Origin of the sequence: Sphingomonas oligophenolica (genome assembly GCF_006438955.1) — a bacterium.
GTDB classification, from domain to species: domain Bacteria; phylum Pseudomonadota; class Alphaproteobacteria; order Sphingomonadales; family Sphingomonadaceae; genus Sphingomonas; species Sphingomonas oligophenolica_A.
In genome coordinates this window covers 1-55,652 of the sequence record NZ_RCZK01000012.1, presented here as the reverse complement: position 1 = coordinate 55,652, position 55,652 = coordinate 1, and the positions used below count along the sequence as shown (strand labels likewise).

Annotated in this window: 58 protein-coding genes and 2 tRNA genes (1 of these 60 running past the window's edge); 32 read left to right on the top strand and 28 right to left on the bottom strand. The window is 66.4% G+C overall.

Annotated elements, in window-relative coordinates; translation table 11 throughout:
- The 3 genes from EAH84_RS13075 to EAH84_RS13065 form a co-directional block, all read right to left on the bottom strand.
- Window positions 1-357: the start of a site-specific DNA-methyltransferase gene (locus EAH84_RS13075; RefSeq protein ID WP_140872451.1), read on the bottom strand. The gene continues 969 nt to the left of window position 1, outside the view; 357 of the gene's 1,326 nt are visible here — the first part of the coding sequence; its start codon is at window positions 355-357; its stop codon lies off the left edge, out of view.
- An 84-nt stretch (window positions 358-441) separates the two neighbouring features.
- Window positions 442-1,266 carry a hypothetical protein gene (locus EAH84_RS13070; RefSeq protein ID WP_140872450.1) on the bottom strand — a complete coding sequence of 275 codons (825 nt, stop codon included), beginning with the start codon at window positions 1,264-1,266 and terminating at the stop codon, window positions 442-444.
- A 199-nt stretch (window positions 1,267-1,465) separates the two neighbouring features.
- Window positions 1,466-1,556: transfer RNA gene (locus EAH84_RS13065), tRNA-Ser, on the bottom strand.
- An 88-nt stretch (window positions 1,557-1,644) separates the two neighbouring features.
- Here EAH84_RS13065 and EAH84_RS13060 point away from each other — a divergent pair.
- Window positions 1,645-2,505, top strand: coding sequence for a peptidylprolyl isomerase (locus EAH84_RS13060; protein ID WP_140872449.1), 861 nt, complete (start codon window positions 1,645-1,647; stop codon window positions 2,503-2,505).
- A gap of 6 nt (window positions 2,506-2,511) precedes the next feature.
- Here the strand turns inward: EAH84_RS13060 and EAH84_RS13055 are convergent, their stop codons facing one another.
- Both EAH84_RS13055 and EAH84_RS13050 read right to left on the bottom strand, forming a co-directional pair.
- Window positions 2,512-3,726 (bottom strand): hypothetical protein, encoded by a 1,215-nt coding sequence (locus EAH84_RS13055; protein ID WP_140872448.1) that lies wholly within the window; start codon window positions 3,724-3,726, stop codon window positions 2,512-2,514.
- A gap of 79 nt (window positions 3,727-3,805) precedes the next feature.
- Entirely contained in the window at window positions 3,806-5,218 is a 1,413-nt protein-coding gene (locus EAH84_RS13050; protein ID WP_140872447.1) for a DUF2254 domain-containing protein, read from the bottom strand.
- A gap of 240 nt (window positions 5,219-5,458) precedes the next feature.
- Here EAH84_RS13050 and EAH84_RS13045 point away from each other — a divergent pair, with 240 nt between their 5' ends.
- Window positions 5,459-6,625, top strand: coding sequence for a DUF819 domain-containing protein (locus tag EAH84_RS13045; protein ID WP_161978393.1), 1,167 nt, complete (start codon window positions 5,459-5,461; stop codon window positions 6,623-6,625).
- A gap of 133 nt (window positions 6,626-6,758) precedes the next feature.
- Here EAH84_RS13045 and EAH84_RS13040 read toward each other — a convergent pair whose 3' ends face one another.
- The 8 genes from EAH84_RS13040 to EAH84_RS13005 form a co-directional block, all read right to left on the bottom strand.
- A complete protein-coding gene (locus EAH84_RS13040) occupies window positions 6,759-7,268 on the bottom strand; it encodes a DUF421 domain-containing protein (protein ID WP_140872445.1) in 510 nt (169 codons plus the stop codon).
- A 28-nt stretch (window positions 7,269-7,296) separates the two neighbouring features.
- Window positions 7,297-7,899, bottom strand: a complete 603-nt coding sequence (locus EAH84_RS13035; protein WP_140872444.1) for an ABC-type transport auxiliary lipoprotein family protein — start codon at window positions 7,897-7,899, stop codon at window positions 7,297-7,299.
- A 2-nt stretch (window positions 7,900-7,901) separates the two neighbouring features.
- A complete protein-coding gene (locus EAH84_RS13030) occupies window positions 7,902-8,867 on the bottom strand; it encodes an MlaD family protein (protein WP_140872443.1) in 966 nt (321 codons plus the stop codon).
- Window positions 8,867-9,775: an ABC transporter ATP-binding protein gene (locus EAH84_RS13025; protein ID WP_140872442.1), complete on the bottom strand. Its 909-nt coding sequence runs from the start codon at window positions 9,773-9,775 to the stop codon at window positions 8,867-8,869. The genes EAH84_RS13030 and EAH84_RS13025 overlap by 1 nt, the downstream gene beginning before the upstream one ends.
- Window positions 9,775-10,881 (bottom strand): ABC transporter permease, encoded by a 1,107-nt coding sequence (locus tag EAH84_RS13020; protein ID WP_140872441.1) that lies wholly within the window; start codon window positions 10,879-10,881, stop codon window positions 9,775-9,777. The genes EAH84_RS13025 and EAH84_RS13020 overlap by 1 nt, the downstream gene beginning before the upstream one ends.
- Window positions 10,882-10,972: 91 nt before the next feature.
- Entirely contained in the window at window positions 10,973-12,244 is a 1,272-nt protein-coding gene (locus EAH84_RS13015) for a DUF445 domain-containing protein (RefSeq protein ID WP_241656599.1), read from the bottom strand.
- A 54-nt stretch (window positions 12,245-12,298) separates the two neighbouring features.
- Window positions 12,299-15,523 (bottom strand): efflux RND transporter permease subunit, encoded by a 3,225-nt coding sequence (locus EAH84_RS13010; RefSeq protein WP_140872440.1) that lies wholly within the window; start codon window positions 15,521-15,523, stop codon window positions 12,299-12,301.
- Window positions 15,524-15,529: 6 nt separating this feature from the next.
- Window positions 15,530-16,708 carry an efflux RND transporter periplasmic adaptor subunit gene (locus EAH84_RS13005; RefSeq protein WP_140872439.1) on the bottom strand — a complete coding sequence of 393 codons (1,179 nt, stop codon included), beginning with the start codon at window positions 16,706-16,708 and terminating at the stop codon, window positions 15,530-15,532.
- A gap of 250 nt (window positions 16,709-16,958) precedes the next feature.
- On the opposite strand from EAH84_RS13005, the gene EAH84_RS13000 reads away from it, so the two are divergent.
- A complete protein-coding gene (locus EAH84_RS13000) occupies window positions 16,959-17,693 on the top strand; it encodes an SIMPL domain-containing protein (RefSeq protein ID WP_140872466.1) in 735 nt (244 codons plus the stop codon).
- 79 nt (window positions 17,694-17,772) lie between these two features.
- On the opposite strand, the gene EAH84_RS12995 is transcribed toward EAH84_RS13000, so the two are convergent.
- The 3 genes from EAH84_RS12995 to EAH84_RS12985 form a co-directional block, all read right to left on the bottom strand.
- On the bottom strand, window positions 17,773-18,024 hold the full coding sequence (locus EAH84_RS12995; RefSeq protein WP_140872438.1) for a GlsB/YeaQ/YmgE family stress response membrane protein: 252 nt from the start codon (window positions 18,022-18,024) through the stop codon (window positions 17,773-17,775).
- A gap of 94 nt (window positions 18,025-18,118) precedes the next feature.
- Window positions 18,119-18,418: a DUF1153 domain-containing protein gene (locus EAH84_RS12990; protein ID WP_140872437.1), complete on the bottom strand. Its 300-nt coding sequence runs from the start codon at window positions 18,416-18,418 to the stop codon at window positions 18,119-18,121.
- A gap of 103 nt (window positions 18,419-18,521) precedes the next feature.
- Entirely contained in the window at window positions 18,522-18,749 is a 228-nt protein-coding gene (locus EAH84_RS12985; protein ID WP_140872436.1) for a hypothetical protein, read from the bottom strand.
- 152 nt (window positions 18,750-18,901) lie between these two features.
- On the opposite strand from EAH84_RS12985, the gene mnmA reads away from it, so the two are divergent.
- Both mnmA and EAH84_RS12975 read left to right on the top strand, forming a co-directional pair.
- Window positions 18,902-20,005, top strand: a complete 1,104-nt coding sequence (gene mnmA / locus EAH84_RS12980; RefSeq protein ID WP_140872435.1) for a tRNA 2-thiouridine(34) synthase MnmA — start codon at window positions 18,902-18,904, stop codon at window positions 20,003-20,005.
- Window positions 20,002-20,268: a UvrB/UvrC motif-containing protein gene (locus EAH84_RS12975; RefSeq protein WP_140872434.1), complete on the top strand. Its 267-nt coding sequence runs from the start codon at window positions 20,002-20,004 to the stop codon at window positions 20,266-20,268. The genes mnmA and EAH84_RS12975 overlap by 4 nt, the downstream gene beginning before the upstream one ends.
- A gap of 280 nt (window positions 20,269-20,548) precedes the next feature.
- On the opposite strand, the gene EAH84_RS12970 is transcribed toward EAH84_RS12975, so the two are convergent.
- The 3 genes from EAH84_RS12970 to pdxH are packed head-to-tail and all read right to left on the bottom strand — an operon-like array spanning window position 20,549 to window position 22,905.
- Complete coding sequence (locus EAH84_RS12970; protein WP_140872433.1) at window positions 20,549-21,346, bottom strand: PhzF family phenazine biosynthesis protein; 798 nt, start codon at window positions 21,344-21,346, stop codon at window positions 20,549-20,551.
- A 25-nt stretch (window positions 21,347-21,371) separates the two neighbouring features.
- Complete coding sequence (locus tag EAH84_RS12965) at window positions 21,372-22,319, bottom strand: cation diffusion facilitator family transporter (RefSeq protein ID WP_140872432.1); 948 nt, start codon at window positions 22,317-22,319, stop codon at window positions 21,372-21,374.
- 7 nt (window positions 22,320-22,326) lie between these two features.
- Entirely contained in the window at window positions 22,327-22,905 is a 579-nt protein-coding gene (pdxH, locus tag EAH84_RS12960; protein WP_140872431.1) for a pyridoxamine 5'-phosphate oxidase, read from the bottom strand.
- 103 nt (window positions 22,906-23,008) lie between these two features.
- On the opposite strand from pdxH, the gene EAH84_RS12955 reads away from it, so the two are divergent.
- The 11 genes from EAH84_RS12955 (at window position 23,009) to EAH84_RS12905 (ending at window position 34,949) form a co-directional block, all read left to right on the top strand.
- A complete protein-coding gene (locus EAH84_RS12955; RefSeq protein WP_140872430.1) occupies window positions 23,009-23,878 on the top strand; it encodes a Ku protein in 870 nt (289 codons plus the stop codon).
- 96 nt (window positions 23,879-23,974) lie between these two features.
- On the top strand, window positions 23,975-26,470 hold the full coding sequence (gene ligD / locus EAH84_RS12950) for a DNA ligase D (RefSeq protein WP_140872429.1): 2,496 nt from the start codon (window positions 23,975-23,977) through the stop codon (window positions 26,468-26,470).
- An 87-nt stretch (window positions 26,471-26,557) separates the two neighbouring features.
- On the top strand, window positions 26,558-29,026 hold the full coding sequence (locus EAH84_RS12945; RefSeq protein WP_140872428.1) for a circularly permuted type 2 ATP-grasp protein: 2,469 nt from the start codon (window positions 26,558-26,560) through the stop codon (window positions 29,024-29,026).
- 2 nt (window positions 29,027-29,028) lie between these two features.
- Window positions 29,029-29,919, top strand: coding sequence for a transglutaminase family protein (locus EAH84_RS12940; protein WP_140872465.1), 891 nt, complete (start codon window positions 29,029-29,031; stop codon window positions 29,917-29,919).
- A 72-nt stretch (window positions 29,920-29,991) separates the two neighbouring features.
- On the top strand, window positions 29,992-30,945 hold the full coding sequence (locus EAH84_RS12935) for a DnaJ C-terminal domain-containing protein (protein WP_140872427.1): 954 nt from the start codon (window positions 29,992-29,994) through the stop codon (window positions 30,943-30,945).
- A 6-nt stretch (window positions 30,946-30,951) separates the two neighbouring features.
- Window positions 30,952-31,917, top strand: a complete 966-nt coding sequence (locus tag EAH84_RS12930) for a YihY/virulence factor BrkB family protein (protein ID WP_140872426.1) — start codon at window positions 30,952-30,954, stop codon at window positions 31,915-31,917.
- Window positions 31,914-32,717: an enoyl-ACP reductase FabI gene (fabI, locus tag EAH84_RS12925; RefSeq protein WP_140872425.1), complete on the top strand. Its 804-nt coding sequence runs from the start codon at window positions 31,914-31,916 to the stop codon at window positions 32,715-32,717. The genes EAH84_RS12930 and fabI overlap by 4 nt, the downstream gene beginning before the upstream one ends.
- 10 nt (window positions 32,718-32,727) lie before the next feature.
- Complete coding sequence (locus EAH84_RS12920) at window positions 32,728-32,988, top strand: DUF4160 domain-containing protein (protein WP_140872424.1); 261 nt, start codon at window positions 32,728-32,730, stop codon at window positions 32,986-32,988.
- Window positions 32,957-33,211 (top strand): DUF2442 domain-containing protein, encoded by a 255-nt coding sequence (locus EAH84_RS12915; RefSeq protein WP_140872423.1) that lies wholly within the window; start codon window positions 32,957-32,959, stop codon window positions 33,209-33,211. The genes EAH84_RS12920 and EAH84_RS12915 overlap by 32 nt, the downstream gene beginning before the upstream one ends.
- A gap of 168 nt (window positions 33,212-33,379) precedes the next feature.
- Window positions 33,380-34,450: a chorismate synthase gene (gene aroC, locus EAH84_RS12910; RefSeq protein ID WP_140872422.1), complete on the top strand. Its 1,071-nt coding sequence runs from the start codon at window positions 33,380-33,382 to the stop codon at window positions 34,448-34,450.
- Between the two features lie 157 nt (window positions 34,451-34,607).
- Window positions 34,608-34,949 carry a hypothetical protein gene (locus EAH84_RS12905; RefSeq protein WP_140872421.1) on the top strand — a complete coding sequence of 114 codons (342 nt, stop codon included), beginning with the start codon at window positions 34,608-34,610 and terminating at the stop codon, window positions 34,947-34,949.
- Between the two features lie 48 nt (window positions 34,950-34,997).
- Here the strand turns inward: EAH84_RS12905 and EAH84_RS12900 are convergent, their stop codons facing one another.
- From EAH84_RS12900 to EAH84_RS12885, 4 genes are all read right to left on the bottom strand, one after another.
- A complete protein-coding gene (locus EAH84_RS12900) occupies window positions 34,998-36,287 on the bottom strand; it encodes an adenylosuccinate synthase (protein WP_140872420.1) in 1,290 nt (429 codons plus the stop codon).
- A gap of 29 nt (window positions 36,288-36,316) precedes the next feature.
- On the bottom strand, window positions 36,317-37,417 hold the full coding sequence (locus EAH84_RS12895) for an ATP phosphoribosyltransferase regulatory subunit (RefSeq protein WP_140872419.1): 1,101 nt from the start codon (window positions 37,415-37,417) through the stop codon (window positions 36,317-36,319).
- A 25-nt stretch (window positions 37,418-37,442) separates the two neighbouring features.
- Window positions 37,443-39,020 (bottom strand): phosphoglycerate dehydrogenase, encoded by a 1,578-nt coding sequence (gene serA, locus EAH84_RS12890; RefSeq protein WP_140872418.1) that lies wholly within the window; start codon window positions 39,018-39,020, stop codon window positions 37,443-37,445.
- Window positions 39,021-39,100: 80 nt separating this feature from the next.
- A complete protein-coding gene (locus EAH84_RS12885; protein WP_140872417.1) occupies window positions 39,101-40,258 on the bottom strand; it encodes a phosphoserine transaminase in 1,158 nt (385 codons plus the stop codon).
- Window positions 40,259-40,468: 210 nt separating this feature from the next.
- On the opposite strand from EAH84_RS12885, the gene EAH84_RS12880 reads away from it, so the two are divergent.
- Together EAH84_RS12880 and EAH84_RS12875 are read left to right on the top strand one after the other, a co-directional pair.
- Window positions 40,469-41,086: an extensin family protein gene (locus EAH84_RS12880; protein ID WP_241656598.1), complete on the top strand. Its 618-nt coding sequence runs from the start codon at window positions 40,469-40,471 to the stop codon at window positions 41,084-41,086.
- Window positions 41,087-41,118: 32 nt separating this feature from the next.
- Window positions 41,119-42,009, top strand: a complete 891-nt coding sequence (locus EAH84_RS12875) for a TIGR00730 family Rossman fold protein (protein ID WP_140872415.1) — start codon at window positions 41,119-41,121, stop codon at window positions 42,007-42,009.
- Here the strand turns inward: EAH84_RS12875 and EAH84_RS12870 are convergent.
- The gene (locus tag EAH84_RS12870) at window positions 42,006-42,431 is read right to left on the bottom strand and encodes a DUF3429 domain-containing protein (protein WP_140872414.1); all 426 of its coding nucleotides are present in this window, start codon (window positions 42,429-42,431) and stop codon (window positions 42,006-42,008) included. The genes EAH84_RS12875 and EAH84_RS12870 overlap by 4 nt on opposite strands.
- Before the next feature lie 29 nt (window positions 42,432-42,460).
- Window positions 42,461-43,018: a Uma2 family endonuclease gene (locus EAH84_RS12865; RefSeq protein WP_161978392.1), complete on the bottom strand. Its 558-nt coding sequence runs from the start codon at window positions 43,016-43,018 to the stop codon at window positions 42,461-42,463.
- Between the two features lie 105 nt (window positions 43,019-43,123).
- Between EAH84_RS12865 and rpiB the strand changes: the two genes are divergently transcribed.
- Genes rpiB through EAH84_RS12845 form a run of 5 tightly spaced genes read left to right on the top strand, consistent with a single transcriptional unit; the run spans window position 43,124 to window position 46,296 of the window.
- A complete protein-coding gene (gene rpiB, locus EAH84_RS12860; RefSeq protein WP_140872412.1) occupies window positions 43,124-43,561 on the top strand; it encodes a ribose 5-phosphate isomerase B in 438 nt (145 codons plus the stop codon).
- Complete coding sequence (gene glyA, locus EAH84_RS12855) at window positions 43,558-44,868, top strand: serine hydroxymethyltransferase (protein ID WP_140872411.1); 1,311 nt, start codon at window positions 43,558-43,560, stop codon at window positions 44,866-44,868. The genes rpiB and glyA overlap by 4 nt, the downstream gene beginning before the upstream one ends.
- Window positions 44,869-44,872: 4 nt before the next feature.
- Window positions 44,873-45,049 (top strand): hypothetical protein, encoded by a 177-nt coding sequence (locus EAH84_RS16125; RefSeq protein ID WP_170209865.1) that lies wholly within the window; start codon window positions 44,873-44,875, stop codon window positions 45,047-45,049.
- Window positions 45,050-45,520, top strand: a complete 471-nt coding sequence (gene nrdR / locus EAH84_RS12850) for a transcriptional regulator NrdR (RefSeq protein ID WP_140872410.1) — start codon at window positions 45,050-45,052, stop codon at window positions 45,518-45,520. It begins immediately after the preceding gene.
- Window positions 45,517-46,296: an RNA methyltransferase gene (locus tag EAH84_RS12845; protein WP_140872409.1), complete on the top strand. Its 780-nt coding sequence runs from the start codon at window positions 45,517-45,519 to the stop codon at window positions 46,294-46,296. The genes nrdR and EAH84_RS12845 overlap by 4 nt, the downstream gene beginning before the upstream one ends.
- Here EAH84_RS12845 and EAH84_RS12840 read toward each other — a convergent pair.
- Complete coding sequence (locus tag EAH84_RS12840; RefSeq protein ID WP_140872408.1) at window positions 46,266-46,568, bottom strand: chorismate mutase; 303 nt, start codon at window positions 46,566-46,568, stop codon at window positions 46,266-46,268. The two genes, EAH84_RS12845 and EAH84_RS12840, sit on opposite strands and share 31 nt — an antisense overlap.
- A gap of 181 nt (window positions 46,569-46,749) precedes the next feature.
- Between EAH84_RS12840 and rpsD the strand changes: the two genes are divergently transcribed.
- From rpsD to aguB, 5 genes are all read left to right on the top strand, one after another.
- On the top strand, window positions 46,750-47,364 hold the full coding sequence (gene rpsD / locus EAH84_RS12835) for a 30S ribosomal protein S4 (RefSeq protein WP_140872407.1): 615 nt from the start codon (window positions 46,750-46,752) through the stop codon (window positions 47,362-47,364).
- Window positions 47,365-47,467: 103 nt separating this feature from the next.
- A complete protein-coding gene (locus EAH84_RS12830; RefSeq protein WP_140872406.1) occupies window positions 47,468-49,114 on the top strand; it encodes a M28 family metallopeptidase in 1,647 nt (548 codons plus the stop codon).
- Complete coding sequence (locus tag EAH84_RS12825; protein ID WP_140872405.1) at window positions 49,111-50,103, top strand: agmatine deiminase family protein; 993 nt, start codon at window positions 49,111-49,113, stop codon at window positions 50,101-50,103. Before EAH84_RS12830 ends, EAH84_RS12825 begins: the two co-directional genes overlap by 4 nt.
- Window positions 50,104-50,163: 60 nt before the next feature.
- On the top strand, window positions 50,164-51,141 hold the full coding sequence (locus tag EAH84_RS12820; protein ID WP_206663969.1) for a cell wall hydrolase: 978 nt from the start codon (window positions 50,164-50,166) through the stop codon (window positions 51,139-51,141).
- Window positions 51,142-51,193: 52 nt separating this feature from the next.
- On the top strand, window positions 51,194-52,045 hold the full coding sequence (gene aguB, locus EAH84_RS12815; protein ID WP_140872462.1) for an N-carbamoylputrescine amidase: 852 nt from the start codon (window positions 51,194-51,196) through the stop codon (window positions 52,043-52,045).
- Here the strand turns inward: aguB and EAH84_RS12810 are convergent.
- On the bottom strand, window positions 52,018-52,698 hold the full coding sequence (locus EAH84_RS12810; protein WP_140872463.1) for a uracil-DNA glycosylase: 681 nt from the start codon (window positions 52,696-52,698) through the stop codon (window positions 52,018-52,020). The genes aguB and EAH84_RS12810 overlap by 28 nt on opposite strands.
- A 22-nt stretch (window positions 52,699-52,720) precedes the next feature.
- Between EAH84_RS12810 and folK the strand changes: the two genes are divergently transcribed.
- The 4 genes from folK (at window position 52,721) to EAH84_RS12790 (ending at window position 55,082) form a co-directional block, all read left to right on the top strand.
- On the top strand, window positions 52,721-53,206 hold the full coding sequence (gene folK / locus EAH84_RS12805) for a 2-amino-4-hydroxy-6-hydroxymethyldihydropteridine diphosphokinase (protein ID WP_140872404.1): 486 nt from the start codon (window positions 52,721-52,723) through the stop codon (window positions 53,204-53,206).
- Window positions 53,207-53,244: 38 nt separating this feature from the next.
- A tRNA-Lys gene (locus EAH84_RS12800) sits at window positions 53,245-53,320 on the top strand.
- A 158-nt stretch (window positions 53,321-53,478) separates the two neighbouring features.
- Window positions 53,479-54,768, top strand: coding sequence for a tyrosine-type recombinase/integrase (locus EAH84_RS12795; protein ID WP_140872403.1), 1,290 nt, complete (start codon window positions 53,479-53,481; stop codon window positions 54,766-54,768).
- Window positions 54,769-54,872: 104 nt separating this feature from the next.
- Complete coding sequence (locus tag EAH84_RS12790; protein ID WP_140872402.1) at window positions 54,873-55,082, top strand: hypothetical protein; 210 nt, start codon at window positions 54,873-54,875, stop codon at window positions 55,080-55,082.
- A gap of 338 nt (window positions 55,083-55,420) precedes the next feature.
- Here EAH84_RS12790 and EAH84_RS12785 read toward each other — a convergent pair.
- On the bottom strand, window positions 55,421-55,652 hold a 232-nt coding region (locus EAH84_RS12785), incomplete at its 5' end, for an integrase core domain-containing protein (protein ID WP_140871468.1).

The following is a 55,652-nucleotide window of genomic DNA, read 5'->3' as shown; positions in this document are numbered from 1 at the left end:
CTCGACCAACCCCGCGAGTTCGCCCCGCAGCAACTCCTTGTCCCAGGCTGCCTCGGTCGCGATCCTGTTATCGGCGATAATGTACGCGCGCTTCTGTTCCTCGCTCATATGGCTGAGGCGGATCACCGGCACCCTGTCGATGCCATGTGCTACGGCTGCTGCCAGCCGTCCGGCCCCGCAGAGCACCATGTTGTTTTCATCGATGATCAGCGGGTTGGTCCAGCCAAACTCGCTGATGCTGCGAAAGATTTTCTTCAGCTGCTTCTTGCTGTGCATGCGCGAGTTGCGCTCGTAAATGCTCAACGCATTGGCATCGATCCAGTCGATCGAACGTGTGTCAGTGAAGGAGAATGCCATGATAAACCACCGTCCTGTTCAAAGGTGGCAAATCATCTAGCAGGCAAAATACGGTCCAGGGTGTTCAACAATGCGTCGGTAAAATCACTCTCCAGATGGACGGATCGTGCGGGATATCTTTTCAAATGCACCGACCAATAGCTGTTCGTCGTTCAAGCCCACGGCACGAAAAAAATGCCCGACATATTGCCCCGCGCTATTTGTGAAGCGTTTTTGCGGATCCAAGCGCGTCCCCCTCGTCGATCCGGCCTTTTCGCCAGTCGCTTCCTCAGCCGCAGCGACAACCAGCGCGAGGGCGTAGTTCCGGCGAGCATCCGATTTTCGGCCGCCGTGAGGAGCTTTGCAGTGCTGGATTGCGCGGTTCGCGAAGACTGCGATCGACCCGCTGATCGTTGCAAATTGAGCAAAGTCGATATCGTCAGATGACCCATCATCGTCGGTCGCGATAAAATCACTTAGTTGTTCGATACCATCGAGATGCGTGAAGACCGTATCGTGCAGCACCTTCGCCGCTTTGGCGATCTTGCCCAGTGCCACCAGATCGTCGGATCGCGTCAAACCCAGGGCTGATCGTCGCGCCGGCAGCAAATACCAGGCTGCTATCAACTGGCTGTCTTCAATCAACTGCAGCCGCGTCTTCTCAGCAAGGTTGAGCGCATCTGCTGCGTCAACGAGCGCTTCGTGATTTACCCTGAGATGCTCACGCCCCAGATGAGGATCAGGCCTGTCAACGTATTGCTGGTCGAAGAGCAATGCCATCGCGCTTAGCTTTCCAGCATTCGCTCGCAGCGATTGCAAATCGAGGATTTTTTCCCATGGCTCTTCCCACGCCTTCAAAGATGGGAATCGAGCAGCGAGATGACTGGTCGGCCGCGCTTTTTTGGATACCTGACCAAGCAATTTAGGCATCAAATCGCTACTTTACCCACTAGTTTCCCATGAATATGCGAAACGGTACTACACGCCGACGCCGCGGAGAAGCGTGCCTAGAATGGACGGTTTATGCTGGGGAGACGGGTCTCTGCGGTACCGCGGCATGGGCCAGTGGCCCCGGAACTGCGCCAGTTTTCAAGCTGTTCAGACGCGTCGCAGGAATTTTCAGACTGAATGGCGGAGCGGGTGGGATTCGAACCCACGATACGCTTTTGACGTATACTCACTTTCCAGGCGAGCGCCTTCGACCACTCGGCCACCGCTCCGCATGCACCGGAAGTGTCGGGCGGGTAGCGTGTCGTGGCCCGCACCGCAAGCGTTGCGCTGCGCCTCGCGGTGCGGCACGTAGCGAGGATGATCGCCCTTGGCCTCGCCCTGCTCGCCGCAGCCGCTGTCCCGCAGGCCGCCACTCCCGCCGCCGCGCCCAAATCCTATGACCCGATCGAGGCGGATTGGCGCGCGATCCCCGACGATGAGTTGATGCTGATCGACCTCGCCGACGGCCATCGCGTCGCGGTGCGGCTGGCGGCGGCCTATGCGCCCGCTCATGTCGCCAATATCCGGCGGCTCGCGCGGGCGCGCTGGTGGGATGGCGAAAGCATCTATCGCGTCCAGGAAAACTGGGTTGCGCAATGGGGCGATCCGACCGAGCAGAAGCCGCTGCCGCCCGGCATCACCGATCATCCGCCCGCCGAGTTCGAGATCGCGGAGTTTGCGCCCGCGCAGCGGATGGCGAAGGCGGATGGCTATTCGACCGCAAGTGGCATCACCGCCGATGGCTGGCCGGTCGCGACCGACGACACGGCGGCGTGGCTGACGCATTGCTACGCCATGGTCGGGGTCGCGCGCGACGCCGCGCCGAGCACCGGATCGGGCAGCGAGTTGTTCACCCCGATCGGCCAGTCCGCGCGGCGGCTCGATCGCAACTATACCGTCGTCGGGCGGATCGTCGCGGGGATGGCGTATGTCTCGGCGCTGCCGAGGAGCGACGCGACGATGGGCGTCTATGCGACCGCCGCCGAGCGCACCGGAATCGCGCGGGTCCGGCTGGCGAGCGATCTGCCCGCCGCCGAGCGACCGCATTTCCAGTATCGCGCCGCCGACAACATCCGCTTCGCCGCCGCGATCGCGCACCGCGAACATCCCGATGCCCCGACGGTGCCGACCGGCGCCAACGTGTGCGACGTGCTTCCCGCGGTCAGGCCGACGCCGTAACCGGGCTTACCCCTCAGCGGGGGCGCCCGCGGCGGCGGCGATGACGCAGATGATACCGATCACCGCGAACCCGATCTGGCGTCCGACCCCGCCAGCCTGGGTCCGCCGCGACACCCACACCGCGAGCCCCGCCTGCATCGCGTAGAACAACGCGAATGCGCGCGACGACAGCGCGATGACCTGGAACGGATCGGTCAGCCACACCACCGCGATCGACAGGATCGCCGCAAAGATGAACGCGCCGCGCACGCCCAGTTTCTTGCGCGACACCTCGACCGCGATTCCCCCCGCGCCGATCGAATCCGCGATCGCCGCCGACAGCTGGCTCGATACGGCGCCGATCAGCACGAAGATGCCGAGGAACGGCGCGACCAGTTCCATGATATCGAGGATCCCCGCCACCCCCTCCGCATTCTGCGCACGCCCCAGGAACGGCGTCAGCAGCGCGAGGAACGCGAGGTAGATCGCCGACGAAATCCATTGCGACCAGCGCATCGTCCTGACGCGCGTCGCCTGGTCGTAGCTTTCGCCCATGTAGCGCGACGTCTCGAAACCCTGGACGGTGATCAGCAGCCCGAGCAGCATCGGGATACTGTGGAACGACAGCTTGGCCGCGGGCATCGGTTCGCCGCCCCCTGCAGGATGCGCCACCCACCAGATCGCCAGCGCGGCGAGCATCCCGGCGATGATCCCCAGCTTGATCGACACGCTGCCGTGCGCGGCGTGTTCGATCTTGCGGATATCGCCCGAAAAGGTGAGCGCGGTCAGCGCCAGGATGATGACGGTGACGAAGATGTTGGCGACCAGCGTGTGCGACGTCGCGGGCACGTCGAACGGCTTCATCAGGAATTCGGCGAGCAGCTTCAGATAATAGGCGACCGACACCGCATAGGCGATCGCCAGCGTTCCCTGCGCGACGCGCATTCCCCACGCGAACGGATCGTTGAGCGACAGCGTCTCGGCGAGGTTTTCGACATGGACGATGTTGAACCGGATCACCCAGCCGACCGCATAGGACAGCGTCAGCAGCACCGCCATCGCGGCCAGCGCCAGGCTGCCGAATTCCTTGGCCAGCAACGGTCCGCAGATCAGGAACCCCGATCCGATGATCGACGCGAGCGGGGTCACGGTCGCGCGCCAGCTGTCCGATCGCGCGAATTTTCCGAGCGTCAGGCCTGCGGCAATCGCAACCGCCATCAGGATGGCCACCGCCATGATCATGCGTGAATATCCGGAACAAGCGGCATGGATGGAACGCCTTTCGAGCGCGAAGGAAGGGGCGTCATGTCGGGACGAACGCTCAGGCGGTGCCGCCGAGCCAGGCGGTGCTGTCGCGTAAGTGGCGCTTATAATCGGGTTCGGCAAGCGCGCGCTGAAGCTCGGCGACCCGTACATGAACCCGGGTGCGGTTGAACCCGTGCAGCGCCTCGTCGGCCAGCCGGTCGAGCCGGTCGGCGTAGGTGGCGATCGTCACGAGCCGATCGGGATCGTCGCAATCGAGCGCGATCTCGCCGAGCGCGCGAATGAAGCGCAGTGACGCAACCATGTCGGCGGCACAATATTGCGCCAGCGCACCGAACGACCGGTCGACCAGCGTCTCGAAGCTGACCGGATGCGCGATCACGCGCAACGCGCCGTCCTTGTCGACGCGCAGGTGCGATGGTAGGTCGCGCCCCGCCAGATCGGACAGGCCCGCCGACAACCAGTCCATGCACGTCACCGCAGTAAACGGATCGTTAACCCCCGGCGATAGTGCGCGCGCCGCGATCTCGACGAGCTCGTCGATCAGGAACCGCAGGTCCTGTAGCGTTGACCGGCGCGAACTCATCGAAAAGGCGCTACGGATATCGCGCGCGGCGTCCTCGTCGCAATGCTCGCACGGACACACTTCCGCCAACGCCCGCCCGACATGCGCGAAATCGCCCGGCTGATACTGCAACCTGATCACCAGATCGTGCTTGCGCGCCGCCGCCATCAGCGCGCTGTCGTCGATCATGTCGACATAGCCAGTGTGGTGAGACCGGACCTGCTGGCGCGACGCCGCCTCCTCGACGGTGGCATCGTCACAAAAGATGGCAGGCACCCGCGCGCGGTCGGCCAGTTCTTGCTCTTCAGGCCGCGGCTCGCCCAGAAAGCGGGGGAATCGGTGGTTTATCGTGGCGAGCAGCCCGTCACCGATATCCTCGATCACGCTATTGATATGAATCTTGCTGGGCACGTGATGGATGAAGAAGATCAGCACCCCGATCGAACACAACGCTAGCCCCACCCCGATCAGCAAAGATAAATTGGGGACGAAACTATACCCCCCCGATTCGTCCGCCGACCGCACCGTGCGCAACACGAGCAGGCAATAGATGAAGGTCGCGATGAAGGTGCCGAGCGTCACCTGGTTGCCGCGATCGCGCATGAAATTGGTCAGCAACCGCGGGCCATATTGCCCCGATGCGTACACCACCGCCGCGATCGTCACCGAAAACACCGTACCCGCCACCGTGATCATCGATCCGCCGATCGACGACAGCATCTGCCGCGCACCGTTGGGCCGCGCCGCATAAAGCCACGGGATCGACTTGATCCACGTCGATCCGTGATAGACGTCGAGCATGATCATCCCCGTCGCCAGCACCATCGCGAGGAACGCCATGATGCTCGGGATGAACCAATAGGTGCTGCCCAGACGATCGGCGATGCGGAAGAACCACGCACGCACGATCGTCAGGCGCCCCGGACGCGGAAGGGAAGGGTCGGCATGCCAACGACAAACCCGGCGCGGCGCGGTTTCGTTCCGCCGGGCGTCCGCACCGATGGTCCTGCTGCGCCCTTCTGCGCGATTTCATCGGTGACTTTGAGCGCGATTCTGCCATCTTCCCCCCAATGCGCGCCGCCCCGCCCATGTCCGGTCACCCAGCGAGCGCGTCGCGATGACTGACTCCATATCGTCCGCCGCCGCGTGACCGCCACCGCGCTCGTCACGTCGCCGCTGGGCGTGCTCGCGATCCTGCTCGTGATCGTCGCGGTGTCGGACGCGCTCGGGCGGATCGGGCATTTGCGCAAGCTCGGCGCAGCGGTGATCGTCATCGTGCTGGGCGCGCTGCTCGCCAACCTGCGCGTCATCCCTCCCGCCGCAGCAGGTGGGCCGGTCTACGATCCGATCTTTACCAGCGTGATCCCCGGCGCGATCTTCCTCGTCCTGCTCGAAGTGAACCTCGCCGCGCTGCGCCGCGCGGGCGGCGCGATGCTGATCGCGTTCGCACTCGGCGCGGTCGGCACCGCGCTGGGGGTGCTCTGCGCGGCGTGGGCGACCCAGATCCATGCGATGCTCGGCACCCGCGATGCCGCCGCACTCGCGGGGATGTACACCGGGACCTACATCGGCGGCGGCGCGAACTTCAACGCGGTCGCGATCGGCTATGGCGTCGCGCGCGACGGGGGGCTCTACACCGCCGCGACGGTGGTCGACAATGTGATGACCGACATCTGGATTCTCGTCACGCTGGCGATGCCGATGCTTCTCGCGCGGACCGGCTGGTTCGCCCCCGCGACCCGCCCGCCCGAGATGGAAGCGCACCACGCGCGTCCCCGCCCGCTGCCCCCGACGCTCGCGATCGCGGTCCCGCTCGCGCTCGCCGCGGTCGCGCTGGTCGTGTCGGACGCCGCCTCGTCGTGGTTCGCCGCGGTCGGCGTTACCGTGCCTTCGATCCTGATCGTGACCACGCTGGCGTTGCTCGTCGCCCAGCTCCCCATCACCGCGCGGCTGACCCAGGCCGCGCCGATCGGGTTATGGGGGCTCTACCTGTTCCTCGCGGTCGTCGGCGCCAACGCCGATCTCGCCGCGCTGGGGGCCGCGGGCGCGCTCGCACCGGTCTTGTTCGGCTATGTCGGGATCGTGTTCGTCGTCCACGCGCTCGTCCTGCTCGGCGGCGGGCTTCTGTTCCGGATCGAACCCGTCGTCCTCGCGATCGCGTCGAGCGCCAACATCGGCGGCAGCACCACCGCCTTCGTGCTCGCCGAGGCGGAGAATCGCCACGACCTCGTCCTGCCCGCGCTCCTCATCGGCAGCCTCGGCACCGCGCTCGGCACCTACGCAGGCTTCGGAATGGCTGCCCTGCTGGGATAGCTGCGCGCGCTTAGATTACGACGGCTATCCCTAGAACCCTTCGTGCTGAGCCTGTCGACGCACGCTGAGTCTCAGGCCCTTCGACAAGCTCAGGGCGAATGGTTTGGGCGGTTCACTTTACTCGCATCGGGTTCTAACCGCCGCGCACCCCCGCCATCATCTCCTCGCCCAGATCGGTATGCGTCAGGATCGCGATATCGCCGGTGGTCTCGAGCACCATGAACGCGACCGCGCGCGGATCGGCGATGTTGGCCTGGCGCAGCTTGGCGCGCAGGTCCTCATGTGTCACCCGCCCCTTGCGCAGCGCGTCGTCGAGGAAGGCACCGTTGCGCATCAGCAACAGCGGCTCGTTCTCGATCATCCGCCGCACCGCGCGCGTGCGCCGCGCGAACGCCAGCCCGACCTGCGCCGCCATCAGCACCGTCAGCGCCGCGACCGACTGGACGAACGTGACCCAGCCCGATGCCGCACTGGCATTGGCGAGCAGCGATCCCGTCGCCAGCGTGACGACGAAATCGAACGCGGTCATCTTCGACAGCGATCGCACCCCCGCGACCCGGACGAGCGCGATGACCCAGACGAGCGCTACGAGCGAAAACACCACCGCGCGGATCAGCGCATCGGGCACGGTCATGTCGGTCATCGGCGTGGCCGCCGCCCGACCGCCACGATCAGCGCGCGCCGGCGACCCAGCTCGCGACCTCGCCCGCAACCTGGTTCGCCGCCTGGTTCAACGCGGTGCCCGATGTCGTCGCGTCGATCGCCGCGACCGGCACCCGCGCCTCGAACCGGCGTTTTTCAACGCTGGTCTCGCCGACGCGGGTCAGCGCCGCGTCATAGGTAACCACCGCCTGGCGCGTCGTCGAATCGATCCCGAACGCCCGCAATTCGCCCGCGAGCGAGGCGCTGGGCTCGCCGATCGATTCGATCGACGACAGCACCACCATTCGCGTCTGCGCGGTCAGCGTATCCGCGATCAGCCGCGCGAACAGCGTCGCAGGCGGTTCGGACCATAGCGCATCGGGGACGTAGGCGATCGTCGTCGGAGTCACCTGGACCGGGATCCGCGCGGTCGCCAGCGCCGCGGGGGTGGTCGGCACCTTGACCACGATCGACTTGGCGGTCGCCGAATCCTGTTGCGCACCCACCGTCGGCGCGGTCGCGGCCTCCAGCGTCAGCAACTGCGGCGGCGGCTTCGCGCCGAAGCTGATGCAGCCGGATAGCGACAGGCTGGCGCCGATGATCAGCGCGGGCACGAAAAACGGTGTCTTCATGGTCACTTGCCCTTGTAGTCGGGGAGTTTCGGCGAACCGATCAGCGAACTCGCACCCTGCTGGTCGACCTTCTGGGCGATCGACGATAGCGCGGTCGCGGTCGTGCGCAGGTCGCGGACCAGCCGGTTCGCCTCGGGGATCGTCTGGGTCGAGAAGGTCTTGAGCCCCGGCCGCGCATCCTGGATCGCACCGTTGAGCGTATCGGCGCTCTGCTGCGCCGACGCGATCGCCTTGTTCAAGTTCTGCATCGCAGGTTTGACGTCGTCGCTCAGCACCCCGTTGGTGGTATCCGCCAGCTGGCCGATCGATTGCGCGGCATCGCCCGCCTGTTGGATCGCGACCCGGGTCTGCGCCAGCGTCGCCGCGATCTCCGGCCCGCGATCCGCGAGCGCGTGGCTCAACCGGTCGGTATTCTCGAGGATCCCCGCGATCGAGGTCTGATTGCGATCCGACAACAGCCCGGTCAGCCGCTCCGTCAGCGTCGACAGCCGTTCGAGCAGCTGCGGCGCCGAATTCAGGATCGCGCCCAGCCCGCCCTGCTTGGTCGGAATCACCGGCACGCCATAGGGGCAGACCTGTGCATTGGGCGTATCGGGGCACGCGATCGGCTTCGCGCCCTTGCGCGCGCCGTCGAGCGAGACCTGGCTGACTCCGGTGAAGCCGACCCCGGCGACCGTCGCGGTCGTGCCCTCGAGCACCGGGGTCTTGTCGTTGACGCTGATCCGGACACGGACGAACTGCGGATCGTTCTTCCACAGCGCGATCTCCTTGACCTGCCCCGACGGCACGCCCGAAAACGTCACCGCGGAGCCCTTCGCCAGCCCGTCGACCGCCTGTTTGAAGAAGATGTCGTATTCCTTCTCCGACGATCCCCCCAGCCGCGCGATCCACACGGTGAAGATCGCGAGCACCGCGAGCAGGATCAGCACGATCGCGCCGACTAGCACATGGTTTGAACGGGTTTCCATCAGCGTGTCCCTGAATCTGTTTTGACGGCATCTGTAGCGACGGCGTCATCGCCCTGCTCGGCGTCGGCCTCGTTGGTGGCGGCGAGCGACGCGGCGGTCGGACGGCGCTTGATCTCGCCCTCGATATCGCGCTTGCCCGCCAGCGCCGCGCGTCCGCGCGGGCCGTTGAAATACTCCTGGATCCACGGATGATCCAGCGCGAGCAACTCGTCGATCGTGCCGACCGCGATCACCTTCTGGTCCGCGATCACCGCGACCCGGTCGCAGATCGCGTACAATGTGTCGAGGTCGTGGGTGATCAGGAACACGGTCAACCCCAACGTCCGCTGGAGCCCGCGGGTCAGTTCATCGAACGCCGCCGCGCCGATCGGATCGAGCCCCGCGGTGGGCTCGTCGAGGAACAACAGCTCGGGATCGAGCGCCAGCGCGCGCGCCAGGCCGGCGCGCTTCTTCATCCCGCCCGATAATTCGGAGGGGAATTTGGGGCCAGCGCTGGCGTCGAGCCCGGTCATCACGACCTTGTACGACGCAATCTCGTCGAGCAGCGCCTGGTCGAGATCGGGGTAGAATTCGCGCAACGGCACCTGGACATTTTCCGCGACGGTCAGCGTCGAAAACAGCGCGCCGCCCTGGAACAGGATGCCCCAGCGCTTGCGGATATTGGTCGCCTCGGTCGGATCGCGCCCGATCGTGGGTTCGCCGAACACCGTGATCTCGCCCTCGTCGGGGGTCTGCAATCCGATGATCGATCGCATCAGCACCGATTTGCCCGTCCCGGACCCGCCGACCACGCCCAGAATCTCGCCGCGCCTCACCTCCAGATCGAGCTGCTGATGAATCACCTGATCGCCGAAGCTGTTGGTCAGCCCCTTCACCTCGATGACGATATCGTCCGTCCGCCGCGGCATCAGTTCCACCCCAGCCAGGTGAAGAACATCGCGAAGAACGCATCGAGCACGATGACGAGGAAGATCGCCTGGACGACCGCGGCGGTGGTGCGCAGGCCCACCTGTTCGGCGTTCGCCTCGACCTGCATCCCCTGGAAACACCCCGCCACCGCGATGATCGCGCCGAACACCGGCGCCTTGATCAGCCCGATATACAGGTCGGTGATCGGCACGACCTCGCGAATCCGCTGGATGAAGGTGACCGGCGGAATCCCGAGCGTCAGCCATGTCAGCAACCCGCCGCCGATCAACGCGATCAGCGAGGAATAAAAGCCGAGCAGCGGCATCAGCAAGATCGCGGCCAGCGTCCGCGGCACGACCAGCGCCTCCATCGGCGACACCCCGATCGTCCGCATCGCGTCGATCTCCTCGGTCAGCTTCTGCGTCCCGATCTGCGCCGCGAACGCGCTGCCCGATCGCCCCGCGACCATGATCGCGGTCATCAGCACGCCCATTTCGCGCAGCGTCAGCCGTCCGACCAGGTTGATCGTGAACACCTCTGCGCCGAACTGGCGCAACTGCACCGCGCCCTGCTGCGCAATGACGATCCCGATCAGGAAGCTCATCAGCCCGACAATGCCGAGCGCGGCGACGCCGACATTGTTGAACTGCGTCACCACCGCGTTGAAGCGAAACCGGCGGGGATGCCGCGCCACCGCGCCGAACGCGATCGTCGTCGCGCCAAGGAAACCGAGCAACCCATAGAGCGTGTGGATCGTCATCGACATCGCGTCGCCGACCTCTTCTAGCAATCGCGTGAACGCCGAACCATGCTGGTCGCGCATCTTCACCGGCTCGGCCGAATCGACGACCTGGTCGAACAACTGCTGGTCATCGGGATCGAGTCCCTCGACCGTCGCATCGTGGCGCTCGGCGAAACGGTGGACAACCCATGCCCCGACGGTGTCGATTCGCTCGATCTGGCTCAGGTCGATCGCCGCGACCTTGCCATCGACAGCGTCGAGGCGATCGGGCAAGTCGCCGAGCAGCCGCAGCGACAGATCGCCGGTGAAGCGCAGCGTTCCGCCCGCGTCGCTGATCTGCTCGAAATCGGGCTTGGCGCTCATCGGTCGCACTCATGGTCTAAAGTCGTTGCAACGGCAAGACGAATGCCCGGTGCGACGAACCGATCGCCCCGCGCGACCCCGACCGGCGCGGTCACAACAGCACGTCGATCGCGTGGATCGCCAGCCCTACCAAGCCGCCCACGATCGTGCCGTTGACCCGGATATATTGCAGGTCGCGCCCGACCGCATTTTCCAACCGCCGGGTGATCGTATCGGCATCCCAGCTATGCACCGTTTCCGACACCAACCGGACGATGCCATCGCCATAATCGGCGGCGGTCCCGACCGCGGCGCGGCGCACGAAGCGGTTGATCGTGGTCGCCAGTCGCCGGTCGGTCAGCAGCGTATCGCCCAATTGGCGGAGCATATCGCCCAGCCGCCCCGCCATCGCCGCCTCCGGATCGCGCGCGATTCCGAGCAACATGCTGCGCGCCTGTTCCCATAGGCCGTCGAGCCAGCGCTGCATCGCGGGGTTATCGATCAGCTCGATCTTCAGCGCCTCGACCCGCGCGCGCATCGCGGGATCGTGGCGCAGGTCCCACGCGAACCGATCGAGCCCCTCTTCCGCCTTCAGCCGCAGCGGGTGCTGCGGATCGTCCGCCATGTCGGCGAGCAGCTTGTCGAGGCCGCCGATTAGCCGGTCCGCGACCGCCTCGTCGAGCCCGGTCCACCGCAGCAGCGACCCGGCGCGATCGTGGACGATCTGGCGGATCAGATAATCGTTGGTCGACAGCGCGCCCGACGCCCAGCGAATCGCCGACGCCAGCAGCGGGGTATGCCGCCCCTCCTTCATCGCCGCGTCGAGCAACTGGCCCGCGATCGGCGCGATCTCGGTCTCACGCAGCCGGTTGGCGACCGCGCCCTTCACCATCCCGCCGAGGCGCTGCGGGTCGAGCGCCTCGAGCATCTGCGCGACAAGCTTCGAGGCGCCCTGGCGGAACCGCCCGCCCGCGCTTTCGGGGGGATCGGTCAGCCAGCGCGCGATCGCGCCCGCCACGTCGAGCCGCCGCATCCGCCGCGCGACGACGCGCGGGATCAGGAAATTGTCGCGCAGGAATTGCGCGAGCTGATCGCCGATCCGGTCCTTGTTGCGCGGCACGATCGCGGTGTGCGGAATCGGCAGCCCCAACGGATGGCGGAACAGCGCGGTCACCGCGAACCAGTCGGCGAGGCCACCGACCATCGCGGCCTCGCTGAACGCCTGGACATATCCCCACCAGGAGGGTCCGTGCGAACCCTGATAACGGCTGAACAGGAACAACGCCGCCATCGCAACCAGCAGCGCGGCCGCGACCCGGCGCATCCGGACCAGCGCTGGCGGGGCCGCCTCGTGGGCAAGGCTGGCGCTGGTGGACGGTGTCATCCCGCTAACAAGCCCCAAGCGCGGGGAATGTTCAATCCTTGGGTAGGCGAACCGTCATTCGGCAGGTTGCACGCCCTCGTCATCGCCACCGCGGCCCAGTCGCGGCGCGACCGGCCCCAGCGCGGGACGGCGCGGGCCGGGCAGTTCGACCACATCGCTGCCATCGTCGCCCGGGCGATAGGTGATCAGGCGGCGTCCGATCCGCGATCCGATCGCGCGCTCGACACCCACCGCCAGACTGAAGCTCGACGGGACGATCAGCAGCGTCAGCGCGGTCGACAGGATCAGCCCGCCCATCACCGTCACGCTCATCGGCGCGCGGAACGATCCGTCGCCGGTCAGCGACAGCGCGGTCGGGATCATCCCCGCCACCATCGCCACCGTCGTCATCACGATCGGCTGCGCGCGCTTGTGGCCCGCATCCATGATCGCCTCGAACTTGGCAACGCCGTGCGCCATCTCCTCCAGCGCGAAATCGACCAGCAGGATCGAATTCTTGGCGACGATGCCGAGCAGCATCAGCAGGCCGATATACACCGGCAGCGACACCGACATCCCCGCGATCCACAGCGCGATGCACGCGCCCAGCGGGGCGAGGAACAGCGACCCCAAATTGACGAACGGCGGCAGGAACCGGCGATAGAGCAGCACCAGCACCGCAAAGAGAAGGAAGAACCCCGCGGCGACCGCGGTGATGATGTTGACGACCAGTTCCTGCTGCGCTTTCGACTGGCCGACCGCCAGCTTGCTGACCCCAAGCGGCATGTTCTGCAACGCGGGCAGCGCGTTGATCTGTTTCATCGCATCGCCCTCGATGACCCCAGGGGCGAGATCCGCCCCGACGGTCAGCTGGCGCTGCTGCGCAATTCGGTCGATCTGGGTCGGCCCCGCGCCGAATCCGATCGAGGCGACAACCTTGAGCGGCACCGATCCGCCCGACGCCGTCGGCACCGGCAGGTTCTCGATCGTCGACAGCTTCTGGCGCGCATTCTCGGCCAAGGCGACACGGATCGGGATCTGCCGGTCGGACAGCGAGAAGCGCGCGCTGTTCTGGTCGATGTCGCCCAGCGTCGCGACGCGGATCGCGTTCGACAGCGAACTCGTCGTCACGCCGAGATCGGCGGCGAGGTCGAGCCGCGGCTTGATGACGATCTCGGGCCGCTCGAGCCCGCCCTCGACCCGCGGTGCCTGGATCGATTTCAGCCGCGCCATCTGTGCGACGAGTGTATCCGCGGTCGCCTGGAGCGCGCGTGGGTCGTCACCGCCCAGCGTCAGGCTAAGGTCGCGCGAACTGCCGCCCCACCCGTTGTTGTTGCGGAACGACACCCGCGCATCGGGGAGTGCGGCGAGCCGCGGGGCGAGCCCGCGCTCGAACTGGATGCTCGTCTGTTCGCGGTCCTTGCGCAGCATCGCGGTTACCCGCCCCTTGGCGACAAAGGTGCGCTGATAGACCGAGTCGACGCTCGGTTGCGCCTTCAGGATCTGCGCGACCTCGTCGGTTACCCGTTTGGTTTGCTCCAGCGTCGATCCCGGCGGCAGGTCGATCAGCGCGGTGCTGCGATCGTTGTCGCGCGGCGGCTGGAACTCCTGGGGCAGCATCATGAAGATCGCGACGGTCAGCACCAGCGACAGAAACGCCATCCCCATCACCCAGACGCGGTGGTCGCGGACCATCGACGTCAGCCACCGCCACCCGCCGCGCGCCGCGGCGCGCTGCTGTGCGCTCTGGTCGAGCGTCCAGCGCAGGGTGCGCATATAGGTCCGCATGATCAGCCCATCGCGGCCCTCGACATGCCCGCTCGCTTTCAGGAAATACGCCGCGACCATCGGGGTGACGAGTCGCGCGACCCCCAGACTCATCAGCACCGCCGCGACGACGGTCAGCCCGAAATTCTTGAAATACTGGCCGGAAATGCCCGGCATCACCGACACCGGCATGAACACCGCGACGATCGACATCGTCGTCGCCAGCACCGCCAGCCCGATCTCGTCGGCGGCGTCGATCGATGCCTGATAGGCGGATTTGCCCATCCGCATATGGCGCACGATATTTTCGATCTCGACGATCGCATCGTCGACCAGCACACCCGCGACCAGGCTCAGCGCCAACAACGTCATGACGTTGAGGCTGAACCCCATCATGTCCATGAACCAGAAGGTCGGAATTGCGGACAAGGGGATCGCGAGCGCGGAGATCGCAGTCGCGCGCCAGTCGCGCAGGAACAGGAACACCACGACCACCGCGAGCACCGCACCCTCGATCATCGCTTCGATCGCGCCTTCATATTGCGCTTCGGTATCGTCAACCCCGGTCGAGAGTAGCTTGAAGCGCACATTGGGGTTGCGCTTCTCGAGCTCGGCGAGCTTCTTCTCGACCTCGTGGTACACCGTGACGTCGGACGCGCCCTTGGTCCGCTGGAAGTCGAAACTGATCACCTGGCGTCCGTTGATCGACGACAGCGAGGTCTGCTCGGCGTTCGAATCGCGCACGTCGGCGACGTCCGACAGCCGGACCGTGCGCCCGTTGCCCGCCGAAATCAGCGTCTCGCCCAGCGCGAAGGCGTCGGCGGCGTTGCCGAGCACGCGCACCGCCTGTTCGGACCCCGCGATCTCCGCTTTGCCACCGGTCGCGTTCACGTTGGTCGCACGCAGCTGCGCATTGATCGCGGTCGCGGTCAGGCCGTAGGCCTGGAGCTTCGCCGGATCGAGGATCACGCGGATTTCGCGGCTCACCCCACCGTTGCGCTGGACCCCGCCCATCCCGGGAATCGACAGCAGCGACTTGGTCACGGTGTCGTCGATATACCAGCTCAGCTGTTCGACGGTCATGTCGGTCGCGCTCGCCGAAAAGCTCGCGACGTCATTGTTGGTGGTGTCGACCCGGCCGATCTGCGGCTCCAAGATGCCATCGGGCAGGTTGCTGCGGATCTGCGTGATCTGGTCGCGCAGGTCGTTAACGACGCGGTCGATGTTGGTGCCGATCTGGAACTGGATCGAGGTCGTCGAATTCCCTTCGCGCACGGTGGAGCGGATCTCATCGATGCCCTGGATTCCCCGCGCGGCGGCCTCGACGCGTTTGGTGACTTGGGTCTCGAGTTCGCTCGGCGCGGCACCGGGCTGGCTGATCGTGACATAGGCGACCGGGAAGTCGATGTCGGGATCGGCGTTCACGTCCATCCGCATGAAGCTGACGATCCCCGCCAGCGTCAGTGCCAGGAAGATGACGATCGGCGGGACCGGGTTGCGGATCGACCAGGCCGAGATATTGCGAAAGCTCATGACACGTCAGCTCGCCTTGTTGATCGGTTTGACCTTCTGGCCGGGGCTCAGGAATGCGCCGGCCGACGAGACGACGCGCTCGCTGCCGGTGAGCCCGCCGGTCACCGACACGCCTTGATCGGTCACCTGCCCGACCGTCACGGCGCGGCGCGCGACCTTGTTGTCGGCACCGACGACATAGACGTAATTGCCCTTGCGATCGCTCTGCACCGCCGATTCGGGCAGTTGTGGCACGCTTGCCGCACCGCTGGTGATCTCGGCCTGCGCAAAGCCGCCTGGGCGCAGCGCGGTATCATATTTCAGCGCGACCCGCGCGATCCCCTGGCGCGATTGCGGATCGATCACGGGCGACACCTGCCACACCTCGCCCTTGAAGCTCTGGGTCGATCCCACCGGGGTCACCACCGCAGGGGCGCCGACATGCATCGTCGTCAGGTCCTGCTCGCTCATCTGCGCGCGCAATTCCATCTGACCACCCTTCGCCATCCGGAACAACATCCCCGATCCCGCACTCACGACCTGTCCCGGCTCGACGTTACGCGCCAGCACCAGCCCCGCGGCGGGCGCACGAATGTCGAGTCGCCCGGTACGCGCCTGCGCCTCGCGCAACGTCGCCTGCGCCACCTTGACCCGCGCCGCCGCCGAATTGAGCGTCGCCTGTTTGCGCTGCAGGTCGGCCTTCGAAATGAACCCACGATCGACCAGTTGCGCGGCGCGATCGAGCTCGGACTGCGCGATCGACTGGTCCGACCGTGCGACCGAAATCTGCGCCGCGAGCGACTGTGCGGTCTGGTTCTGGACCGACCGGTCGACGCTGGCGAGGACCTGTCCCGCATTCACCCACTGGCCCGGCTGGACTCGCACCGCGGTGACCATCCCGCCCTCGCCCGCCACGCCGACCGGCATGTCGACTCGTGCCGCGATCGTGCCGGTCGCGCTGATCGTGCGATCGACCGTGCTGCGGCCGGGCACGATGACGCTGACGCTCGGCACCTGTTCGACCGCCGCGCCCGCGGGGGCGGCGGCGGGCTTCTTGTGTCCGAAGACCGTCCAGGCGAGCGCCGCCACCAGCAGCGCGACGACGACCCCGACCACGATGTTGCGCTTCCGGCGACGGCCTTCGCCGTCATAGTCGGGCAACGCCGGGCGTTCGTCCTGCGCAATCGTCCGCGATTCGTAGTTCATGCGCGTCGCTCGTCCCCGTCTCGGCCATCTGGTCGGCATGTCATCGGTAACTTCCGACGCCTTCATCCCGGCTGTGTTATATGAATAGGTCACCGCACTCAAGCCCCAACGCGTGCGCGCCGGAGATATGCGCGAAAGCGATCCCATCCGCAACAATAAGCCGCTATGTTCAGCCAAGGTTGATGCAAACGAATCCAAGACTGCGACAGCAGAGCAACAGTAAAAGGACAATGGATCGATGGTGACGACGATGACGCGTAGGGCGATGGGTGTGGCGCTGGCCGTGACCCTGGCGATGCCCGCCGGGGCGATCGCGCAGGACGCGGGAACCTCGATTGCGCCGATGGTGCCCGCGACGGGGACCGTGCTCGATGTCACGGTCGAGGGCCGCACCACCCGCGTCCCCGATCTCGCGACGATACGCGCGGGCGTCGTCAGCCAGGACGCGACCGCTGCGGCGGCGCTCGCCGACAACGCCCGGCGGATGACCCGCGTCCTCGCCGCGCTGAAACAGGCGCGGGTCGCGGATCGCGATATCGCGACCTCCACCGTCGGCCTCGCCCCGCAATATCGCTACGCCGACAACCAGCCCCCGGTGATCACCGGGTACCAGGCGACCAACACCGTCACGGTCCGGTTCCGTGATGTCTCAACCTCGGGCACGATCCTTGATGCGCTGGTCGCGCAGGGCGCGAATCAGATCGACGGCCCCAATCTGTCGATCGACCGACCCGATGCCGCGCTGGACGAGGCGCGGACCGATGCGGTGAAGCGCGCCCGCGCGCGTGCCGATCTCTACGCCGCCGCCGCAGGCCTCCGCGTCGTGCGGCTCGTGACGATCGCCGAATCGGGGCAGAATAGCGGGGGCCAGCCGCCGCGACCGATGGCCTATGCCCGCGCCCAGATGGCCGATGCCAAGACCGAGATCGCGCCGGGCGAACAGGATGTCACCGTGACGCTGTCGATGCGCTTTCTGCTGCAATGACCCCGCGGCCGCGACAAAAAAAGGCCGCCCGGGATTGCCGGGCGGCCTCTCTATACCGTCATCGATCGGATCGCCGCGGTTAGCGGACGCTGCCCCGCCGAATGAGGTTGACGATCGCGAGCAGGATGACCGCACCGATCAGCGAATAAACGAAGCTCATGACGGTAATACCGGCGTTGATATTGGCACCGAAGATGAACGATGCGATGACCGCGCCCACGATCCCGACCACGATGTTCAGGATGATGCCCTGCTGCCCGTCGGTCCTCATGATCATGCTGGCCAGCCAGCCACAGATGCCGCCGACGATCAGCCAAATGATGATACCCATTACACGTCCCTCCGTTGCTCCCGTAACCGGGCGATGGAACCAAGACTCTCGATGCTAGGATATTGTTCCGCTCGCGTTTCGTTTTTCACATCGATCAATATTTTTGCTGGCGCTCGTAGAGCGACTTGTAGTGCTGGATGCGCGTGACGCGCAGCCCCGGCATCCCCGATCGGTCGATCGCGCGCTGCCACCCGGCGAATTCCTCGACGGTCAGGCCATAGCGCGCGCACACCTCGTCGACGGTCAGCAGCCCGCCGTTCACCGCGGCGACCACCTCGGCCTTGCGCCGCACCACCCACCGGGTCGTCGACGGCGGCGGCAGCGAATCCAGCGTCAGCGATTCGCCGAGCGGACCGATGACTTTGGCGGGCCTGATTTTCTGGTTCTCGATCATTCACTACCTCAAGTCGGGGCGGGGGGCCCCCTCACTGAACTACGGACACCCTGATAGGGCGCGGACAATAAGATCGGCTGAAACGCCTAGGTAAACGCGGTCTTCATTGGTCTTTCCATCGGATTAGCGCGCGGGCCATCGGGCCGTTGAACGCGCCATCGACCGGCTCGAGCAGACGGGTCGACGCGATCCCGGGCGCGAACCCCGCCTGGACATGCGCGGTGACGCTCGCCGCCTGCCGCGCGGCGATCCCGACCATCAGGACCGACAGATCGGCCGGCAAGGCGGTGACCTCGGTCCTGTCATCGAAACCGGTAAAACTAAGATCCAACGCCCAACTCGCCTGTGCAACCCTCTGGTCGAACCGGCCTAGGGCCAAGGCAGTGAAGGTCGGGTAAAGCCGCGTGCAATCAATCGTGAACTTTCGCGCGCGCGTCGCCGAATTTTGCACGGTGCGGCGCGGCCCGCTATGGGCCTGCGATCATGAACAGGACCGATTTTCAGCTCGGCGCCGATCTGGCGGGCAAGCGCATCGTCGTCGCGATGTCGGGCGGGGTCGACAGTTCGGTCGTCGCCGCGCTGGCGCACGCGACCGGCGCGGAGACGATCGGGGTCACGCTCCAGCTCTACGATCATGGCGAAGCGGTGGGCCGCGCAGGGTCGTGCTGCGCAGGGCGCGATATCCGCGACGCGCGCGCGGTCTGCGACCGGCTCGGCATCGCGCATTATGTGTTCGACCATGAATCGAGCTTTCGCGACCAGGTCATCGACCGGTTCGCCGACGAATATCTCGCCGGGCGCACCCCGATCCCGTGCGTCCAGTGCAACATGGGGCCGAAATTCACCGATCTGCTGAAGCTCGCGCGCGATCTCGGCGCGGATTGCCTCGCGACCGGCCATTATGTCCGCCGCGTCGAGGGTGCCCGCGGCGCGGAACTACACCGCGCCACCGATCCCGCGCGCGACCAGAGCTATTTCCTGTTCGCGACCACCCAGGCCCAGCTCGATTACCTGCGCTTTCCGCTTGGCGACTTGCCCAAGGCCCGGGTCCGCGAAATCGCCGCCGAACTCGGCCTCGGCGTCGCCGCCAAGCCCGACAGCCAGGACATCTGCTTCGTCCCCGACGGCGATTACGCCGGGCTCGTCAAAAAGCTGCGGCCCGAGGCCGACACCCGGGGCGACATCGTCGATCTAGCCGGGGCCAAGCTCGGCGAACACCGCGGGCTGATCCACTTCACCGTCGGTCAGCGCCGCGGGCTCGAGCTCGGCGGCACCCCCGAACCGCTCTACGTCGTCCGGCTCGATCCCGCCGCGAAGCGAGTCGTCGTCGGCCCCCGCGCCGCGCTCGCGGTGGCGGCGGCACGGCTTGACGGCATCAATCGGCTCGGCCCGTTCGACGGCGCGCTGACCGTAAAGGTGCGCTCGATGGCGCAGCCCGTCCCCGCCGCGATGATCGGTGACCGCGTCGTCTTCGACTCGCCCGAATATGGCGTCGCCCCCGGCCAGGCCGCGGTGCTCTACGCCGGCGACCGGGTGATGGGCGGCGGATGGATCGCCGAGACCGAGGGCGCGTTACAGGCGGCATGACGATCGCCGACCTCACCCGCCAGATGGACGCCGCCGCCGCTGCGCTCGATTTCGAAACCGCCCGGCGCCTGCGCGATCAGATCAGCCTGCTCCGCAGCGGCGCAGGTGCTGGCGACGGCGACACCGCGATCGACCCCACCGGCCTTACCCGCCAGCAACCCGGCGCGATGGGGCTCGGCACCAGCCAGCAACGTATGACCCCGCCCGACGGCTGGGTAAAACCGAAAAAGCCCGACCCGATGACCAAAGGGCGGAAGCGCTAAGCCCCATTCCCCACCAGCACCTCCCCGGCGAACGCCGGGGTCAAGTTAGTACACGAACCTTGGCTCACGCCGTCCCTCGTTACAGCAACCTTCCCACCTGGACCCCGGCCTTCGCCGAGGAGGTAATAGAGCGCGATGGCTTTACCTAAACCGTTCGTGCTGAGCCTCAGGCCTTTCGACCCGACCCCATGAAAATAGTATCTGCATGGAAGCCCCACAGGCTCGGGGCGAACGGTTGAAGGTTTGATTGATCTGGTGTCATACGCTCGACGAAGCCGCCTCACGGCAGCAGAAACGTCCCCTCGATCACGGTGACGCAATGCCCGCCCAGGATCACGCGATCGCCATCGTGACGACAAGTCAGCCGCCCGCCCCGCGCGCTCGCCTGATAGGCGGTGAAGTCATCGCGTCCCAGCCGCTTGGCCCAATAGGGCACCATCACCGCATGCGCCGATCCCGTCACCGGGTCCTCATCGATACCATAGGCGGGGGTAAACACGCGGCTGACAATATCGGTCGTGTCGCCAGGCGCTGTAACTATAACGACGGCCTGCCCCGCCGCCTTCACCGCGCGCTGATCGGGATCGAGCGCGCGAACGGTCGCAGCGTCGCCGACGACGATCAACGCATAGCCTTTTTCATGCCACAGCGTCGCCTCGACATCGGTGAGCGCCAGCGCGTCGACATAGGGCGTCAGATCGGCGGCGTCGGGTCCCCACGCGGGCAGCGCAAGCGCATAGCCGTCATCGACCCGCGCGACCTCGATCACGCCCGCCTGCCGCGTCGCGAAACGTACCCGCGACAGCGCGGTGTCCGACGACAGCACAACATGCCCGCTCGCCAGCGTCGCATGGCCGCATAGCGCGACCTCGGCGATGGGAGTGAACCAGCGCAAATCGAAATCGACGCCGTCCGTGGCACTGGGCACGATGAACGCGGTTTCGCTCAGGTTATTCTCTTCGGCGATCGCCTGGAGCACGTCGTCGGCCAGCCACGCCGACAGCGGCATCACCGCCGCGGGATTGCCCGCGAACGGCGCGTCGGCGAACGCATCGACCTGGATGAAGGGAATTCTCATACGCGTTTCCCAAACCTCCTGCGCGTCATACGCGCTTTCCAAACCAGTGCGGGGTCACGTCCGCCTCGACCAGCGGATTGTCGGTATCGACATGGCCTTCGGGATCGAGGTGGATCAGCACCTCGACCTTGGGGAACATGTCGCGCAAGCTATGCTCGACGCGCTCGACGATATCATGCGCCTGATGGACGGTCAGGTCGCGCGCCACCTCCATGTGGAATTGCGCGAAATCATGGCTGCCCGATCGGCGGGTGCGGAAATCGTGGATGCCCTTCAGCCCCGGCTGGCGCGCCGCGACTTCCAGGAACGCGGCACGCTGATCCTCGGGCCATTCCTTGTCCATCAGCTGGTCGATTGCGGTCGACGACGCCTTGAACGCCCCCCAGGCGAGCCACAGCGCGATCACGATCCCGAAGACCGGGTCGGCCTTGTGCCACCCGAAATACTGGTCGAGCACCAGCGCGACGATCACCGACCCGTTGAGCAGCACGTCGGACTGGTAATGAACATTGTCCGCCATGATCGCGACCGATCCGGTCTGGCGGATGATCCGGCGCTGATACCACAACAGCACCGCGGTCGCGAGAATCGCCACCACCGACACTCCGATTCCGAACCCAGCGTCGGTGGTCGGCGCGTCGCTGCCCAGCGCACGGATCGCGCGCCACGCGATTCCCACCGCCGACGCGGTGATCAGCGCAACCTGGAACAGCGCGGCGAGCGCCTCCGCCTTGCCGTGCCCGAACCGATGGTCGTGATCCGCCGGCGTCGCCGCGAGCCGCACCCCGTATAGCGTCACCAGGCTCGCGAGCAGGTCGAGCCCGGTATCGGCCAGGCTGCCGAGCATCGCGACCGAGCCGGTCTGCCACGCCGCGAAGCTCTTGAGCGCGAGCAGGCACCCCGCCATCGCCACGCTCGCGAGCGCAGCGCGCACCGCATAGGGCAGCACGCGGCGGCGTTCGTCTCTAGTCACGTGCGCCTCATGGGAACAGCAAGCCTTCGCGCCACCCGCTATCGGCGCGAGTAAAGACGCGGCGTTCGTGAAGCCGGTGCGCGCGGTCCTGCCAGAATTCGATTCGGTCGGGCGTCACCCGATACCCGCCCCAATGCGGCGGCCGCGGGACGTCGCAGCCCGCGAACCGCGCGGTCATCTCCGCGAACCGCGCCTCGAACGTCTCGCGCGAATCGAGGGGGCGCGACTGATCGGATCCCCAGGCGCCAAGCTGCGAATCGCGGCCCCGGCTCGCGAAATACGCATCGCTCTCGGCCTCGCTCGCCAGCGTCACCGCGCCCTCGATGCGGACCTGGCGGCGCAGCGACTTCCAGTGGAACAGCAACGCCGCCGCCATATTCTCGCGCAGGTCCGCCGCCTTGTTGCTCTCGCGATTGGTGTAGAACACGAAGCCGTCGGGACCGTGCCCCTTCAGCAGCACCATCCGCACCGCGGGACGCCCCGCCCCGTCCGCGGTGGCGAGCGCCATCGCGTTGGGGTCATTGGGTTCGGACGCCTTGGCTTCGGCGAACCAGGTGTCGAACAGCGCGAACGGATTGTCGGTCATCGCCGCCCATGTAGCGCAACATTCCGACGAGCGGAACGACTCTCGACGCCAGGGATTGGAACCGGGCGATTGAATCGACTTCGCAACGACTAAGGAACCGGGGATGGCCGCACGCGCCTATTGGCAGGGACAGATCAGGCTCGCGCTCGTCTCGATCCCGGTCGAAATCTATTCCGCCACCAAAAGCGGCGCGGGAATCTCGTTTCGCCAGATCCACGAACCCAGCGGCAAGCCGATCCATTACGACAAGGTCGTCACCGGGGTCGGCCCGGTCGACACCGACGAGATCATGAAGGGCTATGAGGTTGCGAAGGGCGAATATGTCCTGCTCGACCAGGAAGAGATCGACGCGGTAAAGCTCGAATCGAAAAAGACGCTCGAACTCACCCAATTCGTCGACGCACATGAGATCGACGTGTTGTATTACGAAAAACCCTATTTCGTCGTCCCCGCCGACGACCTCGCCGAAGAGGCGTTCATCGTGCTGCGCGAGGCGTTGAAGCGCACCAAGAAGGTCGGGCTCGGCCAACTCGCGCTGCGCGGCCGCGAATATGTCGTCAGCCTCAAACCGTGCGGACGCGGGATGGTGCTCGAAACGCTGCGCTACGCCGACGAGGTCCACCAGGCGCAGGGCTATTTCCGCGACATCCCCGACGACAAGCCCGACGACGATCTCCTCGATCTTGCCGAGGCGCTGATTGCCAAGAAGACCGCCGCCTTCCACCCCGACGAGTTCAAGGATCGCTATGTCGATGCGTTGAAGGACCTCGTCGAGCGCAAGCGCAAGGCGCACGGCAAGAAGATCATCGACGATAAGGGCGGCGAGGAAAAAACGAGCTCGAACGTCGTCGACCTGATGGCCGCGCTCAAGAAATCGATGGAGAAATCGGGGGGCACCACCAAGCCCGCGGCGAAAAAGGCCCCCGCGAAGAAATATCCCGCGAAGAAAACGGTGTCCAAGAAAAGTGCGTAAGCGCCCACCCTCCCCCGTTCATCCTGAGCCTGTCGAAGGACGGGTTCGGGCCACGTGCTTCGACAAGCTCAGCCCGAACGGCGCGGGAGCACAGCGGTGACTAAACCCGACCCCCTCGCGCTCTACAACGCCAAGCGCGACTTCACCAAAACCGCCGAACCCGCGGGCACGCTCGCGCCCGGCCACGGCAACAGCTTCATGGTCCAGAAGCACGACGCCACGCGGCTCCACTGGGACTTGCGGCTCGAGGTCGACGGCGTCCTCAAAAGCTGGGCGGTCACGCGCGGCCCCAGCCTCGATCCCGACGAAAAACGCCTCGCGGTCCGCACCGAGGATCACCCGCTGTCCTACGCGACGTTCGAAGGCACCATCCCCGCGGGTGAATATGGCGGCGGCACGGTGATGCTGTGGGACCGCGGCACCTGGTCCCCGATCAAGGGCAAGAGCGCCAAGGATCTCGACAAGGGCCATCTCCACTTCGTCCTCGACGGCGAGCGGATGAAGGGCGAATGGCTGCTGATTCGCCTCAAACGGCGCGGCAAGGAGAAGCGCGAAAACTGGCTGCTTCGCAAGCTCGACGACGCCGAGGCGGGCGGCACCGACGTGCTGGTCGAGGAAGCGTTGACCAGCGTCTCGACGGGGCGGACGATGGCGGAAATCGCCGAGGGCAAATCCTCCCCGGCACGGGGAGGGGGACCGGCGAAGCCGGTGGAGGGGGCAGGCCGCAAACGCAGCGCACGTGGCACCCCCCCTCCGTCTGCCGCTTCGCGTCAGCCACCTCCCCGCAAACGGGGAGGATTGCCACCCTTCGCCGACCCCCAACTCTGCACCCTCGTCGACAGCGTCCCCCCGGGATCGGGCTGGCTCCACGAGGTCAAATACGACGGCTACCGCGCGCTCGTCGCGGTCGGCGCGGGTAAGGCCAAGGTCTTCACCCGCTCCGGCCTCGACTGGACCGACAAATTCCAGGCCATCGCCGATGCCGCCGCCGACCTCCCCGTCGACACCGCGCTGATCGACGGCGAGATCGTCGCGTTCAAGGACGGTCGCCCCGATTTCTCGACGCTTAAGGACGCGATTTCGAACGCGGGTGCCATGACGCTCTTCGCATTCGACCTGCTGTCGCTCAACGGCGAGGACCTGACCGCGCTCGGCAATGCCGACCGTAAGGAGCGGTTGCGCGCGATCATCCCCGGCGGCGATCGCATCCAGTTCGCCGAACACGTCCTCGGTTCGGGCGAAGACCTGTTCGAGACGATGTGCCGCGAGGGCCTCGAAGGTGTTGTCTCGAAACGCGCCGACGCGCCCTATCGCGGCAGGCGGACCAAATCGTGGCTCAAGGCCAAATGCACGCATCGCCAGGAATTCGTGATCGTCGGCTGGCTACCGTCCGACAAGCAACGCGGGTTCAAGTCGCTGCTGCTCGGGGTCCATGAGGACGGTGCACTTCGCTATTCGGGCAAGGTCGGGACCGGGTTCGACGCCGACACGATGGACGACATCGCCGCCAAGCTCGTGCCGCTGTCGCGCAAGACTCCGACCGTCGAGGCCCCGCGTGCCGCAGTGCGCGGCGCGCACTGGGTGACCCCCACGCTCGTCGCCGAAATCGCCTATGCCGAGGTCACCCCCGACGGCGTGCTGCGCCATTCGAGCTTCCTCGGTCTGCGCACCGATAAAAGCGCGGTTGACGTGGTCGTCGAAACCCCCGAGGCCGCGCCCGCTCCCGCGGTCTCGCACGTCACGGTCAGCAGCCGCGACCGCGTGATCTTCCCCGATTCGAACGTCACCAAGGGCCAGCTCGCCGACTATTACCAGGCGATCGCGCCGATCATGCTCCCCTGGGTCGCGCGCCGCCCGGTCAGCCTCGTCCGCTGCCCGCAAGGCCGCGCCAAACAATGTTTCTTCCAGAAACACGACGCGGGCAGCTTCGGCGAATTCGTCCACCATGTCGACGTCACCGAAAAGGACGGCAGCGTCGAACCTTATCTCTATGTCGACGACGCCGACGGGCTGGTCGCGTGCGTCCAGATGGGGACGATCGAGTTCCACGGCTGGGGGTCGCAGATCGATCCGCTGGAAAAGCCCGATCGGCTGATCTTCGATCTTGATCCCGACGAGGGGCTCGACTTCGAGGATACGAAAAAGGCCGCCGAACACCTCAAGAACCAGCTCGCCGAACTCGGCCTCGTCAGCTTCCCTCTGCTGTCGGGGGGCAAGGGAGTCCACGTCGTCGTGCCGCTGACGCCTGAGGCGGAGTGGCCCGCGGTCAAGGATTTCGCGGATCGCTTTGCGCGCGCGCTCAGCGCCGCCGAGCCCGACCGTTTCGTCGCGGTGATGAGCAAGGCCAAGCGCAAGGGCAAGATATTCATCGACTATCTGCGCAACCAGCGCGGCGCGACCGCGATCATGCCGTTTTCCGCGCGCGCGCGCAGCGGCGCCCCCGTCGCCGCCCCGGTATCGTGGACCGAATTGCGCGACGTCAACACCGCCGCGCGCTGGCACGTCGGCGATCTCGACGAATTGCTCGCCCGCGCGGGAAGCCGCGCGCTCGCTGGCTGGGGGGTCGCGGATCAGCTATTGCCGGACCTATAAGGCTCGCCGTTCGCTGTGATGGTGCGCGGCAACATCGACGCGTGCAGAGCAACGACCGGTCAGACGAGGGGGACGACACACACGATCATGGCGAGCGAGCCCGCCCCCCTGTTCGACGCCGCCACCCATGCCGCGCGCTGGATTGCCGACTATCGCGCGCGGGGCACCGCGGGCGATGTCCTCGGTGATGATCCCGCCTGGACCGCGATGTTCGAGGAACTCGCCAGCGTCGCGGGCGACGACCTCACCCATGCGCGCGAGCGCGTCCAGCGCCACGCTGCCGACATCGGCACCGGCTTTCGCATCATCGGCGAGGCGGACGAGCGGCCCTGGCCCGTCTCTCCCGTTCCGCTGCTGATCGAAGCGGCCGAATGGGCAGAAATCGCCCGCGGCGTCGTCCAGCGCGCCGAGTTGATGGAGACCGTGATCGCCGATCTCTACGGCGAAGGGAAACTGGTCGAAACAGGTCTGATCCCCGCCGCGCTTGTGACGGGCAGTCCGTACTTCCTTCGCCCGATGGTCGGGCTCGATCCTCCCGGCGGCAAGCACCTCCATTTCATCGCGCTCGATCTCGGCCGCGGGCCGACCGGCGAATGGCGCGTCCTCGCGGATCACCTGCGTGCACCGGCGGGCGCAGGCTATGCGCTCGAGAACCGGCTCGCGGTCAGCCGGACGCTCGGGGGCTTGCAAGCGCGGCTCAATATCCAGCGCCACGCGCCGTTCTTTGCGGCGTTCCGCGCGGGCATCGCCGAACTCTGCCTACGCGTCGACCCCCGGATCGGGCTGATGACCCCGGGGCGGTTCAACCCCAGCTATCCCGAACAGGCGCATCTCGCGCGCTATCTCGGCTTCCTGCTGGTCGAGGGCGCCGATCTCGCCGCGCTCGAGGACGTGCTCTACGTCCGCACGATCGCGGGGCTGAAGCGCGTCGATGCGCTGTGGCGCCGCGTCGACCCGCGGCTGCTCGATCCGCTCGCGTTCGATTCGCATTCGCAGATCGGCGTTGCAGGCCTCATCGACGCCTATGCCGCGGGCAACGTCGTCCTCTCCAATTCGCCCGGCGCCGCGGTGCTCGAAGCCCGCGCCTTCGCGGCGTTCCTGCCCCAGCTCGCGGTGCGGCTCTGCGGCGAAAGCCTGCTGATCCCCAATATTGCGACCTGGTGGTGCGGCCAGCAGCGCGAACGCGACCGCGTGGTCGAGGATCTCGACAACCTGCTGATCGCGCCCGCCTTCGGTGCGCCGCCATTGGGCCTGCCCGGCGGCCGCGACATCGCCGGCGCGGACCTCACAGGCGCGGCGCGCGCCGCCTTCCTCGCCGATCTCGAACGCCGCCCACAGGATTATATCGCGCAGGAAATCGTCCGCCTGTCGACGATGCCCGTCGTGGTCGACGACACGCTCGTACCGCGCCCGTTCACGCTGCGCGTCTTCGCCGCACGCGACGCGGCGGGCGCATGGACCGTCTTGCCTGGCGGCTTCGCGCGGATCGGCGACACCCCCGATCCGCGCGCGATGGTGATGGGCGAAGGCGTCTTTTCCGCCGACGTTTGCGTCCACGGCGCCGACCCGATCGAGCCGCTGTCGTTGCTCGCCACCACCGACTCGCTCCAGATCCGCCGCAACCCCGGCACCTTGCCGAGCCGGGTCGCGGACAATTTCTTCTGGCTCGGCCGCTATCTCGAACGCGGTGAAGCGCTGCTCGCCGCGATCCGCGTGATGCTCGGCAACTCGATCGACGCCGATGGCGGTGCTGCGCTCGCCCCCCCAACCGTCGGCAAGCTCGTCGGGCTGATCGTCGGCAGCGGCGCGGCGGATCACCCCCCCTCGCTCCGCCGCGCCGACCTCACCGCCTTTGCGCGCGCCGCGATGGAGGACGAGGCGACGCAATCGGTCGCGACGATCAACCGCCATGCGCGCGACATTGCCGATGGCTCGCGCGACCGGCTGTCGGCGGACATGGTCCGGCTGCTCGACGCCCCCTTCCCGACGCATCGCGGCATGCTCGATCGCACCGGCTCGCTCCAGCGCCGCTACGCCGCGATCGCGGGGTTGAGCGCCGAACATATGGTCCGCACCGACGCATGGCGGTTCCACGATCTCGGTCGCCGGGTCGAACGCGCGCTCGCGATCGTCCGCGCGACGCGCCTCTTCGGGATGCCCGGCGCGACGATCGACGATCTGTCGACCTTGCTCGACCTCGCCGACAGCCAGATCAGCTACCGCCAGCGTTACCTCACCGGCATCGCGCGCGTCCCGGTCGTCGACCTCGTCGCGCTCGATCCAAACAACCCGCGTGGCGTCGCGTACCAGACCGAACGGATCGCCGAACGGCTGCGCGAACTCCCCGTCCTCGGCGACGACGGCATGGCCGAACCGCAACAGGCCGGCGCCGCCGCACTCGCCGCGATCCTCGCCACCGCTACCGCCGCAAGCGTCGCCCCCGACACGCTCGGCGATATCGAACGACGCATCGGCCAGGTCGCCGAGGCGATCGGCCACCGCTATTTTCTCCACGGCGCCGAGCCCTTGCGCGCCCACGGCCTGACGCTGGCATGACGATGATCTACGACATCCGCCACGTCACCCGCTTCGACTATGGCGGCCAGGTCAAGTTCGCGCGGTGCAACCTGCGCCTCAAGCCGATCGACTGGCCGGGCCAGCGCCTCGAATCCTACTCGCTCGGGGTCGAACCCGCGGGGCGGCTGTCGCCGGGGCGCGCCGAGGCAGGGCTCGCCAACGTCACCCGGCTGGTGGTCGATTCGCCGGTCCGGACGCTGACGATCGACAGCTGCGCGCGCGTCGTCGTCGACCGGCTGGTGCCGATCCCATCGCCGACCGACCCGACCTTGGCCGAGGTCGCGGCCTGGGCGCGCGACAGCCGCGACCTGTCGGCGATGGGGCCGGCCAACTATCTCTTCCCCTCGCCGCTGATCCCGCTCGACGCCGCGATCGCGGACTGGTGCGCGCGCGATCTCGATCCCGCGCGCGGCGCGCTCGACGCCGGGATCGCGCTCGCCCGCCGGATCGAGGCGGAGTTCACCTTCGACGCGACCGCCACGCTGGTCGACACGATCCCGCACCACGCATTCCTCCAGCGCAAGGGCGTATGCCAGGACTTCGCGCAGATCATGATCACCGGCCTGCGCGCCGCGGGCCTCCCCGCCGCCTATGCCTCGGGCTATATCCGCACCATCCCGCCGCCCGGAAAACCGCGGCTGGTCGGCGCCGACGCGACCCATGCCTGGGTACTGCTGTGGTGCGGCCCGCATCACGGCTGGGTTGGGCTAGACCCGACCAACGCGATCTGGATGGCGAGCGACCATATCGTCATGGCGGTGGGCCGCGACTATGCGGAAATCGCGCCGGTCGACGGCGTGGTGCTCGGATCGGGCGCGCAGGCGATGGACGTCAGCGTCGATGTCGCCCCGGTCGAGGACGTGGCGGCGTAGAAGGGCTGGGCATAATTGCGCTTTCGGGCCGCGTGCCCCACATAGCCGCCTAACACACCAACCGGGGACTCGATGGCCGATCCATATCAGACCTTGGGCGTCGCGAGGGGCGCGTCCGAGGCAGACATCAAGAAAGCGTATCGCAAGCTCGCCAAAGAGCTTCATCCCGATCGCAACAAGGACAACCCCAAGGCGTCCGAACGGTTCAGCCTGGTCACCAACGCGTACGACCTGCTCACCGACAAGGACAAGCGCGCGCGGTTCGACCGCGGCGAGATCGATGGCGACGGCAATCCCACCTCGCCGTTCGGTGGGGGCTATGGCGGCGCGCGCCCGCGTCCCGGCGGCCAGAGCGGCGGGTTTTCGAGCCAGGGATTCGAATTCGGCGGCGGCGGCGAGAATCCCGACATGTCCGACATCTTCGAGGGGCTGTTCGGCGGTCGCCAGGCGCGCGGCGGCGGTTTTTCGAGCGGCTTCGGGCGCCAGGCCGCGGCCAAGGGTGCGAACATCGACTATCGGCTCAAGGTGCCGTTCGTCGATGCCGCGACGCTCGCGCCGCAGCGGGTGACGCTGGCCGATGGCAAGACGATCGACCTGAAGCTGCCCGCAGGTGTCGACACCGGCACCCAGATGCGGCTTGCGGGCAAGGGCGAAACCGGCCCTGGCGGCGCTGGCGACGCGACCGTCACGATCGAGGTCCAGCCGCACCGCTTCTTCACCCGTGATGGCGACGACGTCCGGCTCGACCTGCCGATCACCCTCGCCGAAGCGGTGCTCGGCGGGTCGGTCCGCGCGCCGACAGTCGACAGCGCGGTGATGCTGACCATCCCGAAGGGCACCTCGTCGGGCAAGGTGCTGCGGCTCAAGGGCAAGGGATTCCACCGCAAAGCGGGCGCGGGCCATGGTACGCGCGGCGACCAGCTCGTCACGCTGATGGTCGATCTGCCCGCCGACGATGCGGCGTTGACCGCGTTCGTCGAAACCTGGACCGGTGCCGGGAACCCGCGTGCGTCCCTGGGAGTCTGATCCAGCGTGACCGACGAGCCTGTCGCCCCGACGCCCGAAGAACGCGGTCGCGACCCCAGTCGAGCACGCTCGCACTTCGATCGCCATCTCGCGAAGGTAAGGCCGGGCAGCTACGCCTTCGAAGTCCTCAAACGCACCTCGATCGGCGTCTATACCGACGGGTTCATCTATGCGGGCAACCTCGCCTATCTCGCGCTGATGACGGTGTTCCCGTTCTTCATCGTCGCCGCCGCGGTGCTGTCGCTGCTCGGCCAGAGCGAAGAGACCCAGCGCGCGGTCGTGAGTTTTCTTCGCCTCCTGCCCCCCAATGTCGGCGACATCCTGCGCAAGCCGATCGCCGACGTGCTAAGCGCGCGCCAGGGATCGCTGCTGTGGCTCGGTGCGCTGGTCGGTCTGTGGACCGTCGGCAGCTTCGTCGAAACCATCCGCGAAATCTTCCGCCGCGCTTATGGCACCACGGCCAGCGCCGCGATTTGGCGCGCACGGCTAGGCTTGAGCCTCGCGATCGTCGGCTCGGTGATCCTCGCGCTGATCTCGTTCCTGGTCCAGGGGCTGCTGACCGCCGCCGAACAGTTCATCTATCGCCTCCTCCCCTTCGCACAGGATGCCGCCGGGTGGCTCGGGATCGCCCGCATCGTCCCCGGGCTGGTGATGTTCGGCGCGTTGTTCCTGCTGTTCTATTCGGTCACGCCGTCGAAATATCGCTACACCTCGAGCCGCAAATGGCCCGGCGCGCTGTTCACGACCTTGTGGTGGATCAGCATGACCGCGGGGCTGCCGCTCGTCCTGTCGTCGCTCGGTGGCTACGACCTGACGTACGGCAGTTTGGCGGGGGTCGTGGTGATGCTGCTGTTCTTTTATCTGATCGGGCTCGGACTGGTATTCGGTGCGCATCTCAACGCGGCGCTGGCGGACCCCCCCGAAGCGGCGCTAGAGGATGACGATGCGACAGCGGAGGCGGTAACGGCGTGAACGGATTGATGGCGGGAAAACGCGGGCTCATCATGGGGCTCGCCAACGACAAGTCGCTGGCGTGGGGGATCGCGCAGAAACTGTCCGAAGCGGGCGCGGAACTCGCGTTCAGCTACCAGGGCGACACGATGGCGAAACGCGTCCGCCCGCTCGCCGAACAGCTCGGCACCGCGCGGCTCTACGATTGCGACGTCGGCGACATGGCGGCGCTCGACCGCACCTTCGCGGCATTGGCGCAGGATTGGCCGACGATCGACTTCGTCGTCCACGCGATCGGTTTCTCGGACAAGAACGAACTGCGCGGGCGGTTCGTCGATACCAGTCTCGACAATTTCCTGATGACGATGAACATCAGCGTCTATTCGTTCGTCGCGATCGCGCAGCGCGCCGCGGCGATGATGAATCCCGGCGGCAGCCTGCTGACGCTGAGCTATTACGGCGCCGAAAAGGTCATCCCGCATTACAACGTCATGGGCGTCGCCAAGGCCGCGCTCGAAACCAGCGTCCAGTATCTCAGCGTCGACCTCGGCCGCGACAACATCCGCGTCAACGCGATCTCGGCAGGCCCGATCAAGACATTGGCGGCGAGCGGGATCGGCGATTTCCGCCTGATCCTGAAATGGAACGAACTCAATTCGCCCTTGAAGCGCAACGTCACGATCGAGGACGTCGGCGGCGCCGCGCTCTACCTGCTCAGCGACCTCGCCAGCGGCGTGACCGGCGAAACCCACCACGTCGATGCGGGCTACAACGTGATCGGCATGAAGGCCGAAGACGCGCCCGACATCGCGCTGGCGTGACGAGGAGCGGGTGCCGGTCGTCTTCGTCGAGCGCGGCTTTCGCTTCCACTTCTACTCTAGCGAAGGAGATCCCCGCGAACCCGTCCACATCCACGTCGCCAGACGCGGCGTGGGCGACGCCAAGCTCTGGCTTTATCCCGAGGTGACCTTCGCCTATAACCACGGATTGGATGCCCGTACGCAGCGCTGGATCAGCGAGCAGGTCGGTCTCCGCAGGCAAGAGATCGTGAGTGCATGGCATGAGCATTTCGGTACGCGCGACGAGCGTTGAGTTCGACGAGGACCAGATGTGGGTGCGGCTCGACGACGGTCGCACGCTCGGCGTCCCGCTCGCCTGGTACCCACGGCTGCTCCTGGGCTCGCCCGCCGATCGCAACAAGGTCTGGATCAGCCCCAGCGGGCTCCACTGGGACGAACTCGACGAGGATATTTCGATCGAGGCGCTCATCGCCGGTCGCGGCGATATGAGCCGAACCGCGCGCGACGCTGCCTAGCCTCGCGGCGCTGTCCTACACGCCGTTGCTGTGGCAGGATGGCGTCATGCCAACGGTCCCCGCCAGCCCCCGCTCACGTCGTTCGGTCCCCATTACCGCAGAGGGCGTCAAAAACCCGATTCCGTGTAACAGTCGTCAATGTTGCCTAATTTTTAGGCAAATTGCGGCATGAGCCTCAACAGCTTCGGTCACCTGTTCCGCTTCACCACCTGGGGCGAATCGCACGGGCCCGCGATCGGCGCGGTGGTCGACGGCTGCCCTCCCGGAATCGCGCTGAGCGAAGCCGATCTCCAACCGTGGCTCGACAAGCGCCGCCCCGGCACGTCGCGCTTCACCACCCAGCGCCGCGAGCCCGATCAGGTCTGCATCCTGTCGGGCGTATTCGAGGGCCGGACCACCGGCACCCCGATCAGCCTGATGATCGAGAATGCCGACCAGCGCTCGAAGGATTATTCGGACGTCGCCAAGGCCTATCGCCCCGGCCATGCCGACTACGCCTATGACGCCAAATACGGCTTCCGTGACTATCGCGGTGGCGGTCGATCGAGCGCGCGCGAAACCGCCAGTCGCGTCGCCGCGGGCGGGGTCGCGCGGCTCGTCATCCCCAGTGTCCGCATCCGCGGCTGGGTCGAAGCGATCGGCGGCGACGGGATCGACTATGCCGCGTTCGACGACGCCGCGATCGACGCCAACCCGTTCTTCTGCCCCGACCCCGCCGCCGCGCTGCGCTGGGAAGCCGCGGTCGACGCCGCGCGCAAAGCCGGCTCGTCGCTCGGCGCGGTGATCGCGTGCGAGGCGGTGGGCGTCCCCGCGGGCTGGGGCGCGCCGCTCTATGCCAAGCTCGACGCCGAGCTCGCGCACGCATGCATGGGGATCAACGCGGTCAAGGGCGTCGAGATCGGCGACGGGTTCGCCGCGGCGGCGCTCACCGGCGAAGCGAATGCCGACGCGATGCGCCCCGGCGACGCGGACGGCCCCCAATTCCTCGCCAACCATGCCGGCGGGATCGCGGGCGGGATCGCGACCGGTCAGCCGATCCGCGTCCGCGTCGCGTTCAAGCCGACCAGTTCGATCCTGACCCCGGTCGAAACGATCACCCGCGACGGCGCGGCGACCGACCTCGCGACCAAGGGCCGCCACGACCCCTGCGTCGGCATCCGCGGGGTGCCCGTCGTCGAGGCGATGGTCGCACTGGTCCTCGCCGACCAGTTCCTGCTCCACCGCGGCCAGTGCGGCTAGCATTCGCGCTCAACTTTATTATTATTTTTTAGGGGCTTACTCGGTTCGCCGCAGCTCCGGCTCGACTCCGCGACGACCCGGTCGGAATGGGCGATCGATCCCGGAACGGACCTTTGTACCGGTGGGTTGATATCCCGTGACCCACAGGAGAAATACGATGCGTATGATGCTGACGATAGCTGCCGCCGCCGCGATGGCGACATCGGGTGCCGCCCTCGCGCAGATGAGCCCGCAGACCACCACCCCGCAAACAACGATGCCCGATACGACCCCGCCGATGACGACCGGCAAGGCCAAGAAGGCGAAGCGGACGACCGCGCCGACCTCGACGCCCAGCCCGTCCACATCGTCGACGATGACCCCCGATCCGACGATCCCCGATTCGGCGAAAATGCCATCTGCCGACGATACCTCGGCGGCACCTCCGGCCGGGGACGGATCGATGACCACCGATCCCGGCACGATGTCCGATCCTACCCCGACCACCCCGCCGAAATAATCAGCTGGTCATGACCGCGGGCGTTCCCACCGGAGCGCCCGCGCGTCGTCAGTCGGCGAACGGATCGCGTACCAAAATCGTGTCCGCGCGTTCGGGGCTGGTCGACACCAGCGCCACCGGGCAGCGGATCAGTTCCTCGATCCGCCGGATATATTTGATCGCCGCCGCGGGCAGGTCGGCCCAGCTCCGCGCCCCCGCGGTCGATTCCTGCCACCCCTCGACCTCTTCGAAAATCGGCTCGACCAGCGCCTGGTCGGCGGCATGGGCGGGGAAATAGTCGATCTCCTCCCCCCGCAACCGATAGCCGATGCAGATCTGCACCGTCTCGAACCCGTCGAGCACGTCGATCTTGGTCAGCGCGATTCCTGTGATTCCCCCGACCGCAGCCGATTGCCGGACCAGCACCGCATCGAACCAGCCGCACCGCCGCTTGCGCCCGGTGACGGTGCCGAATTCATGCCCCCGCTCGCCGAGCCGCTGCCCGGTCTCGTCCTCGAGCTCGGTCGGAAACGGCCCCGAACCGACGCGTGTGGTGTAGGCCTTGGCGATCCCGAGCACGAAGCCGACCCCCGATGGCCCGATCCCCGACCCCGCCGCCGCGGCACCCGCGACGGTGTTCGACGAGGTGACGAACGGATAGGTGCCGTGATCGACGTCGAGCAGTACCCCCTGCGCGCCCTCGAACAGGATCCGCTTGCCCGCCGCGCGCGCCGCGTTGAGGTCGCGCCATACCGGCTTGGCGAACGGCAGGACGAACCCCGCGATCGCAGCCAATTCGGCGACCAACGCAGCGCGGTCGATCGGCGGTTCGCCGAACCCGGCACGCAGTGCGTCGTGGTGCGCGGTCAGCCGGTCGAGCTGCGGCTCCAGCTCGTCGAGATGCGCCAGGTCGCAGACGCGGATCGCACGCCGCCCGACCTTGTCTTCATAAGCGGGGCCGATCCCGCGCCGCGTCGTCCCGATCTTGCCCGCGCCGCTCGCGTCCTCGCGCAGCGAATCGAGGTCGCGATGGAACGGCAGGATCAGCGCGCAATTGTCCGCGATCCGCAGCGTGTCGGGGGTCGCGACCACGCCCTGCTGCCCGAGCCGCTCGATCTCCGCCTTCAGCGCCCACGGATCGAGCACGACGCCATTGCCGATCACCGACGGCGTACCCCGCACGATCCCCGACGGCAGCAGCGACAGCTTGTACGTGACGTTGCCGACGACCAGCGTGTGCCCGGCGTTATGCCCGCCCTGGAACCGCACCACCATGTCGGCGCGCTCGGCGAGCCAGTCGACGATCTTGCCCTTGCCCTCGTCGCCCCATTGCGCGCCGATGACTGCTACGTTGGCCACCTGATTCTCCTCGGAATTGACGTGTTCGCCTACAGCGCGCGCGCCGCGCCATCCACCCATAGATGCGTCGCGAGCTGCGTTTGCGGCGTGTCCGCCGCGGTCAGCGCGGTCACCGTGACCCACCCCGCCGCGCGCATCGCCGCGCCGTCGCCGGCGGACGTGCCCAGCGGCAGGAACAGGCGGCGACGCTCGACCGAGGCCGCGCTCGCCACCAGCGCATCCGCGAACAGCGAAAAGCCCGTCGCGGTTTCCTCCGCGCCGTTCTCGTGCATCACCAGATAGGTGCCGCCGCGCCCAACCTCTCGCGCCGCGCCCGCGACGAACAGCGAAAAACCCAGCCAGCTCTGATATTCGAACCCGTGCCGCTCGGTCGGATCGAGCGTCAGCGCCGCGTGGTCTCCGAGTGACGCCGCAATCGTCGCCAGCCCGTCGAGCCGCGAGGCGAGGACGCCGCCCGAATCGAACGCGCGCAGCCGATCCATCGCGGTCGCGAACGGCCCCGCCGCATCGATCAACGGCAGGTACTCGGGCGCGATGGCCGCGACCGCCCCGGCGTCCTTCGCATCGAGCCGGTCGCGCAGCGCCGCGAGCCGATCAACGGGGACCGGCAGCGGCCCCGCCGCGAGCGTGTCGACCAGGTCGGGCAGCGTGAAATCGACCGAAATGCCGCTCGCGCCCGCCGCGTCGAGCCCCTCGACCGCGACCCCGACGATCTCACACGCCGCCGCGACCGAATCGAGCCCGACGAGCTCGCACCCGATCTGCCGCGATTCACGCGCCGGCGCGAGCTGCGAGGCGCGCAGCTTCATGACGCTGCCCGCATAACAGAGCCGCACGGGGCGCGGGTGGTGCCCCATCCGCGTCGCCGCGATGCGCGCGATCTGCGCGGTCAGATCGGGACGGATCGCAAGCGTGCGCTGCGACACCGGGTCGACGAAGCGCACCGCGTCGGTCAGCCCCCCCGCCTTCAATCGCGATCCCAAGCCGTCGGCGAATTCGGCAAGCGGCGGATCGGCGCGTTCATACCCATGGCTGTGCGCAACCGCCAGCACCCGCGCCTCGACCGCGCTCGCGGCGTCGGCAAACGGTGGCAGCGTGTCGCGAAACCCTTCGGGAAGCAGCGGTGTCATGGCGCGCGCCCTTAGCACTCCGTCATCAGAAGTTAAGCCCCATGGCGGTCTTCACCCCCGGCAGCGCGCGGACGGTCGAGAGCAGCTCCTTCGTCACCGGTTCGTCGACCGACAGCAGCAGCACCGCTTCGCCGCCCGCGTTCCGCCGACCCAGATGGAACGTCCCGATATTTACCCCTGCTTCGCCCAGCGTTGTCCCGAGCCGACCGATGAACCCGGGCGCATCTTCATTCACCACATACAGCATCGGACCGGCCAGATCGGCCTCGATCTTCACCCCGAACAGCTCGACGAGCCGCGGCGCGGCGTCGCCGAACAACGTCCCTGCGACCGATCGCTCGCCATCCGCGGTCGTCACCGCGACCCGGACGAGCGTGTGGTAATCGCCCTCGCGCTCGGTGCGGATTTCGCGCACCTCGATCCCGCGGTCGCGCGCCAGCAGCGGCGCGTTGACCATGTTGACCGTCGCGGTCTGCGTCGCGAGGAAGCCCGACAGCACCGCGCTCGTTATCGGCTTCTGGTTCAATTCTGCCGCCGCGCCCTGGGCATGGATCGAGATCCGCGTGATCGCCCCATGCGCAAGCTGGCCGACGAGGCTGCCGAGCTTTTCGGCGAGCGCCATATACGGCTTCAACCGCGGCGCTTCCTCGGCGCTCAGGCTTGGCATGTTGAGCGCGTTGGTGACGCCGCCCGACATCAGATAATCCGCCATCTGCTCGGCGACCTGGATCGCGACATTGACCTGCGCCTCGCTGGTCGACGCACCCAGATGCGGGGTCGAGACGAAATTCGGCGTCCCGAACAGTGGCGATGCCTTGGCGGGCTCCTCGACGAACACGTCGAGCGCGGCGCCGCCGATATGCCCTGAATCAAGGCCTTCCTTCAGCGCCGCCTCGTCGATCAGCCCGCCGCGCGCGCAATTGATGATGCGCACGCCCGGCTTGGTCTTGGCAAGATTCTCCTTCGACAGGATGTTGCGGGTCTGATCGGTCAGCGGCGTATGCAGCGTGATGAAGTCGGCACGCGCCAACAGCGTGTCGAGATCGACCTTCTCGACCCCCATCTCGAGCGCGCGTTCGGGGGTCAGGAACGGATCGTACGCGATCGCCTTCATCCTGAGGCCCAGCGCGCGATCGGCGACGATGCTGCCGATATTGCCCGCGCCGATCAGCCCCAGCGTCTTGCTGGTCAGTTCGACGCCCATGAACCGGTTCTTCTCCCACTTGCCCGCCTGGGTCGACGCATCCGCCTCGGGCAATTGCCGCGCCAGCGCGAACATCAGCGCGATCGCGTGTTCGGCAGTGGTGATCGAATTGCCGAACGGTGTGTTCATGACGACCACGCCCTTCGCCGACGCGGCGGGAATATCGACGTTGTCGACCCCGATCCCCGCGCGCCCGACGACCTTCAGGTTGGTCGCGGCATCGAGGATCGCCCGCGTCACCTTGGTCGACGACCGGATCGCGAGGCCATCATAGTCGCCGATCATCGCGGCGAGTTCGTCCGGGGTCTTGCCGGTGATCTCGTCGACCTCGACCCCGCGTTCGCGGAAAATCTGCGCGGCGCGAGGGTCCATTTTGTCGGAAATGAGGACTTTGGGCATGGTGATTCTTTCGAAAAAATTGTTCTCCCGCAAAGGCGGGAGCCCAGACAGGGTCCCCGCCTTCGCGGGGACACAAGGAATTAAGCGCCCGCGTTCGCGGTCGCGTACGCCCAGTCGAGCCACGGCCCGAGCGAAACGACATCGGCGGTATCCACCGTCGCCCCGCACCAGATCCTGAGCCCCGGCGGCGCATCGCGATACCCCGCGACGTCGTACGCAGCCTCCTCGCCCTCGAGCAGCGCGGCCATCTTCTTGATCAGCGCCTCGTCCGCGCCCGCGACCGTTAGGCACACGCTCGTCTTCGACCGCGACGCCGGATCGCTCGCGAGATGACCCAGCCAGTCACGCTCCGCCACGATCGTGCCTAGCGCCGCGGCATTCGCATCCGACCGCGCGATCAAACCGCCTTGGCCGAGCGACTTGCCCCATTCGAGCGCAAAGATCGCATCCTCGACCGCGAGCATCGAGGGGGTGTTGATCGTTTCGCCCTTGAACACGCCTTCCGCCAGCTTGCCCTTCGACACCAGGCGGAACACCTTCGGCAACGGCCACGCGGGCGTATAATTCTCCAGCCGTTCGACCGCGCGCGGCCCGAGGATGATCACGCCATGCGCGCCCTCGCCGCCCAGCACCTTCTGCCAGCTGAAGGTCGCGACATCGATCTTGTCCCACGGCAAATCGTACGCGAACACCCCGCTGGTCGCGTCGGCGAAGCTCAATCCCGCGCGATCGTCCGCGATCCAGTCACCATTCGGTACGCGCACGCCGCTAGTCGTCCCGTTCCAGGTGAACAGCACATCGTTCGACCAGTCGACCTGGGTCAGATCTGGCAGGTCGCCATAGTCGGCGCGGATGACGGTTGGTTCGATTTTGAGCTGTTTGACCGCATCGGTCACCCAGCCCTCACCGAAACTCTCCCAAGCCAGCGTCGTCACCGGCTTGGCGCCCAGCATCGTCCACATCGCCATCTCGAACGCGCCGGTGTCGGAACCGGGAACGATGCCGATGCGGTGGGTGTGGGGGAGGTTCAGCATCTCGCGCATCAGGTCGATGCAATAGGCGAGCCGCTGCTTGCCAATCTTCGACCGGTGCGACCGGCCAAGGCTCGCGATCGCGAGGTTGCCTGCATGCCAGCCCGGAGGCTTGGCGCAGGGACCACTAGAAAAATAGGGGCGCGCCGGCTTGATGGCGGGCTTTGCAGACGCACGGGTGGCGTCGGTAACGGTCGTTTCAGTCATGTCTGTCTCTCCTTACAGAGAGCACGCGCGGCGTTGGGACCGCGTGGCCCGTCGACGGCCCTAGGGATGCGACCGGGCTCTGTCCAACCCGAATTCAACTTCGTTCGTTACCCCGGACTTGTTCCGGAGCCCATCGTGCCGCACTTACGACCAATGTTGCGTGTAAGGAGCGATGGATGCCGGACCAAGTCCGGCATGACAGTGGTGCTAATGGCCCTCTCTCTCGCCGCCTGCGGCAGTCGCGAACGCATCCCCGAACCGCGGCCCTCGATCGCCACCGCATCGTCGCGCGACGCCGCGATCTGCTACGCCGACCTGCACCGCGACGGCGTCGATTTCCGCACGCTGCCCGACAAGGATTACGGCCATGGCTGCGGCCTGTCGGGGACGGTCCAATTGCTCGACATCGGCGTGCCGGTGAACAACCTCACCGCGGTCCGCTGCGGCGAGGCGCGGGCGTTCGCGACCTGGATCAGGAACGGCGTCGCACCCGCGGCGTACCAGATCCTCGGCAGCCAGCTCGTGCAGGTCGACAGCATGGGCAGCTATGCCTGTCGCAACGTGGTCGGCTCGGCGCGCAACAGCGACAAACGGTCCGGCCACGCGATCGCCAATGCGATCGACATCGGCAGTTTCGTTCTCAAGGACGGTCGCCGGATCAGCATCCTCGACGACTGGAATTCGCCCGACCCCGCGACCCGGCAATTCCTTCAGACGATCCACACTTCGGCCTGCAAGCGGTTCGGCACGGTGCTTTCGCCCGACTACAACGCCGCGCACCACAACCACCTCCACCTCGAGGACGATAGCGCGCGCTTCTGCCGCTAGCCTGTCCCCATCCGATGCTCTAAGCGCCCCGGATGACCGACACCCGCCCCCCCAGCCGCGTCTTCCGCCGCGCCAAGCAAGATGCCGACACCGCCAAGGGCGGGATCTCGACCCCCCAGACCGAAAATCCCGCTTATCGGCTGGCGTTCCAGGACATGGATTTCCTGCTCCGCGAGGATCTGCGCCCGGTCCGGTTCCAGCTCGAGCTCCTCAAGACCCAACTGGTGCTCGACGAGGCCAACATCGCCTCGACCTTCGTCATGTACGGGTCGGCACGCATTCCCGCGCCCGACAAGGCCGAGGAACTGCTGGCGCTGGCGACCGACGACCAGAGCCGCAAGATCGCCGAGCGGCTGGTCGCGAAGAGCAAATATTACGAGGTCGCGCGCGATCTCGCCAAGATCGTCAGCGTCCTGCCAAAGGATGAGGACGGCAAGCGCCAGTTCGTGGTGTGTTCGGGCGGCGGCCCGTCGATCATGGAAGCCGCGAACCGCGGCGCGACCGACGTCGGCGCCGAATCGATCGGGCTCAATATCGTGTTGCCGCACGAACAGGCTCCTAACCCCTATGTCACCCCATCGCTGTCGCTCCAGTTCCACTATTTCGCGCTGCGGAAAATGCACTTCCTGCTCCACGCCCGCGCGCTCGCGGCGTTCCCCGGCGGGTTCGGGACGTTCGACGAATTGTTCGAACTGCTGACGCTGATCCAGACCGGCAAGATCGATCCGATCCCGGTGCTTCTGGTCGGCCGCGAATTCTGGGACAAGGTCGTCAACTTCCAGGCGCTGGTCGACGAAGGCGTCGTCAGCGAGCGCGACCTGTCGATCTTCCATTATGTCGAAACCGCCGAGGAAGCGTGGGGGGTCGTCCAGCAATTCTACCGCGACCGTGAAGCCAAGCAGCAGGCGGCGCTCGCGCGTTAAAGCAGCGCGGTAAGCAGCGTCAGCAGCCCGAGTCCCAGCGACAGCGGCAGGCGCAGCCCGAGCCACCCCGGCGGCGCGAGATCGCGGCGGACCAGGGCGAGATCGACGCCCAGCGCGGCGATCAGCGCGACCCCCAACGCGACCAACGATGGTCCGGGCCACGGCAGCCCCACCATCCATGGCCACGCGCTCGCCAGCGCGACCAGTGCCGGTGCGACCGACGCGACCCAGATCCAGCGCGGCGGATCGTCGCTTTTGACCGCGATTCCCCACCACAGCCCGCCGAGAAAGCTGAGGATCAACGCGGCATAAGCATAGGCGAGTGCCAAGGCGGGAAAGCGCGTCGCTGGATCGTCGCCGAACAGCGTCAGCGCCACCAGGATTTGTGGAATCAGCCCCGCCAGCCCCAGCACCATCGCCATCCGGGGCACTCCGCCCCGCGCGTGATCGGTCACAAACGGATCGCGGCGTCGGTGCCCGGCACCGCCAGCGGTTCGCCGAACCGCACCGTTACGATCTCGGCGTAATCGCCCGCGACCGGATCGCGATAGACATGGACGACCGCGCGGGTGCCATCGACGACCCAGTAATGCGCGATTCCCGCCGCCGCATATTTACGCCGCTTGAGCCCAGTATCGCGATCGAGCGTCGTTTCCGCGATCTCGACGACCAGCAGCAGATCGGCGGGCACCAGCAGTCGGTTCGCATCGATCGGCGCGCAGAGCACCGCCACATCGCACGCGACGAATGTATCGTCGGCGAGGCCGATCCCGGTTTCGCCCAGCACCGTTTCGGCCCGCCCCTCGAAAACCGTCCAAAGCTTCCCCGTTACCGACGCCTGTCGTGCGCCATGATCGCTCATCGGTCGGTCCATCCGATGCAACTCCCCATCGATCAGTTCGACCGTCATGTCCGCAAACGCCCCGGACGCGACCATGGCGGCGAACTCCGCGGCGGTGAAGCGCGCGGGGTCGACCTCGACCGAACTCGGATGCGCGGGCTGATTCATCGGGCGATTCCTATCATGATCGAGGGCTGCGCGAAACGGTGGCAATCGCGACGCTGTGAGGGTAGAGAGCGCGGCATCCGCCAACCCCCGTCCTCGGGAGACCGCATGCGCGTCGCCATCGCCTCCGACCACGCCGCCGTCGCGCTGAAGACGGTGCTCGCCGACTGGCTGCGCGCGGCGGGGCATGACGTCGTCGATCTCGGCGCCGATGGCACCGCCAGCGTAGATTATCCCGATTACGGCTTCGCGATCGCCGAGGCAATTGCCGATGGCCGCGCCGACCGCGGCGTCGCGCTGTGCGGGTCCGGCATCGGGATCGCGATCGCCGCCAACCGCCACCCCGCCTGCCGCTGCGCGCTGGTCGCCGAGCCGCTATCGGCGCGACTCGCGCGCAGCCATAACGACGCCAACACGATCGCGATGGGCGCGCGGCTGATCGGCGAAGAAATGGCCAAGGCCTGCCTCGACGCGTTTCTCACCACCGACTTCGAAGGCGGTCGCCATCAGCACCGCGTCGATAAACTAGCGAAGGAGTTCGCATGAGCACCCAGCCCCAAACGCTGTCCGACGTTCAGCCCGATGGATTCTTTACGCGGGATCTCGCCGACGCGGACGCCGCCGTCTTCGCCGCGATCAGCCACGAACTGAAACGCGAACAGACCCAGATCGAACTGATCGCATCGGAGAACATCGTCTCGAAGGCGGTGCTCGCGGCCCAAGGTTCGGTGTTCACCAACAAATACGCCGAAGGCTATCCGGGCAAACGCTATTACCAGGGCTGCGCCCCGTCGGACGAGGTCGAGACGCTGGCGATCGATCGCGCCAAGCAACTCTTCGGCTGCGGATTCGTCAACGTCCAGCCGCATTCGGGCGCGCAGGCCAACGGCGCGGTTATGCTCGCGCTGGTCAAGCCGGGCGACACGATCCTGGGGATGAGCCTCGACGCGGGCGGCCACCTGACGCATGGTGCCAGGGCGGCGATGAGCGGCAAATGGTTCAACGCGGTCCAATACGGCGTCGATGCCGTCACGCATCTGATCGATTACGATCAGGTCGAGGCGCTGGCGGTCGAGCATCAGCCCAAGCTCATTATCGCGGGCGGCTCGGCCTATCCGCGCCAGATCGATTTCGCCAAGTTCCGCGCGATCGCGGACCAGGTCGGCGCGTATTTCATGGTCGACATGGCGCATTTTGCGGGGATCGTCGCGGCGGGGCTCCACCCAACGCCGTTCGGCCACGCGCATGTCGTGACCACGACGACGCACAAGACGCTGCGTGGCCCGCGTGGCGGCATGATCATGACCAACGACGAGGCACTGGCCAAGAAGATCAACTCGGCGGTGTTCCCTGGCCTGCAGGGTGGGCCGCTGATGCACGTCATCGCCGCGAAAGCGGTCGCGTTCGGCGAGGCGATCGAGCCCGGCTACAAGAGCTACATCGCCGCGGTCGTCGAGAATGCCAAGATCCTCGCCGCGACGCTGAAAGAACGTGGCGCGGACCTGGTCTCGGGGGGCACCGACACGCATCTCGCGCTCGTCGACCTCACCCCGCTCGGCGTCACCGGCCAGGACGCCGACGAGGCGCTCGAACGCGCCGGGATCACCTGTAACAAGAACGGCATCCCCAATGATCCGCTGCCCCCGGTGAAGACCAGCGGCATCCGCGTCGGCAGTCCCGCAGGCACGACGCGCGGCTTCGGCCCGGCCGAATTCCGTGAGATCGGCCATATGGTCGCCGATGTCCTCGACGGTCTCGCCAAGAACGGCGAGCAGGGCGATGCGCAGGTCGAGGCCAATGTCCGGGAACGAGTTGCCGCGCTGTGCGCTCGGTTCCCGATCTACGAAGGGTAAGCACATGGCATTCGACGATTTCCGCAACGAAGTGAAGAACGACCCCGCGCTCGGCAAGAGCATGGCGAAATGGGGAGCATTGGGCGCGGTCATCGCGATCCCGTTGCCGTTCGTCGGGCCGATCATCGGTGCCGCGGCGGGTGCGGGCTATGCCTATTTCAAGCGCAACAAGCAGGCCTGAATGCGCTGTCCTTTTTGCGGTCACGAAGACAGCCAGGTAAAGGATAGCCGTCCCACCGAAGACGGGGCGGCGATCCGCCGGCGCCGCCAGTGCGAAGGCTGCGCGGCGCGCTTCACGACGTTCGAGCGAATCCAGCTGCGCGACCTCACCGTCATCAAGAGCGAGGGCGGCGGCACCAAGCGCGAGGCGTTCGACCGCGACAAGCTGTTGCGGTCGGTCTCGATCGCGGCGCGCAAACGCCCGATCGACGCGGTGATGCTCGAAAAACTGGTGAGCGGGATCCAGCGCCGCCTCGAAACCACCGGCGAAACCGAAGTGTCGTCGAAGCGGATCGGCGAGATGGTGATGGACGGGTTGAAGGGCTTAGATTCAGTCGCCTATATCCGCTTCGCCAGCGTCTATCGCGATTTTAGCGAGGCCAAAGACTTCGAGGACTTCGCGGGCAGCGTCGAAGAGGTCGGGCGCGGGTGACGAGCGCGCCCGTCATCGTCCTCGTCCGCCCGCAGCTCGGCGAGAATATCGGCAAGGCGGCGCGCGCGATGCTCAATTTCGGGCTAACCGAAATGCGCCTCGTCGCGCCGCGCGATGGGTGGCCCAATCCCAGCGCGGGGCCTGCCGCAAGTGGTGCCGACATCGTCCTCGAACAGGCGCAGGTCTATGCCAGCGTCGCCGAGGCGGTCGCCGACTGCGCGCAGGTCTATGCCACCACAGTCCGCAAGCGCGGCGTGACCAAACCGGTCATGACGCCCGAGGCTGCCGCGACGACGATCCACCGCGATCCGGCGCGATCGGCGATCCTGTTCGGGCCTGAGCGATCGGGTCTCGAAACCGACGATGTCGCGCTCGCGCGCACCATCGTGACGGTGCCCATCAATCCCGAATTCGGCAGCCTCAACCTCGCCCAGGCAGTGATCCTGGTTGCCTATGAATGGTCGAAAGGCGTCGCGCTCGCGCAGCCTCCCGTGGTCGAGCTACCCGACCCTGCGTCGCAAGACGAACTCGACGGGATGATCGCGCAACTCGACGCGATGCTGGAGGCCGCGCATTTCTACTTCCCACCCGATCGCACGCCAACGACCCGGCGGGCGCTGCGCACGCTGCTGACCAAACCGGGCTGGTCGACCCAGGAAGTGCGCACGCTGCGCGGGGTTCTGTCCGCACTCGACGGGGCGAAACGACCCAAGATCGCCAAGGGTAACCCTGGCGGCGGCCTCCGTCAGCGGCGGTCGAACGCCGCGAACTCATAGGCGATCGAGGCCTCGACCAGCGCATCCCACAGGTCCGCGATCGCCTCGTGCGGCAATCCCGCTGCCTGCGCGCGCGCCTGCGCATTTGCGATCACCTCGGCCTTGCGCTTGCCATCGCGCACCTGTTCGCGCGAAGGTTTGATCCGCGCGGCGGCGTCCATATACGCGAAGCGGCGCGCAAGCAGCGCGATCAGCTCGGCATCGACGTGGTCGACGCCCGCGCGGACTTCCGCCATCGTGGTGCAGTCGGGGCCTGAAAGTGGTTCGGTCATGTCGGCCTCCTGCCCGCCCGGCAAAGGGGTGTCCAGCTTGACTCGCCGGGACACGGCGGCTAGGCGCCCGCCTTCGCAATGGCCCCGCACCCCGGTGAAGCGGTGGCCCCGCCCTGCCCGTCATAAGGCAGCCAGCAGGCGATACCGGGATAACGTCGTTAGCAATTGCCAAGGAAATATCATGTCGAAGCGCAACAGCGCCAAGTACAAGCTCGATCGGCGGATGGGCGAGAACATCTGGGGTCGCCCGAAATCCCCGGTCAACAAGCGTGAATATGGCCCCGGCCAACACGGCCAGCGCCGCAAGGGCAAGGTCAGCGATTTCGGTATTCAGCTGCGCGCCAAGCAGAAGCTCAAGGGCTATTATGGCGACGTGACCGAAAAACAGTTCCGTGCCTGCTATCACGAGGCCGCCCGGATGAAGGGGGACACCAGCCAGAACCTGATCGGCCTGCTCGAGCAGCGGCTCGACATGATCGTCTATCGCGCCAAGTTCGCGCCGACGATCTTTGCTGCACGCCAACTCGTCAGCCACGGCCACGTCAAGGTCAATGGCGTCAAGTGCAACATCGCCTCGCGCCGCTGCTTCATCGGCGACGAGATCACGCTGGGATCGAAGGCGCAGGAAATGGCGCTGGTGATGGAAGCGCAAAGCCTCGCCGAGCGCGAAATCCCCGACTATGTCGCCCCCGACGGCACCGCAAAGGTAACCTTCACGCGCGTCCCCGCGCTCGACGAGGTGCCCTACCCCGTGAAGATGGAGCCGAATCTGGTCGTCGAATTCTACTCGCGCTGATCCGAGGCGACTCGACAGCAAATAAGGGCGGTCCTGCGGGGCCGCCCTTTTCGTTTGGACAAGCGCGACCGAGCTTGCCACAAACCGGCACGAAGGAGTTCCCATGCGCCGTTTTATGCTCTCGCTGTTGTTCGTGACCACCACCGCCTCGGCACAAACCGATCCCGTGATCTCGGTCGACACGCTGAAATCGGTCACCAAGGAGCTGTCCTCCGACGCATACGAAGGCCGTGCGCCGACGACGCCTGCGGAGGACAAGACAGTCGCGTACATCGTCGAACGCTTTAAGGCGGCGGGCCTGAAGCCCGGAAATCCCCATGGCGACAAGGGGGCCAGCTGGTTCCAGGACGTGCCGATGGTCGAGATCACGGGCGAACACGTCGCGCCGCTTTCGTTCGCGGGGGGGAAGACCCCGATCAGCCTCGCCTACCGTACCGATATGGTCGCTGGCACCTATCGCGTCGTGCCGCGAATCGAACTGAAGGATAGCCCGGTCGTCTTCGTCGGCTATGGCATCAACGCGCCCGAAAAGGGCTGGAACGACTATGCCGGGATCGACGTGAAGGGGAAGACCGTCGTCATCCTGGTCAACGATCCCGACTGGCAGACGACGGCGCTGACCGGCCCGTTCGAAGGCCGCGCGATGACCTATTACGGGCGCTGGACATACAAATACGAAGAGGCGGCGCGGCAGGGCGCGGCCGCGGCGATCATCGTCCACGATACCGAACCAGCGGCGTATCCCTGGGCCGTCGTACAGTCATCATGGACCGGCCCGCAGCTCGAACTCGACGAGGCTGGCGATCACAAGGATCAAAGCCAGGTGATCGGCTGGATTCAGCGCCCCGCCGCCGAAAAGCTCTTCGCGAGCGCTGGGCAGGATTTCGCCGCGCTGTCCGCCGCCGCCAAGACGAAGGGGTTCAAGGCCGTCCCGCTCGACGTGAAAATGTCGACAAGCTTCGACAATAGGATCAAACGGCAAATGTCGAAGAACGTGATCGGCGTGCTGCCCGGAACGAAAGCACCGCAGGATTACGTGATGTACACCGCGCATTGGGACCATCTGGGCCGCTGCGACCCGGTCGACGGTGACGATATCTGCAACGGCGCGCTCGACAACGCGAGCGGCGTCGCGGGACTCGTCGCGCTCGCCGAAGCGCAGGCGAAGGCGGGGCCCGCCAAGCGATCGATCGCGTTCATGGCGGTGACCGCGGAGGAATCGGGGCTGCTCGGATCGCGCTATTATGCCGAACACCCGATCTATCCGCTGGCGCGCACCGTCGGCGGCGTCAACATGGATGTCCTGAATGTCGGCGGCAGGGCAAAGGATTTCGTGCTGACCGGTGCGGGCAAGAGCGAGATCGAGGATCTGGTGAAATCGTTCGTCCTCGCCGAGGAGCGCACGATCGGGATGGAAGAGCATCCAGAGGCGGGGGGCTATTACCGGTCGGATCATTTCAGCTTCGCCAAGCTCGGCGTGCCGATGCTCGACGGCGGATCGGGATCGGACCTCGTCAAGGGTGGCACCGTCGCAGGGGAGGCCGCGCGCGCGGATTATGTCGCGCACCGCTATCACAAGCCGCAGGACGAATATGACCCCAATTGGGACTGGTCGGGCGCGGTCGCGGACTTGAACATCTATTATGGGCTGGGGCGCAAGCTCGCCGACGATACGACGCTCTGGCCCAATTGGTACAAGACCGCCGAATTCCGCAACCTCCGCGACAAAAGCCGCGCGGGCGCGCAATGACGACGCCCCCGCCCGCCGAATGGGCGCCGCACGATGCGGTGTGGATCGGCTTCCCCAGCCATGCCACGCTGTGGGGCGACGACCTCGAACCGGCCCGCCACGAGGTCGCGGCGTTCGCCAAGGCAGTGCATGCGGACGGCAAGGGCGAAACGGTCATGCTGGTCGCCGCGGACGAAGAGGCGGCGGCCGCAGCGCGCAAGCTGGCGCCGTTCGCCGAAGTGCTGGTCGAGAAGTTCGGCGACATCTGGTTGCGCGATACCGGGCCGATCCTGCTCGGCGATGGCCGCGCGCGCGATTTCGAATTTAACGGTTGGGGCGCGAAATACGATCTGCCCGGCGACGATAGCGTCGGCGATCGCCTCGCCGCGACATGCGGGATCGACGCGGCGTTCTGCAATTGGGTACTCGAAGGCGGCGCGATCGACGGCGATGGCACCGGTACCGCGATCACGACCGAGCAATGCCTGCTCAACCGCAACCGCAACCCCGGCATGTCGCGCGCCGAGATCGAGGTAAGGCTCGCCGAGGATCTGGGGCTGACCCGGATCGTGTGGCTCGGCGAGGGGCTGCTCAACGACCATACCGATGGCCATGTCGACAATCTGGCGCGCTTTGTCGGTGAAGGCCGTGTCGCGATCCCCGAACCCTGCGAAAACGATCCCAATTGGATGGTCTATCAGCACGCCCGGCGCGATGCCGAGGCGGCGGGGCTGACGGTGGTGACGATCCCCTCGCCCGGTCGCGTGCTGCGCAACGAGGAAATCGCACCCGCGAGCTATATGAACTTCTACATCGGCAATGCCGCGGTCGTCGTTCCGCTCTATGGCGCTGCCAACGACGCGGCAGCGGTGGCGGCGATCCAGGCGCTGTTTCCGGAGCGCAAGGCGGTGGGCCTGCGCGCCGACAGCATCCTGACCGGGGGCGGCAGCTTCCACTGCATTTCGCAGCAAATCCCTTTGCGCGCACCCTCCCCCACCAAGGCCGGTTAACCCGATTCCAACCTCTGCCCGTTAGGTGCGGACGCTTCTGATAGCTGTCTGGCGGGGAAGATGATCGCACGGAGCGTCCTGGGGTTGGGTATCGTGGCGCTAACGACGTCGTGCGTCGGGACCACGCGGGCCGACCCATCGCTCGGCGCCGCAAGGCTTAGCCTCGTCGTACCGCCACCCACCCGAATCCGCGCGAGCGCCGCCGGCGGTCCCTCGGCGGCGTTGCTCGCTAAGGCCCCCGCCCCCGCGGTCGCCGACGCGCTGGTCGTCACCCCCGCAGCGCCCTTCGTCGAGAACGCAGCGGTGCCCGACGCGCAGCGCGCGCTCGATTGCCTGACCCAGGCGGTCTATTACGAGGCGCGATCCGAACCGGTCGACGGCCAGCGCGCGGTCGCACAGGTCGTCATCAACCGCGTCCACAATCCTGCTTATTCCAACAGTGTATGCGGCACCGTGTACGAAGGGTCGCGGCGATCGACCGGATGCCAGTTCAGCTTCACCTGCGACGGATCGCTCGCGCGCCGCCGCGAACCGAGCGCCTGGGCGCGCGCCGCGGAGGTCGCGGGCGCCGCATTGGCGGGCTTCGTCTATGCGCCGGTCGGCACCGCGACCTATTACCACACGACCGCGATCCACCCCTGGTGGGCCGCTAAGGTCACCCACGTCGCGACGATCGGCGCGCATATCTTCTATCGCCTGCCGGGCAGTTGGGGCGGGCTCGGTGCATTCAGCCAGCGCTACGCGGGGGCCGAACCCATCTTGACCGGCGGTCGCCACATCGCACCCAAATCGATCGACGCCATCGTCCAGACGATCGAGGCCGGGGTCACCGTCCATCGGGGGTCGTCGATCGCCGAGGCCACCACGCCTTCAAGCCCTTCCGATGCGGCGGAAACGACCGTACCGGTGGCGATACCGGCCGCGTTCGTCGCGGGGGTCGACATCCATCGCGGCACGCCGCCCACCGGCGCCGGGACTGGACACGGCGTGACGATCCATCGCAACGCTGGGGTCGGGCTCGCCAGTATCACGCGCTGACGCGGCCGCAGTCCGCCTTTCGTAACCTTGCCGCGGCGCCTACATGTCGCGGATGACCGAGATCACCGTCGCCGCGCTCCAGCTCGCGTTCACCGCCGACATCGACGCGAATATCGCCAACGTCTCCCGCCTCGCCCGCGACGCGGCAGGACAGGGCGCGCAGGTAATCCTGCCGCCCGAATTGTTCGAGGGCGAATATTTCTGCCGCGTCGAGGACGAATCGCTCTTCGCCAACGCCGCACCGGTCGGCGAGCATAAGGCGGTGCTCGCGATGCAGGCGCTCGCCGAGGCGCTCGAGGTCACGATCCCGACCAGCTTCTTCGAAGCGGACGGCCCGCATTATTACAACAGCCTCGCGATGATCGGCCCCGATGGCGAGATCCAGGGTGTCTATCGCAAGAGCCACATCCCCGACGGCCCCGGCTATGAAGAAAAATTCTATTTCCGCCCCGGCAATACCGGGTTCAAGGTCTGGCGCGGGCCGGATCGGACGACGCTCGGCGTCGGTGTGTGTTGGGACCAATGGTATCCGGAAACCGCGCGCGCGATGATGCTGATGGGGGCGGAACTGCTCTTCTATCCCACCGCGATCGGCAGCGAACCCCACGACACCAGCCTCGACACCGCGCGGCTGTGGCGGCGCGCGATGGTGGGCCATGCGGTGAGCAACGTCGTTCCGATCATCGCGGCCAACCGAGTCGGCACGGAGCACGGCCAAACCTTTTACGGCACCAGCTTCATCACCGACGAGCGCGGCGACATCCTCGCCGAACTCGGTCGCGAGGAGGAAGGCATGATCGTCGCGACGCTCGATCTCGATCGCGTCAAGCGCCACCGCGCCGCGTTCGGCTTCTTCCGCGACCGGCGGCCCGACCTTTACGGCAGGCTGGTCGAGGACGTTTGATCGCGTAGCTCGATCGCGCGCGCGAATACCGCCTCGAACATCTCGGGAGTCAGCCGACGCGTGTTCGTGTTGTAACGTGAGCAGTGATAGCTATCGATCAGGATGCGCCCGTCGGGCATCCGATGTTCGGCGAGGTGACCAAACGTGCACTTGGGCAATCGCCCACCCAAGGTCTTCACCGCCGACTGATGCGCGATCTGGCCGAGCGCGATGAAGATCCGCGCCTGGGGCAACGCCGCGACCGGCGCCTCCAGAAACGGGCGGCAGGTGCGGATTTCCTCGGGCGTCGGCTTGTTGGCGGGCGGCAGGCACCGCACCGCATTGATCAGGATCGCGCCGGTGAGCTTCAACCCGTCGTCGGGCTTCGCTGCATACACCCCCTCGCTCAGCCCGAACTTGGCGAGCGTCGCGAACAGCAGGTCGCCCGCATAATCGCCGGTAAAAGGTCGTCCCGTCCGGTTGGCGCCGTGTTTGCCCGGCGCCAAGCCAACGATGCCGAGCCACGCGTTGGGTTCGCCGAACGCGGGAACCGGCGCGTTCCACCAGCCTGGGAACTCACCGCGCAGTTCCTCGCGAAACGCGACGAGGCGTGGGCAACGCGGGCAATCGTGCGGGGGTTCGGTCGCGGGCAGCGGACTGGGTGCAAATTCCATCGCGACCGGGTAAGCGCCGCGCATGCCGAGGACAACCCGCACGCTGTACGCGATCGCGATCGGCTCCAACCGGCGCGGACGCCATGGTTCGCCCAGCCGCGAAGTCGCGGCGGCGATCGCGGCGTTGAAGCATGTCGTCGCCGCCTCTCCCATCGTCGCGAGCGATCCGGTCGGACCCTCGAACCGGCGCTTCGCCAACGCGGTCGCGCTGATCGAGAGCAAGCGTCGCCCGCCCGATGTGCTCGCCCGTCTCAAGGCGATCGAAGCCCGCTTCGGGCGCCGCCCCGGCAGGCGCTGGGGCGCGCGCGTGATCGACCTCGACATCATCTTGTGGTCGGGGGGGATCTGCGCGTCGCTGGGGCTCAGCGTGCCCCATCCGGCCTATCGCAACCGCCGCTTCGTCCTGGCCCCGCTCGCGCGCCTCGCGCCCGACTGGCGAGACCCGGTTGGGGGCAAGACCGTTCGCCAGTTGCTCCACGCGGTTGACCAGCCCCGCCCGCGTGCCTAGGGCGCCGGAGGCCCTGATTCCAAGGTGCCCGATGGCGGGGGTCCGTAGCTCAGTTGGTAGAGCAAGCGACTTTTAATCGAGAGGTCCCGGGTTCGAGCCCCGGCGGACCCACCATCGGACCCAATCGGAGAGTCCCAGAAAGCCCGGTCCCATTGCATTTTACGCAGAGTAATGCGTAACTTCTGCACCATCACGTTCCTGCCGTCTCCATCCGATCGCGTCAGCCACAGGGGCATGACCGGGGGCAGCGGAACTGGACATTGGGGGCATCAATGGCATTGACCGATATGCAGGCCAGGAAAGCCCTGCCGTCCGAGCGTGATTATAAACTCGCGGACTCAGGCGGACTCCACCTCTTCGTGACCAAAAAGGGTCATAAATCCTGGCGCCTGAAATACCGGTTCGCGGGCAAGGAGAAGCGGTTGTTGCTGGGACCCTATCCAGAGGTGACCCTCGCCCGTGCTCGCGAGCTGCGCGACGACGCCAAACGAATGCTCCGCGAATCGCTAGACCCAGCGATGGAGGCGCATAAACGGAAGATCGCGGCGTACGCGGCGGCCGGCGCGACACTCGAAAAATACGCATTGCTTTGGCATGAAGCGCAGCGTGGCCGCTGGTCGGCCGTGCACGTCAAAAAGGTGGAGCAAGCGCTTCGTCGCGACGTCTTTCCTCAACTGGGTCGACTGCCTCTAGCGCATATTGACGGGCCAATGATCCTCAAGGCGTTGCGGCAGGTCGAGCGTCGCGGTGCAATCGATACCGCCAAGCGAATTCGGCAGCATATCTCAGCTATTTTTCAATTCGCCATGGCTGAAGGCGTGGTCCGATCTGATCCAGCATCCAGCATCAGCAAGGCATTGCTCCCGACCCCCGTCGGGGGGCGCCAGCCGGCCGTGCGCACGCTCGGTGATGCTCGCGCACTGCTTGCGGCGATGGACGCCTCAACCTCAGAACCGGCAACGAAGCTCGCTTCGCGGCTATTAGCGTTGACAGTGGTGCGGCCAGGAATTGTACGGGCCGCGCAGTGGGAAGAATTCGAGAATATCGAATGGAATAACCCGGGGGCATCCGCCCCGGACGCTACCTGGCGCATCCCCGCCGCCAAAATGAAACTCGAGCTCGACGACAAGACGGACCAGGCCTTCGAGCACGTGGTCCCCCTTCCTAAAGCAGCCATCGCGGTACTACGGCAAATCCGCCGTTTGAGTGGGACATACCCTTATCTTTTCGGCAGCCGTCGCTCCCCCCGTCACCCGATGTCCGAAAACACGATTAGCTATATGTATGCGCGCAACGGTTATGCCGGTCGGCATGTCCCGCACGGCTGGCGATCAACCTTTTCCACCATTATGAATGAGCGCGCCGTTGCAGAACGGCGGCTTGAAGACCGCCAAATCATTGATGGCATGCTCGCCCATAAGCCAACGGGAATCTCCGGGTCCGAGATGGCGTACAATCGTGCGATCTATTGGGATCGGCGCAAGCAGATTGCGGGAGAGTGGGCCACGCTACTCATGGAAGGCCAGGTGCCCGCAGTTGAATTGCTGATCCCTCAGCGCTAGCGCGAGTCTTGTGTTGTGGAGGGCCTCGAAGCGAGACGCCGCTCTTGCGCTATGCAAACGCATGTAATCATCAAAGAAAGCGATGCTTGACGGGGTCCCGATCGGTGCCGAGCCGTCTGGCGCTCTGTGTCGATGCCGCACCGGTGTTCCTGCTCGAAATGGCTCAGGCCCGCACAATCATTGATGCCCAGATCGCGATCATTCGCGCCCGATTCGACGCGACCTGCGACGACGCAGGGATCAGCGCAGTCGATCGCGAACTGCTGCGTGACCGACAATTCCTCAATCTCTACGCCTTTGAAGGATACGTTTAGCGGCACGCTATAGGCACAGGTGCAGCCAGCGCTCGGTCGTATGTGTGATCGACGAGCGTCCCGTCCCGGATCAGGGCGACGGTCTCGTCGATCACAGGGTAGTTCAACCCCTCGAAGCGTTATCCGCCGCTCAGCTTGACCGCCATTCATACGACCGAGGTCGATCCGCCAGACGGGCGCAAGCCCACCGACTGGGAAGCTGCTCACCGACCTGCCGGTCGCATGCCCGCAGGACGTCGTCGAGAAAATGACCTGGTACTTGATACGCTGGAAGATAGAGGTGGCTCCGGTCGTCTGCACAGGCTCGCGGCTTGGATAAGTGGATCGCCGCTGGTTGATCATGCCGCTGCGAGAAGCGGCTGGTCGAAGTATATCTGGTCGGGCGTGCGGCCGCCAAGAGCTGAGTGCGGCCGGATGCCATTATAAAATGCGAAGTATCGGCCGATGCCGGCGCGGGCCTCGGGGACCGATGCGTAGGCGTGCAGATATACCTCCTCGTATTTCACCGAGCGCCAAAGGCGCTCAACGAACACGTTGTCGCGCCAGCAGCCCTTGCCGTCCATACTGATG

Excerpts from the sequence above, each read along its gene's own strand:
- EAH84_RS13070 (WP_140872450.1), bottom strand. The coding sequence starts at position 1,266 with ATGCCTAAATTGCTTGGTCAGGTATCCAAAAAAGCGCGGCCGACCAGT.
- EAH84_RS13060 (WP_140872449.1), top strand. The coding sequence starts at position 1,645 with ATGATCGCCCTTGGCCTCGCCCTGCTCGCCGCAGCCGCTGTCCCGCAG.
- EAH84_RS13055 (WP_140872448.1), bottom strand. The coding sequence starts at position 3,726 with ATGATCATGGCGGTGGCCATCCTGATGGCGGTTGCGATTGCCGCAGGC.
- EAH84_RS13040 (WP_140872445.1), bottom strand. The coding sequence starts at position 7,268 with ATGACCGACATGACCGTGCCCGATGCGCTGATCCGCGCGGTGGTGTTT.
- EAH84_RS13035 (WP_140872444.1), bottom strand. The coding sequence starts at position 7,899 with ATGAAGACACCGTTTTTCGTGCCCGCGCTGATCATCGGCGCCAGCCTG.
- EAH84_RS13030 (WP_140872443.1), bottom strand. The coding sequence starts at position 8,867 with ATGGAAACCCGTTCAAACCATGTGCTAGTCGGCGCGATCGTGCTGATC.
- EAH84_RS13025 (WP_140872442.1), bottom strand. The coding sequence starts at position 9,775 with ATGCCGCGGCGGACGGACGATATCGTCATCGAGGTGAAGGGGCTGACC.
- EAH84_RS13020 (WP_140872441.1), bottom strand. The coding sequence starts at position 10,881 with ATGAGCGCCAAGCCCGATTTCGAGCAGATCAGCGACGCGGGCGGAACG.
- EAH84_RS13015 (WP_241656599.1), bottom strand. The coding sequence starts at position 12,244 with ATGACACCGTCCACCAGCGCCAGCCTTGCCCACGAGGCGGCCCCGCCA.
- EAH84_RS13010 (WP_140872440.1), bottom strand. The coding sequence starts at position 15,523 with ATGAGCTTTCGCAATATCTCGGCCTGGTCGATCCGCAACCCGGTCCCG.
- EAH84_RS13005 (WP_140872439.1), bottom strand. The coding sequence starts at position 16,708 with ATGAACTACGAATCGCGGACGATTGCGCAGGACGAACGCCCGGCGTTG.
- EAH84_RS13000 (WP_140872466.1), top strand. The coding sequence starts at position 16,959 with ATGACGCGTAGGGCGATGGGTGTGGCGCTGGCCGTGACCCTGGCGATG.
- EAH84_RS12995 (WP_140872438.1), bottom strand. The coding sequence starts at position 18,024 with ATGGGTATCATCATTTGGCTGATCGTCGGCGGCATCTGTGGCTGGCTG.
- EAH84_RS12990 (WP_140872437.1), bottom strand. The coding sequence starts at position 18,418 with ATGATCGAGAACCAGAAAATCAGGCCCGCCAAAGTCATCGGTCCGCTC.
- mnmA (WP_140872435.1), top strand. The coding sequence starts at position 18,902 with ATGAACAGGACCGATTTTCAGCTCGGCGCCGATCTGGCGGGCAAGCGC.
- EAH84_RS12975 (WP_140872434.1), top strand. The coding sequence starts at position 20,002 with ATGACGATCGCCGACCTCACCCGCCAGATGGACGCCGCCGCCGCTGCG.
- EAH84_RS12970 (WP_140872433.1), bottom strand. The coding sequence starts at position 21,346 with ATGAGAATTCCCTTCATCCAGGTCGATGCGTTCGCCGACGCGCCGTTC.
- pdxH (WP_140872431.1), bottom strand. The coding sequence starts at position 22,905 with ATGACCGACAATCCGTTCGCGCTGTTCGACACCTGGTTCGCCGAAGCC.
- EAH84_RS12955 (WP_140872430.1), top strand. The coding sequence starts at position 23,009 with ATGGCCGCACGCGCCTATTGGCAGGGACAGATCAGGCTCGCGCTCGTC.
- EAH84_RS12945 (WP_140872428.1), top strand. The coding sequence starts at position 26,558 with ATGGCGAGCGAGCCCGCCCCCCTGTTCGACGCCGCCACCCATGCCGCG.
- EAH84_RS12940 (WP_140872465.1), top strand. The coding sequence starts at position 29,029 with ATGATCTACGACATCCGCCACGTCACCCGCTTCGACTATGGCGGCCAG.
- EAH84_RS12935 (WP_140872427.1), top strand. The coding sequence starts at position 29,992 with ATGGCCGATCCATATCAGACCTTGGGCGTCGCGAGGGGCGCGTCCGAG.
- EAH84_RS12915 (WP_140872423.1), top strand. The coding sequence starts at position 32,957 with ATGAGCATTTCGGTACGCGCGACGAGCGTTGAGTTCGACGAGGACCAG.
- aroC (WP_140872422.1), top strand. The coding sequence starts at position 33,380 with ATGAGCCTCAACAGCTTCGGTCACCTGTTCCGCTTCACCACCTGGGGC.
- EAH84_RS12905 (WP_140872421.1), top strand. The coding sequence starts at position 34,608 with ATGCGTATGATGCTGACGATAGCTGCCGCCGCCGCGATGGCGACATCG.
- EAH84_RS12895 (WP_140872419.1), bottom strand. The coding sequence starts at position 37,417 with ATGACACCGCTGCTTCCCGAAGGGTTTCGCGACACGCTGCCACCGTTT.
- serA (WP_140872418.1), bottom strand. The coding sequence starts at position 39,020 with ATGCCCAAAGTCCTCATTTCCGACAAAATGGACCCTCGCGCCGCGCAG.
- EAH84_RS12885 (WP_140872417.1), bottom strand. The coding sequence starts at position 40,258 with ATGACTGAAACGACCGTTACCGACGCCACCCGTGCGTCTGCAAAGCCC.
- EAH84_RS12880 (WP_241656598.1), top strand. The coding sequence starts at position 40,469 with ATGGCCCTCTCTCTCGCCGCCTGCGGCAGTCGCGAACGCATCCCCGAA.
- EAH84_RS12875 (WP_140872415.1), top strand. The coding sequence starts at position 41,119 with ATGACCGACACCCGCCCCCCCAGCCGCGTCTTCCGCCGCGCCAAGCAA.
- EAH84_RS12870 (WP_140872414.1), bottom strand. The coding sequence starts at position 42,431 with ATGGCGATGGTGCTGGGGCTGGCGGGGCTGATTCCACAAATCCTGGTG.
- EAH84_RS12865 (WP_161978392.1), bottom strand. The coding sequence starts at position 43,018 with ATGAATCAGCCCGCGCATCCGAGTTCGGTCGAGGTCGACCCCGCGCGC.
- rpiB (WP_140872412.1), top strand. The coding sequence starts at position 43,124 with ATGCGCGTCGCCATCGCCTCCGACCACGCCGCCGTCGCGCTGAAGACG.
- glyA (WP_140872411.1), top strand. The coding sequence starts at position 43,558 with ATGAGCACCCAGCCCCAAACGCTGTCCGACGTTCAGCCCGATGGATTC.
- EAH84_RS16125 (WP_170209865.1), top strand. The coding sequence starts at position 44,873 with ATGGCATTCGACGATTTCCGCAACGAAGTGAAGAACGACCCCGCGCTC.
- nrdR (WP_140872410.1), top strand. The coding sequence starts at position 45,050 with ATGCGCTGTCCTTTTTGCGGTCACGAAGACAGCCAGGTAAAGGATAGC.
- EAH84_RS12840 (WP_140872408.1), bottom strand. The coding sequence starts at position 46,568 with ATGACCGAACCACTTTCAGGCCCCGACTGCACCACGATGGCGGAAGTC.
- rpsD (WP_140872407.1), top strand. The coding sequence starts at position 46,750 with ATGTCGAAGCGCAACAGCGCCAAGTACAAGCTCGATCGGCGGATGGGC.
- EAH84_RS12830 (WP_140872406.1), top strand. The coding sequence starts at position 47,468 with ATGCGCCGTTTTATGCTCTCGCTGTTGTTCGTGACCACCACCGCCTCG.
- EAH84_RS12825 (WP_140872405.1), top strand. The coding sequence starts at position 49,111 with ATGACGACGCCCCCGCCCGCCGAATGGGCGCCGCACGATGCGGTGTGG.
- EAH84_RS12820 (WP_206663969.1), top strand. The coding sequence starts at position 50,164 with ATGATCGCACGGAGCGTCCTGGGGTTGGGTATCGTGGCGCTAACGACG.
- aguB (WP_140872462.1), top strand. The coding sequence starts at position 51,194 with ATGACCGAGATCACCGTCGCCGCGCTCCAGCTCGCGTTCACCGCCGAC.
- EAH84_RS12810 (WP_140872463.1), bottom strand. The coding sequence starts at position 52,698 with ATGGAATTTGCACCCAGTCCGCTGCCCGCGACCGAACCCCCGCACGAT.
- folK (WP_140872404.1), top strand. The coding sequence starts at position 52,721 with ATGCCGAGGACAACCCGCACGCTGTACGCGATCGCGATCGGCTCCAAC.
- EAH84_RS12795 (WP_140872403.1), top strand. The coding sequence starts at position 53,479 with ATGGCATTGACCGATATGCAGGCCAGGAAAGCCCTGCCGTCCGAGCGT.